The sequence below is a fragment of the Acidovorax sp. Q11 genome (assembly GCF_054950075.1).
Genome location: NZ_JBUDZG010000023.1, coordinates 1 through 55,191, shown reverse-complemented (window position 1 = coordinate 55,191; position 55,191 = coordinate 1). Strand labels below are relative to the sequence as shown.

The following is a 55,191-nucleotide window of genomic DNA, read 5'->3' as shown; positions in this document are numbered from 1 at the left end:
CGGCATCGGTCTCGCGCGAGCCCAGCGTGGCGCTGCCGGTGTCTACCGTGAAGGCGATCTTGCTGGTCGCCAGCTTGGCCGGGTCGAACGCCACCTGGGCGCTGAACTTCTTGAAATGGCCGTCCAGCGGCACACCCATCTGGCGCGCCGTGAACTGCACCTCGCTCTGGGCGGGCACCAATTGCTGCTGGGCCAGGGCGGCATGGGCGCTGGCCACCAGGGCGGCGCCGAGCACGATGCGGGACAGGGGAGAGGACAGATTCATGCAGAAACTCCGTTCAAAACACAGCAAAGAGAAGGCGTGGCCCGGCCGAGGTGGGGCGTCTACCAGGGCCGCATGCGCGCAAGCAGGCCGTCGCGATCGATGAGGTGGTGCTTGAGCGCCGCGGCCACATGCAGCACCACCAGGCCCGCCATGGCAAAGGCGGTGATCTGGTGCCAGGGCTTGATGGCCTCGGCCAGCTCCTTGCTCACGGGCACGAAGTCGGGCAGTTGCCACAGGCCCAGGAACACGATGGGGAACCCGGCCGCCGAGCTGTAGGCCCAGCCGATCAGGGGCACGGCAAAAAACAGGGTGTACAGCAGCCCATGGGTGCCGTGGTGGGCCAGCTTTTGCCAGCCGGGCATGGCGTCTGCCATGGTCGGGGGCAGCGCGGGTGGGCGGTGTGTGGCGCGCCACAGCAGGCGCAGTGCCGACAGCACGAGGATGGTGACCCCCGCCCACTTGTGCCAGTTGTAGAGCTTGAGCCGCTGCGGCGAGAAGGGCAGGCCCGTCATGTAGATGCCTACGCCAAACAGGCCGATCAGTGCAAAGCCCAGCACCCAGTGCAGCAGCATCGCAGTACGTGTGTAGCGGCGTGGGGCGGTGGCCGTGGAGGTGGCAGAAGTGGTCATCAAAAGCGTGGGCTGTGAAGGGCGGGGGCCTGGTTGCTGGCAGCCCCGGGGCATGCGGGCGTGTTGGCGCAAGAGCCTGTTCAAAGTCTTTTTGGAGTCGCACAAGTGCCTTGCCGGGATGGGATGCTAGGCGCGGCGCTTGTTGATAGCTCGGCGATCAACAAGCGCCGCAACGCCGCAGACCGCCCGGCAAGGCACTTGCCCGAAGGGTTGGAGTGAAATCGGGCGATTGGACGCCCCGGCTGCCTGCATGGGCACAAGCCCATGCGGCGCACCCGAGGCATCCACTCATCCCGATTGCACTCCAATGCGATCTCCAAAAAGACTTTAAACAGGCTCTAACGGCAGTGTAGGAAGCGCCTGCCGGGTTCGGCTTCAGGCAGATTGACGCTTCATTTCAAAAAAACTGAATTGAGGAGCCCTTGGCAATCAAAGTTCCCCAATGCTTTGCGCTTTTTTTGCATGTGCATCGGTCGGTCGGGGCGACACCAGGCGTGCCGAAGCCGACCCCATGCGGCGGGGCGTCAAGCCTTGGGGCTACGGCTGGTGGGATGCGGAGGCGGTGCCGGTGGCGTGCCACCGGGCCTCCACCATGGGGCGGTGGGTGATCGGCAGGCGATGCATCGGCTTGGCGGCTATGGCTGAGCCGCTGAGGCTCAGCGGTTCAGCGCGGCCTGCTTCCAGGCGCTGGCGGCAGCGCTGTCGTCGCCGCGCTGCTCGGCCAGTTCGGCCAGGCGGCGCCAGGCACTGGTGCGCAGCTGGGGGTCGGCCAGCTGCTGCGCTGCCTGGGTCAGCAGCTGCTGGGCCTTGCCCCACAGCTGGCGCTTGAGGCAGGCCATGCCCGCCAGGTACTGCAGGCGGGCATCGCGCGGGTTGCCCTGGTAGGCCGATTCGATGCGGGCCAGCCAGGGGGCATCGAGCTCGTCCAGCCCGGCTTCGAGTGCACGCACCAGCTTCAGCGCGTGGTGGTCGGCCAGGGCATCGGGCAGGTCCACCATGCGCTCCCACACCGGTAGCAGCCAGGCGCGCACCTGGGTGGCTTCGCCGCCCAGAGATGCCAGGCGCTGCGCGGCGTGGATGGCCAGCTCGGGCATGTTGCGCTCGGCCGTTTCCAGCGACTGCCAGATCTGCTGCAGCTGGGCCGTGTCGTGGGCGCTGTTGATGAGCTCTGTGGCCAGGCCGCGCACGATGCTTTGCGCTGCGGCGGGCGAGAAGGCGCGGTGTTTGCCCAGCAGGCGGGCGGTGTCCAGCGCCTCCTGGGTCTGCCTGTCCAGGCGGGTGGCCTTGAGCTTGATGCGCAGGGCCAGCGTGCGCCGTGCGGCGCCCTGGGGCAGGGCGGCGAGGCGGTCGAGGGCCGCGCTGGCATCGCGGTCGTCCAGCGACCAGCGGGCGGCGCGCATCTGGGCGCCTTCGTGCATTTCCTGCTCGTTCACCGTGCCGCGCATCGGGGCTTCCTGCAGCGCGTCCTGCAGGTGGCTTTCGCGGGTGGCGCGGTCTTGCAGTGCGTGCGATGCCTCGGCTGCAATCATGTGGGCCAGGGCGCGCAGCTGTTTGCCGTGGGGCACGGCTTCGCCGCTGGCCTCCAGGGCGTGTTCCTGCGACAGCGCCGCCACGGCGGCCTTGCGCGAGCGGATGAAGCGGCCACCCAGCATGTGGGTCAGGGCATCCAGCAAGGCTGCGTGCATGGCGCGCTCCTTTTGCTGCACGCGCCAGCGGCGGGCCTGGTGGGGCAATTCGAGCAGCGCAGCCAGTGCGCGCAGGGCTGCATAGAGGGTGACAAAACCGCCCACCAGCAGCAGCAACACTATGTTGAGCGACAGGTCGATGCGATACGGCGGCCAGTAGAGCGTGATGGTGCCCTGGTTGTTGCCCGCAAACAAAGCCGTGGCCACGGCCACGCCAAACAACGCCAGGAGCCAGAGTGCAGCGCGCATGCGTACAGCCCTTTAGCGGCCTGCGGCGGCCGTGGCCAGCGCAGACAGGGTTTCGTCCAGGCGGGGCTGCTCGGCCGCCTTCAGGCTGGCCTGGGCCGTTTGCAGCGTGCTGGCCGCAATCTGGGTGCGACGTGCGGCCGGGTCAAAGTATTTGTTGAGCGCGACCGTGGCGGCGCCCAGGTCGGCGCGGGCCGAGTCGAACTGGCGTGCCAGCACAGCCAGGCGCGCGTTGAGCAGCTTGAGCTTGAGGTTCTCGCGCAGGAAAAAGGTTTGCTCGGGCGCCAGCAGGATGGCCTCGGGCTGGTCGATCCGGCTCACGCGCACCAGGCCCCGGGCCTCGTCGCGCACCACCTCCCAGCTGCGCTGCAGGGCCGCCTGCCACCAGGCCAGGCCATCGGTGGGGGCGGGGGCGCTGCCAGGGGTGGCGGGGCCGGTGGACAGGCGCTTGGTAGACGCGGCCTGGGCCACGGCGTTGAGCACGGGCAGCTCGTCCACCTGGCGCACCAGGTCGTCCAGGCGGCCCAGCAGGCCGGCGGTGTCGGTCACGGTGGCACGGGTCAGGCGGTCCAGGTCACGGCCAATGGCGCGCTGCACGGGCGCCAGGCGGGGCTGGGCGGCGCGTTCGATGCGCTGGTTGGCACTTTTGAGCGCTGCCACCAGGGGCTCCAGGCTGCCGGTGAGCTGGGCCTGTTGCTGGGCCAGGCGGATGGCGGATTCGATGTCCACCACCAGGTTTTCGTCGCGCGAGCGCGACAGGCTTTGCATCAATTCTTCGAGCTGGCTGCGCTGCAGCGCCACTTCGCTCACACGGGCTTCGGCCACCGACAGGCGGGCGGCTGTCTCGCGCACCAGTTCTTCGGCCTGGCGGGCCATGGTGCGGGCCTCGATGGCCTGCGCGCCCGAGTCGGCGGACTGCCGGGCGAGCTGCTCCTGGATGGCGCTCAGTTTTTGCCACAGCATGCCGCTGCTGACCAGCGCGGCAGCGGCCACGGCGCCCAGCAGCAGGGTGACGGCGCCACCCCGGCCCGGTGTGGGGGCCACGGCGGCAGGAGCCACAGGTGCAGGGCCTGCTGCAGGTGCGCCCACGGGTGCGGCCACAGGGGCGGCGGTGGGGGCTGGAGGCAGGTCGTTGGGCGGCGCAGAACTCATGCGGCCGATTCTATCGAGGCCACCACGTCTTCCAGCGCCGGACGGCATTCCCCCACGGTGCCAAAGCCCGCTGCGCGCGCTGCTTCGGCAATGCGCGGGTGGGTGGCCAGCGCACGCGCTGCGCCCCAGTGCTGGCCGGGCAGCGCCTCTGACAGGTGGGCCACGGCTTCAGAGCTGCTCAGCAGCCAGACCGATCCGTCCTGCGTCGCCTGTTGCGCCAGCGCCACCTCGGTGGGGGCCAGCTGGGGGGCGCCGCGTTGGTACGCCACCACAAAGTCCACCAGGCCGCCTGCTGCCTCGATCTGGCGGGCCAGCCAGTCGCGGCCACTGCCTTGGGCGGTGTCGTGCACGCCACCCGAGCGCCCGCGCACGATGAGCACCCGGTCGCCAGGCCGGATTTGCCCGGCCACCTGCTGCCACAGGGCCTCCGAATCGAACTGCGGGGCGTCGGGCGCCGGGCCGTCGATGTGGCCTGGTGGCACCCCGGCCTGCTCCAGCGCACGCGCCGTGCCGGGGCCGGGTGCCCATGCTCTCATTTTTATAGCTATAAGAGCATGACTGTCGCGCGGAGAAGCCGTTTTTTGTTCAAAAAAATGGACCACCGCATTGCCACTGACAAACATCAGGGCCCGGTACTGCGCCAGCCGGGCGTGGGCTTGGGCCAGCGCCTGCTGTGCTGCCGCGTCGGTGCACGGCCCGATGTCAATCAGCGGCAAGGCCACGGCATGAATGCCGCGTGCCGCCAGCAGCCCGACCCAGTGTGCAGCCTCGCGGGCGGGCCGCGTGACGATCACCCGGGGCATGGCTGGGCCGATCAATTCAGGGGTTCGGCACCCCGCGCGCCACCGGCACGCAGGCGCTGTGCAATCGCGTCGCCCAGCGCTTCGGCCTGCGCCAGCGTGGTGACGGGGGCGTTGGCCGCTGCGCGCACCAGAGGGGCTTGCGCATCCACATCGCCCCAGGCGGCGTCGAGCTGCAGCACGCCACCCGTGAATGTGCCGTGCGCGGCCAGCGGCATGGAGCAGCTGCCGCCCATGGCGCGGCTCACGGCGCGTTCGGCGGCCACGGTGAGCCAGGTGGGCTGGTGGGCCAGCGGCGCCAGCGCGGCGATCAGGTCTTGCCGGTCGCTGCGCACTTCAATGCCCAGGGCGCCCTGGCCTGCGGCAGGCAGCATGGCGGTGGGCGCGAAGGTGGCGCGGATGCGCGATTCCAGCCCCAGGCGCTTCAGGCCCGCCGCCGCCAGCACGATGGCGTCGTACTGGCCTTCGTCCAGTTTGCGCAGGCGGGTGTCGAGGTTGCCGCGCAGCGGCTCGATCTTCAGGTCGGGCCGCAGGGCCTGCAGCAGCACCTGGCGGCGCAGGCTCGAAGTGCCGACCACCGCGCCCTGGGGCAGGGCATCGATGTTGGGGTAGTTGGGCGAGACAAACGCATCGCGCGGGTCTTCGCGTTCCATCACGCAGGCCAGCGCAAAACCCTCGGGCAGCTCCATGGGCACGTCCTTGAGCGAGTGCACGGCAATGTGCGCGCGGCCTTCTTCCAGCGCCACTTCCAGCTCTTTCACAAACAGGCCCTTGCCGCCCACCTTGCTGAGCGAGCGGTCCAGGATCTGGTCGCCCTTGGTGGTCATGCCCAGCAGCTCCACCTGGTGGCCCTGTGCACGCAAAAGGGCCTGCACATGCTCGGCCTGCCAAAGTGCCAAGCGGCTCTCTCGGGTGGCGATCACGATGGAAAGAGGGGCGTTCTGGAGGCTCAAGTTCGTAACCTGTTTGTAATCTTTCAGGGGCGGGCGATGCTAGCATGCGCCCGCACTGGGGCTGGTGCACCCCGGGTGAGACGGGGGCAGGCGGCTCCCGGCCACCACCCACCTCCGGAGACTCACGCACCATGAAACGATCCGACAAGGACCAGCCCCTGATTGACGACATCCGCCTGCTCGGGCGCATTCTGGGCGACGTGATCCGAGAACAGGAGGGCGTGGCCGCGTATGAGCTGGTGGAGCAGGTGCGCAAGCTCTCCGTCGCCTTCCGCCGCGATGCGGACCAGGAAGCCGACCGCGCGCTCAAGAAGCTGCTCAAGTCCCTGTCGGGCGACCAGACGGTGAGCGTGATCCGCGCCTTCACCTATTTCAGCCACCTGGCCAACCTGGCCGAAGACCGCCACCACATCCGCCGCCGCGCCGTGCACGAGCGCGCAGGTGACACGCAGGAGGGCAGCATCGAGGTTGCCCTCTCGCGCCTGCGCTGGGCGGGCATCGCACCGAAGACGATTTCGCAAACCCTGGCGGGCAGTTACGTGGCGCCGGTGCTGACCGCCCACCCCACCGAGGTCCAACGCAAGAGCATCCTGGACGCCGAGCGCGACATCGCCCAGCTGCTGGCCACACGCGACGACATCCAGGTGCGCGCCCAGCTCTACAACAGCGCCAAAGACGCGCTCACCCCGCGCGAACTGGCTGCCAACGAAGCCCTGCTGCGCGCCCGCGTGGCCCAGCTGTGGCAAACGCGCCTGCTGCGCTACAGCAAGCTCACCGTGGCCGACGAGATCGAGAACGCGCTGTCGTATTACGAAGCCACCTTCCTGCGCGAGATCCCCAAGATCTACGCCGACCTGGAAAGCGAACTGGGCCAGTACCCCGTGCACAGCTTCTTGCGCATGGGCCAGTGGATTGGCGGCGACCGCGATGGCAACCCCAATGTGACCGCGCAGACCTTGCGCTACGCCCTGGGCCGCCAGGCCGAGGTGGCCCTGCGCCACTATCTGACCGAGGTGCACTACCTGGGCGGCGAGCTGTCACTGTCCGCCCGCCTGGTGCAGGTGTCGGCCGAGATGGAGGCCCTGGCCCAGCGCTCGCCCGACACCAACGAACACCGCGTGGACGAGCCCTACCGCCGCGCACTCACGGGCATCTATGCGCGTCTGGCCGCATCGCTGAAAGACCTGACCGGCGGCGAGGCCGCGCGCCATGCGGTGGCGCCACAAAACGCCTACGCCAGCGCCGAAGAATTCCTGGCCGACCTGCGGGTGATCGAGGCATCGCTGCAGTCGCACCATGGCCAGGCCCTGGCGGCAGAGCGTCTGCACCCGCTGATCCGCGCCGTGCAGGTGTTCGGCTTCCACCTGGCCACGGTGGACCTCCGCCAAAGCTCCGACAAGCACGAAGAAGTGGTGGCCGAGCTGCTGGCCAAGGCGCGCATCGAGCCCAACTACGCGGGCCTGCAGGAAGCCGCAAAGCGCGCGCTGCTGATCAAGCTGCTGAATGACGCGCGCCCGCTGCGTGTGGTGGGTGCTGAATATTCGGCCCACGCCCAGGGCGAGCTGGCCATCTTCGAGACCGCCCGCGTGATGCGCGAGCGCTTCGGCCACGAGGCCATCCGCCACTACATCATCAGCCACACCGAAACGGTGAGCGATTTGCTTGAAGTGCTGCTGCTGCAAAAAGAAGTGGGCCTGATGAACGGCACGCTGGATGCCGAGTCGAAGAACCACCTCATCGTGGTGCCCCTGTTCGAGACCATCGAAGACCTGCGCAACGCCGCGCCCATCATGCGCGAGTTCTACAGCCTGCCCGGCGTGGCAGCCTTGGTGCAACGCAGCGGCGGCGAGCAGGACATCATGCTCGGCTACAGCGACAGCAACAAGGATGGCGGCATCTTCACCAGCAACTGGGAGCTGTACCGCGCTGAGATTGCCCTCGTCGAACTTTTCGACGAACTCGCCACCAGCCACGGCATCCAGCTGCGCATGTTCCACGGCCGGGGCGGCACCGTGGGCCGTGGCGGTGGCCCGAGCTATCAGGCCATCCTGGCTCAGCCCCCGGGCACTGTGCGTGGGCAGATCCGCCTGACGGAGCAGGGCGAGGTCATTGCCTCCAAATACGCCAACCCAGAGATCGGCCGGCGTAACCTCGAAACCCTGGTGGCCGCCACGCTGGAGGCCACGCTGCTGCAGCCCACCAAGCCCGCCACCAAGGCCTTTCTGGATGCTGCTGCGCAGCTTTCGCTGGCCAGCATGGGCAGCTACCGCGCGCTGGTGTACGAGACGCCCGGCTTCACCGAGTATTTTTTCAACTCCACGCCCATCCGCGAGATCGCCGAGCTGAACATCGGCTCGCGCCCCGCATCGCGCAAGGCCAGCCAGAAGATCGAAGACCTGCGCGCCATCCCCTGGGGCTTCAGCTGGGGCCAGTGCCGCCTCACGCTGCCCGGCTGGTTCGGCTTTGGCTCGGCGGTGGAAGCCTTCATCAATACCGAAGGCAAGGACCCCAAGGCCCAACTGGCCCTGCTGCAGAAGATGTACCGCCAGTGGCCCTTCTTCCGCACCTTGCTGTCCAACATGGACATGGTGCTGGCCAAGAGCGACCTGGCCCTGGCCTCGCGCTACAGCGAGCTGGTGACCGACGCGCGTCTGCGCAAGAAGGTGTTCACCAGCATTGAGGCCGAATGGCACCGCACGGCCGACGCGCTCACCCGCATCACGGGCGACAAGCAGCGCTTGACGCACAACACGGCGCTGGCGCGTTCCATCAAACACCGCTTTCCGTACATCGACCCGCTGCATCACTTGCAGGTGGAGCTGGTGCGCCGCTGGCGCGCAGGGCAGGGCGACGAGCGGGTGCAGACGGGTATCCACATCTCCATCAACGGGATTGCTGCCGGGCTGCGCAACACGGGCTGATCCCCCGCGTTTTTTTACCCGTTTTGCCACCGGCGCCAGCGCGCGCTAGGATGGCCGCCAGGGCGCTTCAGCGCCCGTGGCAGCGGCTTGGCAGCAGGCACCGGCCACAGGCATGGGGTAGCCACTGTGGTGGCACGGCCCTGTGGTGCGTTGTCATGGTGGTGGCCCGCCAACGGGCCGGGAGGCATGGCTTTGGGCATGGATCTGGCGGCCTGGAGGGTGTTGCTGTCGCACCGGCTGGAAGCCGTGGCGCGCGCCGATTCGATGCGGGCCATCCGCGAGGCGTTGCTGTGGGTGTTGCCCTGCCTCATGGTGTCGGCCGTGTTTCTCGTGCTGTCGGTGCTGGCCCGGGTGCTGGGGCTACCGCCTGCGGTGGGTGACATGCTGGCGGGGCTGCATGGCGAGATCAGCCGCATCCTGCCGCTGCTGATTGCTGCTTCGATTGGCTACATGCTGGCCATTCGCCACCAGTTGCCACGGCTGCCTGTGGCTTTTCTGTGTTTTGTGTATGTGGCGCTGGCGTCGTACCAGCTCAGCGGGCAGCCGCGTGCTGCCGCCACGCTGGTGCTTTTCATCGCGATTGCGTCGCCGCTCATCAATGTGCCGCTGATGGCCCGGCTGATGCGGGTGCGCTGGCTGCAGGTGTCACGGGGGGCGCTTGTCAGCGACAACGTCGAAGACGCGGTGAACATGGTGGTGCCCGGCATCGTCACGGCCGCGCTGCTGGCGGCGGTGCTGGCGCTGTTGCAGCAATGGTCGGGCCTGGCGCACTGGAGCCTGCCCATGGACATGGTCGATCCCGACCATTCTTACTTCAACGCCATCGTGCTCACCGGCATGAACTCGCTGCTGTGGTTCTTTGGCATCCACGGCTACCACGCGCTCCAGCCCCTGTTCCAGGTGCTGGAGCAGGCCGTGGGCTGGAACGCCATCGAGCTGCTGACCGACCAGGTACCCCAGCATCCGCTGAACGCGGGGCTGCTGGGGGCGTTTGCCTTCATCGGGGGCGCGGGCGGCACCTTGTCGCTGGTGGTGGCTGTGCTGTGGCATGCGCGCAGCCCCGGCCTGCGCCTGCTGGCGGTGGCCAGCCTGCCCATGGCCTTGCTGAATGTGAACGAGCTGCTGTTGTTCGGCATCCCGTTGATCCTGAATCCGCGCCTGCTCATTCCTTTCATCCTCGTGCCTGCTGTCAACGCCTGCCTGGCGCTGGCGGCCGTGCAGGCGGGCTGGGTGCCCATGGCCACAGTGCCTATGCCCCTCAATGCCCCGGTGGTGTTCAATGCCTATGTCAGCACCCAGGGGGCCTGGCCCGCTGTGGCCTTGCAGCTGGCCCTGGTGCTGCTCGGGGCCTGCATCTATGCACCGGCTGTGCGTGCGCTGGAGCGCCACAACGCCACCACCGTGCACCTGCCCGGGCTGGACACGACCTTCACGCGGCTGCAGGAGGAGGGGAGCCTCTATGCCCACGACCCCATCGTGGTGGCGCAGCAGGGCCAGGCCCGCAGGGAAGACCTGGTGGCCCGGGTGCGCCGCATGGGGGACTATGAGTTCTTCCTGGAATACCAGCCCCAGGTGTCGCCGCACACGGGCCTGTGTGTGGGGTGCGAGGCGCTGCTGCGCGCCCGCGACTCGCAGGGGCGGATCCAGTCGCCGGGGTCGTTCCTGGCCTGGTTGTCCGAGGCGGGGCTGATGAAGGAGGTGGACCTGTGGGTGGCGGCTGCGGCACTGCGGCAGTACCGGCGCTGGCGCAATGCGGGGTTTGAGCTGCCGGTTTCCATCAACGTCACGGGGCCCACCCTCATGTCGCCTGCCCATTGCCAACGCCTGGTGGCCTTGATCGCGCCTGCAGCGGGGTGCATCAGCATCGAGATCACGGAAGACGCCCTGGCGGCCGATGTGGCGCAGATGCGCGACGCCATCGCCCGGGTGCATGCCGTGGGCGCCAAGGTGTCCATCGACGACTTTGGCACCGGGTACTCGTCACTGAGTTATCTGCACGCCTTTGCGGTGGACACCATCAAGATCGACCGCAGTTTTGTGGTGACCAGCACGGCCCCGCAGGGTGCCCGCGTGCTGGAGGGCCTGCTGCATTTTTGCCAGAGCCTGGGGCTGGGCATCGTGGTAGAGGGCGTGGAGACCGATGAACAGCTGCAGGTGTTGCCCACCTCCATCGATCTGCGCGTGCAGGGCTGGTACTACAGCCGCGCCCTGGCGGCGGACGACCTGCCCGCGTTTGTGCAGCAATGCGCATGGGGGGCTGGAAGCAAGGTGGTGCCCCTCGCGCCTACTGCCCCAGCAGTTCGCCCACTGGTTTGAGGTCTTCCACGCGGTCGCACACTGCTTTCACGGCCATCATGACCGGGATGCCCAGCAGCAGCCCCCACAGGCCCCAGAGCCAGCCCCAGGCCAGCACGCTCACGAACACGGCTACCGGGCTCATGCTGCTGGCGCGGCTGGTGAGCCAGGGGGTGAGCAGGTTGCCGACGATGGTGTGGATCACCAGCGATGCACCACCAACGGCCAGGGCCATATCGAGCGTGCCGAACTGCAGGAAAGCCACCAGCGCCGATGCCCCTGTGACCAGGGCCGAACCGATGTAGGGCGCGAGGTTGAGCACCCCGGCCGCCACGCCCCACACCGCTGCGTTTTGCAGGCCCAATGCCCAGTACGCCAGGCCGGTGGCTACGCCCACCAGCACACTGGTGAACACCTGCAGCAGCAGATAGTGCTGAATCTGGCGCGTGATGTCATCGAGGACATGCGTGGTGACCTTGCGCCGCTCCAGGCTGGTGCCCGCGATGCGCAGCAGCTTGTCGCGCAGCAGGTTGCCCGAGGCCAGGGCGAAGAAGGTCAGGAAAACCACCACCATGAGCTGCCCCAGGGCCGACATCAGCCCCACGGTGCCACTCCAGAGGTAGTCGCGGATGTTGAAGGGCTGGCGCTCGACAATCACCCGCTGCACACCCCGGCGCGGCGCTGTCGTGGCGCTGCTTTCGTTGGCCGCCTGTTCAAGCTGCGTGGCGGCCTTTTGCATGGTGTCCAGCGGGCTGCTGCCACCCGCACGGGCCTTGAGGTTGTCGCGCACCTTCTTCGCGGCCACGGGCAACGAGTCCACCAGCTGCGCCGCACCGTCGCTGAGCGACCAGGTGGCACTGGCCAGCCCCGAGACCATGGCAATCAGCAGCGCGCCCGCCCCCAGCCAGCGCGGGATGTGCCATCGGCACAAGATGTCCACTGCTGGCCGCAACGCGGTGGTGAGCAGCAGGCTGAGCATGATCGGGATGAACACCGCACTGGCCCAGTGCAGCAGCGCCACCGTTGCAAACAGCGCCAGCAGGGCGAGCGACAGGTTGCGCACATCCACGGGCATGTGGAGGGTCAGGGGCGCTGAGGGTGGCGGCTCCAGTGTGGGGGCCGCCGCCGATGTGGCCGCTGCAAGCAAGGTCTCCGGCCCCGGGTCGGGCGCGGTGCCGGTTGTGGGAGGGGGCGACCCCGCGTCTGCAATGGGAATCGGGGTGTCCGGCGGTGGCGTGGGGGTGATGGGGGCGGTCGTCATGGCCCCATCGTAAACAGGCTGCTCAGCGCTGTGCTGCTCCAGCGGCCATCAGCCAGAGTCAGCACAGGGGCAGGGTGCGTTGCTTGTTCAATGCGTCCACGGTACCCAGCATCTGCTGCCAATAGGTGGGCAGTGCGGACCAGGGCGCCCCAATCGCCAGGTTGGTTGCATAGACCACGCCCGTATTCATGCGGGGCCGATTGGCATTTTTGACGACTGTCTGCATGTCTGTGCAGGTGCTGGCCGTGTGCACCAGCATGGCCTGTGCGCTGTTGTCCTTGGCATAGACCCAAGTGTTGCCTGGCTGGGGGTCGATGTTCGCGTAGGCTGCTGCGTTGCCTGCATAGGTCACCAGCGTGTCGGCGACGCCTGCATAGGCCGCGACCGGGTAGGTGCCGGGGTTGCCGATCACGATGGGGGCGGCGGGCGGCGTTGCGCCGGCGGTCAGGCCCGTGGTCAGCCCCTTCACATGGGTGTAGACCTCCTGGAAATGCGCCACGCGGGAGCTGTCGGTGGCCATGCCATCCAGGAAAAAGCCGTCGAACAGTCCGGGGTAAAGCCGAATGTAATTGGTGATGGTGGCCTTGATGTCGGCCACCGACAGCGCTCCGCTGCTGGTCGAGGTGGTAGCGACATAGCCAATCACGCGGTTGCTGGTGCCCGAGACGGCCTGGAAGGCCTTGATGGCCTTGGTGAGGTCAGTGTCTTCCTTGGTGTCTGCCGTCAGGACGCCGCTGCTGGGGTTGGCGATGGCGGTGATCTTCACGTCCGGATAGCTGGTCGCGCCGCTGGTGAGGGTGACCCAGGGCGAGGTGGTGCCGGTGGCGCTGAAGTAGGCGGGCACCAGCACTTGCAATGGCTTGTGTGCGGGGCGCACATAGTAGGTGAGGCTGTCCGTGGCCGTGTTGGTGCTGCTGGTGGTAGTGGCGGCAACCTGGAAAGTGGCCGTGGGGGGCAGGCTGCTCACCGTCAGCGTGGAGTTGGCAACTCCGCTCACCGTGGTCGGCGCCACGGGGGCCAGAGCGGCTGCGCTGGCGGGGTTCACGGAGAACGTTGCGACGGTGCCGTTGGGGGCCTGGCTGCCATTGACAAGCACATTGACCGACAGGGATTCCGACACATTGGGTTGGAGCACGTTGCTGGTCGGCTGCGTAAAGCTCACGCTGACGGGGGCCGTCGGTACGGGAGCCGGTGCGGGTGCCGGAGTGGGCGAAGGGGCCGGTGTACTGGTTTTGTCTGCTGCTCCTCCGCAGCCCGCCAGAGCAGCGGTCAAGGCCAGCAGGGATGCGAGGCGGTTTGTCGTGTTCATGGTGTGCATGGTATTCAGGAGGTTCGTTGTGTAGAGCTATTGTGAACGCAGGCCGTGGTGCTTCCAAGCGCTGAAAGCGGGGCTTTGGACGGGAAAAACCGCGTTGTTGCGCCGATCGCGGCAGACCTGCGCCGCTAACATGCCCCCATGACATCCCCCTACCTCCGCATTCCCAGCCTTGCGGCCGTGCTGGCTGCGGTACTGCTGTCAGGCTGTGGCACCCTGGATGTGCCGCGCGCCGACAACTACCCCGCCACCGGCCAGAAGAAGGCGCGCGCCGTGCATCACTGGGATGTGTTGGCCGGTGATGTGGCAGCGCGCGTAGCTGACAAGATTGCCTCGTGGCCACAGGGCGAGTACCCCATCCACGTCACAGTGGCTGACAACTCCAGCTTCAACCTGGGTTTCCTCAAACTCTTGAAGGTGCATCTGCTGAACCGGGGGGTGGCGGTTTCGACCGTGCCAACAGCGGTACAGCTGGAGGTGCAGACGCAGCTGGTGCAGCATGAGTCTGCGGTTCCTCGCAGCCTGCCTGTTCCTATCGGCGGGACCCTTTTGGGCACGGGTGTTGGTGTGTGGCGCGACTGGAAGGTGCATTACGCAGACCGCACGCTGCTGCCTGGTGTAGCCACCGCATTGGGTGTTGGGGCTGGTGTCGCCCTGGACATGGCGCAGTTGTACACACAGGGTGCTGCTGCGGGTGGCCCCACACGCTCAGAAGTGCTCATCACCACCACGCTCAAAAGCCAGGACCGCTACCTCGCGGGGTCGGCTGACATGTATTACATCGAACAAGCCGATGCGGCGCTCTACCTGCCCGAGCTACCGCCCGTGGCTCCCGTTCCGACACCGGTCAAGACCTGGCGGGTGGTGGCACCATGAAGACGCTGCATCTTTCGGCGCGCAGAGCCCTGTGCTGCTCGGCGGCGGTCCTGGCGGTTCTTGGTCTTCAGGGCTGCGCAAGCAACCCGGTCAGCACCTACTACTACGGTGACCGCACTGGCGGGGGCGCTCGTACCGATCTGATTGAGGTCAATGAGCGGGCTACCGATGCGCTGCTGTTGCATGCGGTTCTGGATGCCAATCAGCCGGTGCTGGTGGCGACCCTGGTCAATGTTGACCGGTTGAATGAATCCTCGCGTCTCGGACGTATCTTCTCGGAACAGATAGCGGGCCGCATGGTGCAACGGGGTTTGCGCGTGACGGAAGTGAAGTTGCGCGAGAGCCTGGTTTTGCACCGCGACCAAGGGGAGCTGTTGCTGTCCCGCGAAGCACGCGAGGTGAGCCAGGCGCAGAACGCGCAGGCTGTGGTGGTGGGGACCTACGCGATGTCTGCGTCAGTGCTTTACCTCAGCCTCAAGCTGGTGAATCCGGTGGGCAACCAGGTGGTTGCGGCCCACAGCTACGCGGTGCCAATAGACGAGAACGTGCGCACGCTATTGACCGGGCGCTGAGCGGATTGCTGGTGCTCAAAAGCAGCAGCGGAAGTGAAAACCAGCCCGCAAGGGGCTGGTAGGGTGGGGCTGAGGATTTGGCCTGCATCCATGGCCTTGAACTCCAGATGGTTCGGGCTCAATGCAACATCAACGCACCCGCCGTCTTGCTCTTGCCCGCGCGCGCTGGGGGGTTGCACAGGCCGCAGGTGAAGTGGCGGTTCTCGTACAGCTCGGTCACAAACTGGCCGCTGCACTGTGCGCACTTGGTACGGGTCAGCATGCCTGCGTCCACAAACTTCACCAGGCGCCAGGCGCGGGTGAAGGACAGCAGAGGCTCGATCTCGGCGGTGGTGACCTGTTCGTTGTAGAGGCGGTAGGCCTTGGTCAGCAACTCCACCGAATCCAGGTCCACACCCTTGGACAGGTATTCGTAGATGTTCAGGAACAGCGAGCTGTGGATGTTCTCCTGCCAGGTCAGGAACCAGTCGGTCGAGAACGGCAACTGCCCTTTCGATGGCGACTTGCCCGCGATCTCCTTGTAGAGCCGGATCAGGCGCTCATACGACAGCGTGGTTTCCGATTCGAGCACCTGCATGCGGGCGCCCATCTGGATCAGCATGGCGGCGCGTTCGATCTGCTTGGATTCGTTCAAAACGCTCTTGACTGGGGCTTTGGCGGGGGTGGACATGGCGGGCTTTCAGGCTGGGTGAAGGTTCGGGTTCAGAGCACTTCCGACACGCGGCTGGCCATCAAAATGTTGGCGTGCAGTGTGTTGGTGGCTTCGTTGCCCACCTTCTTGGCCGAGTGGTTGGTCAGCAAGCTCCACACCAGGTTGTCGTCCACGCGGAAGCTGCACAGCAGCGTGTTGCGGGAGGCCAGCTTCATCACTTGCGCGGCAGACAGCGAGGCGAGAATATCGGCAGACTCTTCGTTCATGCCCAAGCGGAACACGGCTTCTGCCTTGTCCTGGCGAATCAGGGTCTGGGCCAGCATCAGGTAGGTGAGGTTGGCTTCGCGGATTTCGGCGAGGAGTTGTTCGTTGGTCATGGCGGCTTCCTTTGTTCCAGTTCCCGGACCCTGCGTTGCCTGCTGGTTGCAGGCTTTGCGTGATCCGATGAAATGGATTGTGAAACCGCCCCAATCAGAAATTAAGTCGGGGTTTGGCTGTGCCGCGTGTCTGGTTTTGCGGTGGCTTGTGTAGGAGTTTGCCTTACACGCCAATCAGGTGCCGACTGTCTTTTCAAGGGGGTGCACTTGCTGCACTGGCTGGCGCAGGCCCATGCGTTCTGCTCATGGTTTTGATAGCACCCGCAAACCCCTCTTTTTTGCGCTTTTGCAACCCTTGGCGCCTGATAACCGCTGACGCGAGCGCTGCTTAGCCTTTTTCGACGGGGCGCGAAGGGTCAGAACACCACTCACTCCAGCTGCCGGCAAACAGTGCCGTGGGGCCCAGGCCCGCGACTTCCATGGCCAGCAGATTGGGCACAGCGCTCACGCCGCTGCCGCACTGGTGCACCACGGTGGCGGGGTTGCGGCCCGCCAGCAGGGCGTCGAACTCAGCGCGCAGCACGGCAGCAGGCTTGAACCGGCCGTCGGCGCCGATGTTCTCGGCAAAGGGACGGTTGAGTGCGCCCGGAATATGGCCTGCCACGGGGTCCAGCGGCTCGACTTCGCCCCGGTAGCGGGCACCAGCGCGGGCATCGATCACGGTCTGGCCGGGCTGCTGCAGGTGTGCAAGCACGTCGCTGGCCGTGGCCAGTCGGCGCAGGGGCTCAGCCAGTTGAAAGTGGGACTGGAAGTGCGAGGGCTCCTCGCCGCCTTTGACCGCGCCGCCAGCGGCTTGCCAGGCCTGCAGTCCGCCATCGAGCACGGCCACGGCATCGTGGCCCGCCCACTTGAGCATCCACCACAGGCGCCCGCAATAGTTGGCACCCTGGCGGTCGTACACCACGGCCTGCATGTGGTTGGCAAAGCCCACGCTGGACAGCCACATTGCAAAACGTTCGCGGCTGGGCAGCGGGTGGCGACCACCGGATGCGGGTTTGTCGGCCTCTTGCGCGGTGACCGTGCCGCCCGCACCCGGCACGCCATGCTTGGCGCTCAGGTGGTTATTGAGATCCGCGTACACCGCGCCGGGGATGTGTGCCTCGCCATACTGTTGGGCGCCGGCCGAGGCCTGCATCAGGTCAAAGCTGCAGTCAAACACCATCAGCGGCGCGCCGCCGTCGATCTGGGCCTGCAGTTCGGTGGCAGAGATGAGGGTCGTGTAGGTCATGGTGTGTGCCGGTGCGAAGGGAAGACGGGCTCCATTGTGTCCAACTGCTTACAGCCTCGTGCAGCCACGTTGTATCAATGTTCTTCTGCGGGGGCTCCTGGCGCCGCGCGGGCCCGCAGGATGGTGGCCACAATGCCGCTGCCCACGATGAGGGCCATGCCGATCCAGCCGATGGGGGGAATCTTGTCGCCAAACAGCAGCACGCTGTAGAGGCCTGCAAACACGATGCCCGAATACTGCAGATTGGCCACCACCAGCGTGCCGCGCTGGGTCTTGGCGCTGGCATAGGCCTTGGTCATGCACAGCTGGCCACCGGCGGCCAGAACCCCGATGGGCAGAAGCCACAACGCCTGCCAGCCCGGCCAGGGCGAGGTGCCCGTGAACAGCAGGGCAGCACCGCCCGCTACCGCCGAGCCCACCGCAAAATAGAACACGGTACGCGATTCGGGTTCGCCCAGGCGCGACAGCGCCACCACCTGCATATAGGCAAACGCGGCCGTCAGGCCGGACATCAGCCCGATCAGGCCGGCAAAGGCCTGGTTCTGATCGAGGCTGGGGCGCAGCATCAGCACCACGCCAATAAAACCGACCAGTACCGTCAGTACAAGCGGGCCCTGCAGGGCTGGGCGGGGCGTGGCTGGCGAGGGGCGCCAGGCGAGCAGCGTGCCGCCAATCAGGAAGGCCGCGATCCACACGCTGCTCATGTAGTTGAGCGTCATGGCCGTGGCCAGGGGCAGGTGGGCAATGGCAAAGAACCAGGCCCCGAGCGAGGTCACGCCCACCAGGCTGCGCCAGGCGTGCATGCCGGGGTACTGCGTGGCCAGCGTCACCTTTTGTGAGCGCGCGAGCAGCCAAAGGATGGCCATGCCGATGAGGCCCCGGTAGCACACCAGCTCGGCCGAGTTGAAGAAGTCCGATGCGATCTTGACGCACACGCCCATGCTGGCAAACAGGAACGCGGCCAACACCATCCAGAGGGCTTGCATCGGGTTGTGATCTCTTGAGGGGCACCGAGGGGTGCAGAAATGAAAATAGCTGAAAGCGCTTATTTTTTAAGCACTGTCAGCTATTGTAATGAGAGCAGACCACTGCGGGCCTGCAGATTGGCGGGGATTTGCCGCTGTATTCAGCGCTTTGGGGTGTTGGCGCCCAGCGAGTCGCCGTCCATGGCTTCGCGGTACCACTCATGGAAGTGCTGCATGCCGTCTTCCATGGGGCTCTGATACGGGCCAACCTCGTTGTCGCCACGGGCCAGCAGCGCCTTGCGCCCGGCGTCCATGCGTTCGCCGATCTCGTCGTCCTCGATGCAGGTCTCCATGTAAGCAGCCTTCTGTGCCTCGACGAACTCGCGCTCAAAGGCAGCGATCTCTTCGGGGTAGTAGAACTCCACCATGTTCAGCGTCTTGGTGGGGCTGATGGGGTGCAGTGTGGAGACGGTGAGCACATGCGGATACCACTCCACCATGATGTGCGGGTACAGCGTGAGCCAGATTGCGCCGTGCTGCGGCGGTTTGCCGCCCCGGTAGTCCAGCAGCGCCTTGTGCCAGCGTTCGTACACCGGGCTACCGGCCTTGCCCAGGCGGTTGGCCACGCCCACGGTCTGCACCGAGTAGTTCTTGCCGAATTCCCAGCGCAGGTCGTCGCAGGTCACGAAGCTGCCCAGGCCGGGGTGGAAGGGGCCGACGTGGTAGTCCTCCAGGTAGACCTCGATGAAGGTCTTCCAGTTGTAGTTGCACTCGTGCAGCTCCACGTGGTCGAGCACGTAGCCGTCAAAGTCCAGGTCGGCGCGCGGGCCCATTTGGGCCAGGTCGGCGGCCACGTCGTAGCCGTTGTCTTCAAAAATGAGGCCGTTCCACTCGCGCAGTTTGTAGTTGTTCAGGTCGAGGCAGGGGTCGTGCGCAAAATGGGGCGCGCCCAGCAATTCGCCCTTCGGGCTGTAGGTCCAGCGGTGCAAGGGGCACACGATGTTGCCACCCGCGTGGCCCTTGCCCTGGCCCGCAAGCGAGCCCTTGCCCTTGAGCATGACGGCCTGGCGATGGCGGCAGACGTTGGAGACAAGCTCGATGCCGCCCTGGGCGTTGCGCACCAGCGCGCGGCCCTCGCCCTCCTGGGGCAGGGCGTAGTAGTCGCCGGGATTCGGCACGCTCAACTGGTGCCCCACATAGCGGGGCCCGCGCTGGAAGATGGTGTCCAGCTCGCGCTGGAACAGCGCATCGTCAAAGTAGCTTGAAACTGGTAGTTGGCTTGCGGCCTGCTGCAGTTGAAGACTTAAATCAGACATGGGTGACCTGACCTAAAGACTCCCCACAGGGAAGTGCGGGAGGTGCGCCAAGGCGCATCCAGAAAAAAGAAACCGGCTAGGGTGAGTAGCCGGCTCGACGGGAATGGGATTATAGGCGGTGGGGTTATTCCCGCATCCCCCCTACGTGTATTGAAATCCTTGTTCTAGACGCAGGTCAAACAGGCGCTGGCTGGGGCTGTGCCTTTTGCGGTTGCCGGGCGGGTTCTGGGGCGCCGCATCCATTCGGCGGGCTTCGGTCTCTGCGCCGTGGTGGTGCGCCTAAAATGGCCGGTTTTCTCACCTGCGCTCTGCCGCTTTGCCCATGCCCAAGGCTCCTGCCACCCCTGCGCCACCCGCCGAACCCGCCAGCTACGAAGCGGCGCTGGAAGAGCTGGAGCAGCTTGTGGCCCGCATCGAGTCGGGCCAGTTGCCGCTGGACCAGATGCTGGCGGGCTACCAGCGTGGCGCGGCGCTGCTGGCGTTTTGCCGCCAGCGGCTGGAAGCGGTGCAGGATCAGATCAAGGTGCTGGACGGTGGCCAGCTCCAACCATGGACCCAGGAATGAGTGCAGTGCCCGCGCCTTCAGCCGCAGCGATGAGTCAGCTTTCCCCGTTTGAGGTGGCCCCCTGGAGCCACAACCACTTGGCCCGCGTGGAGCAGGCCCTGTCGGGGTGGGTGGGCCACGGCGCCCCTGCCGGGCTGGGCGATGCTATGCGCTATGCCGTGCTCGATGGCGGCAAGCGCCTGCGGCCGCTGCTGGTGCTGGCTGCGTACGAGGCGGTGTGCAGCGGCACCCCCGCTGCGGAGGTGTCGGGCGAAGCGGCCCTGCGCGCTGCGTGTGCGGTGGAACTGATCCATGCCTATTCCCTCGTGCACGACGACATGCCCTGCATGGACAACGACGTGCTGCGCCGGGGCAAGCCCACGGTGCATGTGCAGTTTGGCGAAGCCCAGGCCCTGCTGGCGGGTGATGCGCTCCAGGCCTTTGCGTTTGAGCTGCTCACCCCCGACGACAACGCACTGCCTGCCGCCATGCAGGCCACGTTGTGCCGCCTGCTGGCGCGCGCTGCGGGCTCGGCCGGCATGGCCGGTGGCCAGGCGATCGACCTGGCCAGCGTGGGCGTGGCGCTGACCGAAGACCAGCTGCGCCAGATGCACCGGCTCAAGACCGGTGCGCTGCTGCAGGGCAGTGTTCTCATGGGCGCCGTGTGTGGTCATGCGGCACCGGCGGCCTACCAGGCGCTGTCGGATTACGGCGCGGTCATGGGCCTGGCGTTTCAGGTGGTAGATGACATCCTGGATGTGGTGGCTGATTCGGCCACGCTGGGCAAGACGGCGGGCAAGGATGCCGCCGCTGACAAGCCCACCTATGTCTCCCTTCTGGGGCTGGAGCGTGCCCAGGCCCATGCCCAGGAGCTGCTGCAGGACGCACATGCCGCCCTGGCGCGCAGTGGCTTGCCGGACACCCGGGCCCTGGCTGCGCTGGCCGACATGGTGGTGCGCCGCTCTTACTAGAATTTGAACAAAATTGGCCTCTACCGCCTGTCCATCATGCGTTAGTAGCTATTAAAAGAATAGTAAATGTCCACGACCTCATTCCCCCTGCTGCAGACCATCAACGACCCGGCAGACCTGCGCCAGCTGGCGCGCGCCGATCTCAAGGCGCTGGCTGCCGAGTTGCGCGAGTTTGTGGTGCACAGCGTCTCCCAGACCGGCGGGCACCTCAGCTCCAACCTGGGCACGGTGGAGCTGACCGTGGCCCTGCACCATGTCTTCAACACCCCCGAAGACCGTCTGGTGTGGGATGTGGGCCATCAGACCTATCCGCACAAGATCCTGACCGGCCGCCGCGAGCGCATGCACACGCTGCGCCAGCTGGGCGGCATCTCGGGCTTTCCGCAGCGCGCCGAAAGCATCTACGACACTTTTGGCACGGCGCATTCCAGCACCAGCATCTCGGCCGCGCTGGGCATGGCCCTGGCTGCCAAACGCAAGGGCGAAAACCGCCATGCAGTGGCCATCATCGGCGACGGCGCGATGACGGCCGGCATGGCCTTCGAGGCGCTGAACAACGCGGGCGTGGCCGACTGCAATCTGCTGGTAGTGCTCAACGACAACGACATGTCGATCAGCCCACCCGTGGGCGCGCTCAACCGCTACCTGGCCCAGCTCATGAGCGGCCAGTTCTACGCAGCCGCCAAGAACGTGGGCAAGACCGTGCTCAAGCCCGTGCCGCCTCTGCTGGAGCTGGCCAAGCGCTTCGAGCAGCAGGCCAAGGGCATGGTCGTGCCTGCCACCCTGTTCGAGAAGTTCGGCTTCAACTACATCGGCCCCATCGACGGGCACGACCTGGATTCGCTGATCCCCACGCTCGAGAACATCAAGAGCCTCAAGGGCCCGCAGTTCCTGCACGTGGTCACCAAGAAGGGCCAGGGCTACAAGCTGGCCGAGGCCGACCCCATCGCTTACCACGGCCCTGGCAAGTTCGACCCCAGCGTGGGCCTGACCAAGCCCGCCACGCCGCCCAAGCAGACCTTCACCCAGGTGTTTGGCCAGTGGCTGTGCGACATGGCCGCGCAGGACATGCGCCTGGTAGGCATCACGCCTGCCATGCGCGAGGGTTCGGGCATGGTCGAGTTTGAAAAGCGCTTTCCTGACCGTTATTACGACGTGGGCATTGCCGAGCAGCACGCCGTGACCTTTGCTGCTGGCATGGCCTGTGAGGGTGTCAAACCCGTGGTGGCGATCTATTCCACCTTCCTGCAGCGCGGCTACGACCAGCTGATCCACGACGTGGCGCTGCAGAACCTGCCCGTGGTGTTTGCGCTGGACCGCGCAGGCCTGGTGGGTGCCGACGGTGCGACGCATGCCGGGGCGTATGACATCCCGTTTGTGCGCTGCATCCCCAACATGGGCATGGCGTGCCCGGCCGACGAGCGCGAATGCCGCCAGCTGTTGTCTACTGCGTATGAGCAGAACCACCCCGTGGCCGTGCGTTACCCGCGCGGCAGCGGTGCGGGTGTGGCGCCCCTGGCCGGGCTGGATGCCCTGCCGTATGGCAAGGGCGAGATCCGCCGCGAGCGCCAGGGCACCGATGCCAAGGCGCAGCGCATCGCCATCCTATCGTTTGGCACCCTGCTATACCCCGCGCTGGAGGCGGCCGAGTCGCTCGATGCCACCGTGATCAATATGCGCTGGGCCAAGCCCATCGACGAAGCCCTGCTGCGCGATGTGGCCGAGCGCCACGATGTGCTGGTCACGCTGGAAGAAGGCGCGGTCCAGGGCGGCGCGGGCAGTGCCGTCACCGAGGCCCTCAACGCCATGGGCATCGTGCGCCCCGTGCTGCAACTGGGCCTGCCCGATGCCTTCATCGAACACGGCGACCCGGCCAAGCTGCTGTCGCTACAAGGGCTGGATGCGGCGGGGATACGCAAAGCCATCGAGCTTCGGTTTTCGCGCTAGACAGCTTGCTTTTCGGTTGTCGTCCAGGCGGTTCACGCGGCCCGTGTTTCCAGCTCTTCCTCGCCACTGATCCCTGGTGATGGCGGGGCGTAGCTGGGTGTGCTGCGGTGATCTGGCTCCTTGCGAGACCGGGAAAACCAAGAGGGCCTGATGTCCCCCGTACTCCTACAATCGTGACAAAAGGCAATAGGCCAAGGCCTGCGCTGGGCGTCGCGAAGGTGTTCTGCTCCATTGCCTGTCACAAACTTATGGAGACAAGTGCTATGGAACGCCGTTCCCTCATCAAACATGCAGGCATCGCCGGGGTGTTGGCCACCGGAGTGGCGCCTGCCGTGTTTGCGCAAGCATCCATACGATGGCGCTTGGCATCCAGTTTCCCCAAGTCGCTGGACACCATTTATGGTGGCGCCGAGGTGTTTGCGAGGGCCGTCAAAACGATGACGAACGGTCGTTTCGATATTTCGGTACACGCAGGCGGCGAATTGATGCCGGCGTTCGGTGTCGTGGATGCGGTGCAGGGCGGGTCCGTGGAAATGGCGCACACCGTTCCGTATTACTTCTATGGCAAGAGCCCCGCTTTTGCATTGGGCTCTGCCATTCCCTTCGGCTTCAACTCCCGCCAGATGAGTGCCTGGATGCAGCATGGCAACGGGCGCAAACTCATGAATGAGTTTTACGGAGGCTTCAACATGGTGAGTTTTGCCGGCGGAAACACCGGCACTCAGATGGGGGGGTGGTACCTGCGTGAGATCAAGAGCCCGAGTGACTTCAAGGGCATGAAGATGCGGCTGGGAGGGGGGTTGGTCGGAGAGGTGATGGCCAAGCTGGGAGCCATTCCCCAGAGCATTCCTGGGGGCGAAATCTACCAGGCGCTGCAGAAGGGCACCATCGATGCTGCGGAATGGGTGGGGCCCTACGATGATCAGAAGCTGGGCTTTCATAAAGTGGCGCCTTACTACTACTACCCAGGCTGGTGGGAGGGCGGGCCCGAGGTGGACTTCTTCATCAACCGCAAGGCGTTTGATGGTCTTTCTACGGACTACAAACTCATCGTGGAGGCCGCCGCAGCCTTGGCGCATTCGGACATGCTCGCCAAGTACGACGCACTGAATCCGACGGCCCTCAAGCAACTGGTCGCCGCCAAGACCAAGGTGCTGCCGTTTTCGCAGGCCGTCATGGACGCGTCATTCAAGGCCTCAATGGATGTCTTTGCAGAGAACGACGCCAAATCTCCCGAGTGGAAAAAGATCTACGGGGACATGCGCAATTTTCAGCGTGACCAGATTCTCTGGTTTCGATTTGCTGAAGCACGCTACGACACCTTTATGTCTGCTCAGAAGATCTGAGTTTGATGCGGGGGGCTGCGGGCTGGCGCAATTGCTTGCAGAAGCCTGAACGCTTGGGCGCCTCGGTGATTTTCACGGGAAAACCCGCAAATCCGGCGGGGGGCATCTTCCTACAATCGTTTGCGGTAAAGAGGTCCTTGGGCATCGGGTATTAGCCCTGCGCGCCAAGTTGTGCAATAGAGTTTTCGGAGATAACCACATGGATCGTCGTTCAATCATCAAGCATGCCGGCATTGCTGGCGTGCTGGCTGCGGGTGTTGCTCCTGCCGTTCACGCACAGGCTGCTGTGCGCTGGCGCCTTGCGTCGAGTTTTCCCAAGCCACTCGACACCATTTATGGTGGCGCTGAAGTGTTTGCCAATGCGGTGAAGGCCATGTCGGGCGGCAAGTTCGAAATCTCCGTCCACGCTGGCGGTGAGCTGATGCCAGCCATGGGCGTGGCCGACGGCGTGCAGCAAGGTTCTGTGGAAATGTGCCACACCGTGCCGTACTACTTCTACGGCAAGAACCCCGCTTTTGCGCTGGGCTCGGCGATTCCGTTCGGCATGAACTCGCGCCAGATGAACGCCTGGATGATGCACGGCAACGGCCGCAAGCTGATGGATGAGTTCTATGCCGGCTACGGCATGCTGAGCTTCGCTGGCGGCAACACCGGCACGCAGATGGGCGGCTGGTACCGCAAGGAAATCAAGTCGGTTGCCGACCTCAAGGGCCTGAAAATGCGCCTGGGCGGCGGCCTGGTCGGTGAAGTGATGACCAAGCTGGGCGTGGTTCCGCAAAGCCTGCCTGGCGGCGAAATCTACCAGGCGCTGGAAAAGGGCACCATCGACGCTGCCGAGTGGGTGGGTCCGTACGACGACCAGAAGCTGGGCTTCAACAAGGTCGCCCCGCACTACTACTACCCCGGCTGGTGGGAAGGCGGCCCTGAGGTGGACTTCTTCGTCAACCAGAAGGCCTTCGATGCCCTGTCGGCCGAGAACAAGGCGATCATCCAGGCCGCTTCGTCGCACGCCGCCGTGGACATGCTGGCCAAGTACGACGCCCGCAACCCCGTGGCCCTCAAGCAACTGATCGGTGCCAAGATCAAGCTGCTGCCTTTCACCAAGGACGTGCTGGACGCCTCTTTCAAGGCCTCGCAAGAGGTGTATGCGGCGAACGACGCCAAGAGCCCAGAGTGGAAGAAAATCTACGCCGACTTCCGTGCGTTCCAGCGCGATCAGGTGGCATGGTTCCGTGTGGCTGAAGGCCGGTTCGATAGCTACATGCAGACCCTCAAGCTCTGATCTGACATCAGACCGTTTGGAAAAAGCAAAAAACCGCGCTTCGGCGCGGTTTTTTTATGGCCCAAAGGGTTTGTTGAGGTGGAGCCCGGCCTGCGGGCTGGGGATGAATGCATAGATGATGCACAAAGCAACTGGCGCGGAATGGTTGCGCGGTGCGGCAGCTCCATGTGGCTTGTGTTTTACGCAGATCCTGAGCCCTGAGCCCTGAGCCCTGAGCCCTGAGCCCTGAGCCCTGAGCCCTGAGCTTCCACTGATTTCTGGGTGACGACAGCGAAAAAAAACCGCGCCAGGGCGCGGTCTTGGCCTGCAAGGGCTGCAGGTGTGGGAGGAGATCCTCCGGTCAGAACTGTCGAAAGGCCTTGAGTTCGGCGCCGATGCGCTCGAACTCGGCGATGAGTTCGGGTGTGGCGCCGTAGAACACGGTGAACTTGCCTGTCAGCGTGCGTACATACAGGCGCGGGGCGATGAGCCAGCTCAGGCCTGGAACGCGGATCACACGCACATAGGCCAGATCATCAAAGGCCATGGCCTTGTCCCACACCCAACGTTGGTGCAGGCCGCTCGCGTGGATGCGGGTGCGGCTGACCATGATGCTCCACCAAGTCCAGGCCATGAGCGCCAGGCCGGCGATGAACCAGCCCGTGCCGTTGCTCACGCCGCTACCGAGCGCGCCACGTGACCACAGCTGCGCAAACCAGAGGGTGGAGCCCCCCACGATCACCGTGGCAAAGATCCGGAAGGTGGTGGAGAACGCCGCGCCCGCCACTTCGCCACCTGTGGGGGCGAAGCGGAAGGGCTCCATCATGGGTTGGGGTGTGAAGTTCAACATGCAGATCGATCGTGCCGCAGTGCGCCGGTCACTTGGCGGGTTCGGCCGGTGCAGCGGGCTCCGCCGGAGGCGTTGCCGTATCGCCGAAGGGGTTCTCCCCAGCGCCCGATGTTGATTCTTCGGTGCGCATGTCGTCCACGGGCACTTCGATCTGGACCTTGTCGGTATCAATGATTTCCTGCTTGGGCAGGAACATGGTCACTGTCTGGGGCACGAAAATCACGATGGCGACCAGCAGGATCTGCATCACCACCCAGGGGATCGCCCCCATGTAGATGTCGCTGGACAGCACCGGCTTGGGAATCCGCCCTTCCTTGAAAAGTGTGTTGGCAATGCCGCGCAGATAGAACAGCGCGAAGCCGAAGGGCGGGTGCATGAAGCTGGTCTGCATGTTCACGCACAGCAGAACGCCGAACCAGATCAGGTCGATGCCGAGCTTGTCGGCAACGGGGCCCAGCATGGGCAGGATGATGAAGGCGATCTCGAAGAAATCGAGGAAGAACGCCAGGAAGAAGATGAAGATGTTCACAGCGATCAGGAAGCCGATCTGGCCGCCTGGCAGGCCTGCGAGCATGTGCTCGACCCACTTTGCGCCGTCCACGCCCTGGAACACCATCGAGAACACGCGCGCACCAATCAGGATGAACACCACCATGGCCGTCAGGCGCATCGTGCCCTGCATCGCTTCCCACATCAGCGACCAGTTCAGGCGCTTGTGGATGGCGGCCAGGATCATGGCGCCCACCACGCCCATCGCACCCGCTTCCGTTGGCGTGGCAATGGCGGTGTCGATGCCGGGCAGGCCACCCATGGAGCCCAGCACAGCAAAGATCAGCAGGGCCGAGGGGATGATGCCGCGCAGGCACTTGAGCCACAGCTTGGCGCCCGACATGGTGCGCGCTTCCTTGGGGATGCCGGGCACGTAGTGGGGCTTGAACACGCCGAGCATGAAGGTATAGCCCGCGAAGATCAGCACCTGTAGGATGGAGGGACCCCAGGCGCCGCGGTACATGTCGCCCACCGAGCGGCCGAGCTGGTCGGCCATCACGATCAGCACCAGCGAGGGCGGCACCAGCTGCGTGATGGTGCCCGAGGCGGCCAGCACGCCGGTGGCGTAGCGCATGTTGTAGCCGTAGCGGATCATCACGGGCAGCGAGATCAGCGCCATGGCGATCACCTGGCCCGCCACGGTGCCGGTGATGGCGCCGAGGATGAAGCCCACGATGATCACCGAGTAGCCCAGGCCGCCGCGCACGGTGCCAAACAGCTGGCCCATGGAGTCCAGCATGTCTTCAGCCAGGCCGCACTTCTCAAGGATGGCGCCCATGAAGGTGAAGAAAGGGATGGCCAGCAGCAACTCGTTGGAGAGGATGCCGAAGATGTTGATGGGCAGGTTGGCCATGAAGACGGCGGGGAACCAGCCCATCTCGATGGCAAAGAAGCCTGATACGAGCCCCAATGCTGCCAGTGAGAAGGCGACGGGGAAGCCGATCAGCATCACCACCACCAAGCCCGCGAACATGATCGGGGCAAAGTTTTCCATTTGCATTTTTTTTCCTGGTTTATCCGGAATGGAGATAGCGGTGCGACGCTTTGCAGCTCAGTGGCACCGCAGGTTCTTAGTTCGGCCTGGGGCCGGGCTACTGAACCGGCTTCTCGTAGTGGGTGTTCATCTGATAGATGCCACGCAGATAGGCCACGCGCTTGACGATTTCAGCGAGGCCTTGCAGGAACATGAGGACGAAGCCAACGGGCATCAGCAGGATGGCGGGCCAGCGGATGAGGCCACCGGCGTTCCCGGACATCTCTCCGGAGACGAAGGCGCGCATGAACAGCGGCCAGCTGAAGTAGGCAATCAGCGCCATGGCGGGCAGCAGGAAGACCACCAAGCCTGCGATGTCTACATAGACCTGCTTGTTACCGCGCAGTTTTCCGTACACGATGTCAACACGCACGTGCTCGTTGAGCATCAGCACAAAAGGGGCGCCCAGCATGACCGTGGCGGCGAACAGGTACCACTGGATCTCAAGCCAGGCGTTGGAGCTGAGGTCCAGCCCGTAGCGGATGAACGCATTGCCTGCGGATATGAGGGCTGCCGCCAGGACGGTCCAGGTCGCAACTTTGCTGAGCCTGCTGGAAATCCAGTCCATGCCCAGAGCCAATTTGAGTAGTGTTGACACGTGGTGTCTCCTCGAGTTTAAAAACGGATACGCGGGCGCAGTGCGCTGCTGGGCCCGAGGGTGTCTGAAAGTAACGCGGATACTACCCCTTCAGCGCTGAAGAAAGCCTGACGCGGAACCATGGGGTTTTCCTCAGGGGACGGTGGGTCCGTGCCAATTCAGCCGGGCACCCATGGTTCTGTTGCCCGGTGCCCGGTTGGAGGCGAAAGCCTGCGCGGTACTGCAGGCCGCCGGGCTGGAGCTGCCCGGGCGGGTCCCTCTCCCCACCCCTGTCGGGGGGCGCCTGGCTTGCTAAGCCCTTTTGGAGGGAGACCGCTTGGCCCGGGCGAACTGCCACCAGGGCAGCACCGTGCTCATGGCCAGCACCTCGCCGCAGCGCAGGGGGCTGTAGCCGGGCAGGGTGGCCATGTGCGCCAGCCATTCGGGGGTTTGCAGCAGGGTGCGCAGGGCCAGCGTGGCGGGTTGGTCCAGGCTGGCTTTCAGGCAGGCCAGGTGGTAGCGCTCGTGCACCAGCGGTACAAAATCCAGCCCGCGTGCGCGCGCGGCCAGCTCGATGCCCATGCCCACATCGGCGGCCCCTGCGGCCACGGCCTGGGCAATGGCGGTGTGGGATGGCTCGTTGAGCGCATAGCCGACGATGCCCTGCGGGTCCAGCCCCGCCTGGGCCAGCAGGTCGTCCAGCAGCACCCGCGTGCCCGTGCCCAGCGGCCGGTTCAAGAAGCGTGCGCCGGTGCGGGCCACGTCCTGCAGGCTGCGCAGCGCCAGCGGGTTGCCCGGCGCGACGATGAGGCCCTGCGTGCGCTGGGCAAAGCCGATGATCTTGTGCAGGCCCGGCTGCAGCAGGGGCTGATAGGTCTGGGCGGTGAGCGAGTCGGCCCCGGCCTTGTCTACTGTGTGGAAGCCCGCCAGCGTGCAGCGCCCCTCGTTCAGCGCGCGGATCGCGTCCACGCTGCCGGTGAAGCGGATATCGAGGTGCAGTGCGCCCGCATCGGCCTGCGCGGCATGCGTGCGCAGTGCCACCAGGGCGTCGTCGTGGCTGGCGTACAGGGTGAGCACATGGGCGTTGGGGTCGAAGGCCACGGCAAACGCGCGTTCCAGGTCGGCGTGCAGCGCCGCAATCTGCGGTGCCAGCCGCGCCTGGGCCTGGCGCTCGGCCCACAGCAGCTTGGCGCCAAATTCGCTGAGCTGCGCCGACTGGCCCTTGCCCCAGATGATCAGCTCGCCGCCCAGCTGGTCCTCCCAGCGCTTGAGCGCGCCCCAGACATGGCGGTATGAGAGGTCCAGCGCACGTGCGGCACCCGAGATGGAGCCATGTTCTGCCACGGCCTGCAGCAGCTCGGGCAGCGGGTTGCGGATGAGGGCGTTGCCTACATCCTTGCTGAGTGTGTAGTGAAGTTGGACCCTATGCACGGACGTTCATATCGCTGGATATTGGATGGGTGCCTACGATAGCCGAACCCATGTCTACTCTCACCGAAAGCGCGGTCACAGCGCTGCAACTCACCCTCTCTTCCGACCCCGTCCTCTGGACCATCGTGGGCCGTTCCCTGTCTGTCAGCGCCACAGCCTGCCTGATTGCCTGCGGCGTCGGTCTGGTGCTGGGCGCCTGGCTGGGCGTGGCCCGCTTCACGGGGCGCGGGGCGGCGCTGGCGGTGCTCAACACCCTGCTGGCTGTGCCCTCGGTGGTGGTGGGGCTGGTGGTGTACCTGGTGCTCTCGCGCAGCGGGCCGCTGGGGTCGCTGGGCTGGCTCTTCAGCTTCAAGGCCATGGTGCTGGCGCAGGCCATCCTGGTGCTGCCCGTGGTCACGGCGCTCACGCGCCAGGTGGTGGAAGACGCCGAGCGCGCGCATGGCGAGCAGCTGCGGTCCATGGGTGCGGGCCCGCTGCTGCGCGCGCTGCTGCTGGCCTGGGACGAGCGCTATGCCTTGCTCACGGTGCTGTTGGCGTCGTTTGGCCGCGCCATTTCTGAAGTGGGCGCGGTGATGATCGTGGGCGGCAACATCGACGGCTTCACGCGCGTGATGACCACGGCCATTGCGCTGGAGACCAGCAAGGGCGACCTGCCCCTGGCGCTGGCGCTGGGCATCATCCTGCTGGTTGTGGTGCTGGCGCTCAATGTGCTGATTGCGCTGCTGCGCCGCTGGCGCGAGCGGGTGGATGGCTCGGCGTCCGGCACATCGGTGGGGGTGGCGGCATGAGCGGCCTGCCAGACACCCCCTGGGCCGACCTGCGCCAGGTGACGGTGCGCTATGGCCGCGTGCCCGCGCTGGAGCAGGTGACGCTGCGCATCACCCCGGGCGAGCGCGTGGCGCTGGTGGGCGCCAACGGCAGCGGCAAAAGCACCTTGCTGCGCGTGCTCAATGGCCTGGCGGGCACGCAGGCCGGGGGCCTGCTCTGCGATGCCACGCTGCGCCAGGCCATGCTGTTCCAGCGCCCGCACATGCTGCGCACCAGCGCACAGAACAACGTGGCGCTGGGCCTGTGGCTGCGCGGCACGCGCTGGCGCGATGCACGGCTGCAGGCGCTGACGGCGCTGCAGCGCGTGGGGCTGCAGGACATCGCCGCGCAGAACGCCCGCACGCTGTCGGGCGGCCAGCAGCAGCGGGTGGCGCTGGCCCGCGCCTGGGCGCTGCGGCCGGATGTGCTGTTGCTCGACGAACCCACCGCCAGCCTCGACCCGCACGCCAAGCGCGAGGTCGAAGCCCTGATGGCCGACTTTGCTGCCAGCCACGGCGCGGCGGGCCCGGCCCACCCGGTGACCATGGTGTTCAGCAGCCACAACCTGGGCCAGGTCAAGCGCCTGGCCAGCCGCGTGATCTACCTGGAGCATGGCCGCCTGGTGGCCGACCTGCCGGTGCACGACTTTTTTAACGGCCCCTTGCCGGAGGCTGCCCGTTTGTTTGTCAAAGGAGAACTGGGATGATGGTGATGACGAAAAATATCAAGCTTTTTAAGCCTCTTGCGCGCGTCCAGTATGCGCTGATAGCTACTGTTTTTGTAGCGTCTGGCGCAGCATCCGCCCAGAACATCACCATGGCGTCCACCACCTCCACCGAGCAGTCGGGCCTGTTTGGCCACCTGATGCCCGAGTTCAAGAAGGCCAGCGGCCTGGACGTGAAGGTGGTGGCCCTGGGCACCGGCCAGGCCCTCGACATGGCGCGCCGGGGTGATGCCGACGTGCTGTTCGTGCACGACCAGGTGGCCGAAGAGAAGTTTGTGGCCGACGGCTGGGGCGTGAAGCGCTACCCCGTCATGTACAACGACTTCATCCTGATCGGCCCCAAGGACGACCCGGTGGGCACCAAGGGCAAGGACATCGTGGCCGCGCTGCAGAAGCTGGCCACGGCCAACGGCAACTTTGTCTCGCGCGGCGACAAGAGCGGCACGCACGCGGCCGAGCTGCGCTACTGGAAGCTCGCGGGCGCCGACGCCGCCAAGGGCAGCGGCTACAAGGAATGCGGCTGCGGCATGGGCCCGGCGCTCAACATCGCCGCATCGAGCGGCGCCTATGTGCTGGCCGACCGGGGCACCTGGCTCAACTTCAAGAACCGCGCCGACCTGGCCGTGCTGGTCGAAGGCGACACCAAGCTCTTCAACCAGTACGGCGTGATGGTGGTCAACCCCGCCAAGCACCCGCACGTGAAGGTGCTGGACGCGCAGAAGTTTGTGGACTGGGTGGTGTCGCCCGCCGGCCAGCAGGCCATCGCGGGCTACAAGATCGGGGGGGAGCAGCTGTTCTTCCCCAACGCGAGCAAGTAAATCCCCCTGAGTCGCTTCGCGCCATCCCCCAAAGGGGGACGCCACAGGTGGCCCGGCGGAGCCGGTTCCACGGTGGCACTGGCTTGCGCCGCGCCAGTTTCCAGGCGACGGGGACTGTGCTGGCTATCACGTTAGCAAGGTAGGTCGGGTTTGCCCGAAGGGGCGTAACCCGACAGCTGCATGTTCAGTCGTCATCCCGGTGGTGGCTGCTGCGCCAGATGGCCCGCACCAGCCACAGCCCACACACCACGGCACCAAAGAAGCCCAGAAAGCCAAACGCGGGCAACCCGAACAGCGTGGGCCCGCCCTTCACGGTCATCACGATGGACGAGCCGATGATCAGCGATGCAATCACCAGCGCCATCGCCAGCCGGTTGGCCGAGCGGTCGATCTGGTCACCCACGCGCTTGAGGTGGGCCAGCTCAATGCCCACCTGCAGGTGCCCGCGCCGTGCGTTGCGCAGCAGCCGCCCTATGTCGTCCGGCAGTTGCTCGACGGTGGACAGGGCGCGCCGCAGCGCGGTCCAGGTGCGCCCGGCCAGCGCCTCGGGGCGGTAGCGGTGGCGCACCACCTGCTGGAGCACCGGCAGGGTTTCGGTGGCCATGTGAAAGCCCGGGTCCAGGTTGCGGCCCATGCCTTCGAGCGAGATGAAGGCCTTGATCAGCAGCGCAAGGTCGGGCGGCAGGCCCAGGCGGTGTTCGCGCAGGATGGCGCTCACATCGGCCAGCATCTGGCCCAGGCTCAGCTGCGCCAGCGGCACGCCGTGGTACTGGTCCACAAAAGCCTCGACCTCGGTTTCGAGCTGGCCCAGGTTCAGGCCCGGTGCGTCGCCCGTCCAGTCCAGCAGTACATCGGCTACCACCTGGGCTTGGTGCTCCACCAGGCCCAGCAGCAGCTGCAGCAACTCGTCGCGCCGGCGTTGTGACAGCCGCCCCACCATGCCGAAGTCGATGAAGGCAATGCGGTTGCCCGGCAGGTAGAACACGTTGCCCGGGTGTGGGTCGGCGTGGAACAGGCCGTCTTCCACCATCATCTTGATCACCGCCTGCGCGCCCCGCTGCGCCAGCACCCGGCGGTCAAAACCCGTCTCGGGCGTGAGTGTGGCCAGCGCGCTGCCGGGTGTGCCGTCGACGAAATCCTGCACGTTGATGCGTTCGTGCGTGTAGGCCCAGTGCACGCGCGGGATCACGATGTGGGGCAAGGCGGCCATGTTGGTGGCAATGCGTTCGGCCTGGCGGCATTCGCCCGCCAGGTCCAGCTCGCGGCGCAGGGAGCGCGCGAATTCGCGTACCAGTTGCTGGGGGTGGTAGGGCTTGAGCGAGGGCAGTTCTGCCTCGGCCAGCGCGGCCAGGCGCTGCAGCAGGCGCAGGTCGGCGTGGATGGTGTCGGCAATGCCGGGGCGGCGGATCTTGACCACCACTCCGGTGCCACCATGCAGGCGAGCACGGTGCACCTGGGCGATGGAGGCAGCGGCCAGCGGGGTGGTGTCGAACCACGCAAACACCTCTTCGGGTTCGGCACCCAGGTCCTCGCGCAACTGAGGGCGCAGGGCGTCCAGCGGCACGGCGGGCACCTGGCTGTGGAGCTTTTCGAACTCGGCAATCCACTCGGGGCCGAACAGGTCGGCCCGGCCTGCAAGGATCTGCCCAAACTTCACAAATGCCGGGCCCAGTTCTTCGAGCGCCAGCCGCACCTGCACGGGTGGTTCCACGCGGGCCAGGTCGGCGGCATGCGTCCAGTTCAGCGCCTGGCCTGCGCGCTCCAGCCGGTCGGCCAGGCCCAGGCGGCGCACGGTGTCGCCAAAGCCGTGGCGCACCATCACCCCCAGGATTTCCTTCAGGCGCCCCAGGTCGCGGGCGGTGTCCAGCGTCTCGATGAGCATGGGGCAATGATAGTTCTCAGAACCCCAATCCGGGCTTGTTCACCATCAGATAGAACACCACGGCCATGGCCACGAAGGCCGGGTAGCCCAGCGCCTCCCACCAGCGCGCATAGCGCCAGTACAGCGGGGGCAGCGCGCCACCGCCCCGTGCGGCCTGTGCCGCCATGTCGCGCATGCGCAGCTGCAGCCAGACCACGGGCAGCCAGCAGGCTCCGGCCACCAGGTACAGCGCGATGGATACGGCCAGCCAAGGCGTGCTCCAGGGCAGTCCCGCCATCGCCGCCAGGGCCAGCCCTGTGGCAGGCTGGATCAACACGGTGGGCGTGGTGAACCACCAGTCAGCCCGCACCACCAGGCGCGTTACCACGGCCTGCGCCTGCACATTGCCGCTGCGGTTGGTGAAGAACATGTAGAACGCCGAGCCCAGCCCGGTGCCCACCAGCAGCACGCTGGAGACGATGTGCAGCCACTTGAGGGTGAGGTACAGGCTCATGGGGACTTCGCGCGTTCGTCTTGCAGCAGCACCAGCAGGATGGCGGCAATGGGCAGGTTCTTGGTCAGCGGGCCCAGCGGGTGCAACCACCAGGATGGGTCGATGGCGCTGGCCAGCAGGGTCATGATCCCCATCAGCACCAGGGCTGCGAGGTAGGCGGCCCGGCCGGGCCTCCAGGCCATCCAGACGCCCAGGGCCGCATCGGCGGCGGCACCGGCGAGGATGAGGAAGGGGGCCAGCCCTGCGATGCTGCTCCACGCAGGGGGCAGGCTGACCAGCAGTGCGCGGCTTTGTCCGTTCAGCTCCACCACGCTCACTAGGGCCGTGGCCAGCCATACGAAGACGAGGCTCCAGCGCAGCAACGCATGGGCGGCGGGGGTCATGCCTCCTCCACGATGTCCGTCACCATGCCCCATTTCGCAAACTCGGGCGCAAAGGCTGCCAGCGGCAGCAGGCCGGTGCTGGTATGGGCGCCTGTGGGAAGGGCCTGCCCGGCGGCCAGTTGCCGGGCCAGCAGGATGGTGGCCATGCAGGGGATCTCGGGGCCGTGGTCGTTGTCGGCCGCAATGTGCCACGCGCGTCGGCGCGGTTGGCCCTGGGCGTCGGCACCTGCCACCCGCACCACCATGCCGCCCAGCGGGGTGCCCAGGGCGTCGAGCACGCCGCCGCTGCGGTGCAGCAGCCCCGCCAGCTTTTCGGGGTGGGGCAGCAGCCCCCAGTGGCGGAGGGCGGCCAGGGTGGCAAAGCTGCGCTGCGCGATGCCCACTTCCAGCGCGGCGCGGAACAGGACACGGTCGCGCACCCGGTAGTGGGCCGGAAAAATCTCCAGGTCCGGGATGTCGCACACCGCCCCCAGGCGTGGCCGCAGGCGGTGGAACTGCACCGGCGTGGGCGCGGCCCAGCCACGCCGGGCTTGCCAGCGGCCACCCTCCCACACGGGGATCGGAAGCCCGCAATAGCTCAGCACGGCGGCCAGCGTGGCCTCACCGCGTGGCGCGCGCTGTGCGGGGGCGATGCAGATGTCGATGCTGTCGATGTGCTGCCATCCTGCGCACAGGTGGTCGATGACGGCCGACGACAGCGCGGGCACGGTGCTGGCCCCGGTGACTGCGGTGCGCCCGGCCGCCGCAAAGGGGGCCTGCAGGGCCGCAGGAAAGTCGCACACAAACCGGCGCCCGTCGGCCAGGTCGATGTAGTGTGCGCCGGCCTCGGCTGCAGCCTGGGCCACGCCATAGGCCTGGGCCTGGAAGGGGCCTGCGGTGTGGATCACCAGGCCCACGTCCAGCGCACGCAGCCGGTTGGCCAGGCCGGGCGCTTGATGGTCCAGCGCGGTGCCTTGCGCGCCGTGGCCCAGGGTGTGCGCCAGGGCCTGGGCGCGTGTGGCATCGCGGCCTGCCACCAGCAGTTCGATGCCGTGGTGGGTGGCTGGGTCGCCCGCCAGCGCGCGGCAGATGCGTGCGCCAAAGTTGCCATAGCCGCCCAGGACCAGGGTTTTGAGGGCTGCCATGGTTCAGAACCTGCGCGGCTGGGTGCGCAAGCACTCACGGCGTCGCGCGTGCGCGCCGGTCGTTGATCGATTACCTTGTTTTTTCCACACCATGACCACCCCGTCCTCCCCTTTTGTGCTTTGTGTCTGCGGGCCATCATACGGTCGGTGCGGCCTGCTCTCGGGCAGGGTCAGTTCACGATGGCAACGCCCTTGACCTGGGCAAACACCGCCCGGCCTGGTGCCAGCGCCAGCGCCTGGGCCGACCGCTGGGTGACCCGCGCCAGCAGCCGCGTGGCCCCGGCATCCAGCGCCACCATGCACTGGCCTGGGCTGTCTTCGGCCAAGGCCACCACGGTGGCGGGCAGGATGTTGAGGATGCTGCTGTCGTTGGGCGCGGCCAGGGCCAGGCTCACGTCGCGCGCCTGCACCCGTAGGCGCAGTGCCTCGCCCGGCGCACGCGCCGCCGGGCTGACCAGCAGCAACTGCCCGCCGCTGAACCCCACGGTGGTGATGTGGTCGCGCGCATCGTGCTGTTGCACCGTGCCTTCGATCACCGTGGCGGCTGCATCGCCATGGGCCAGGGGCAGGTCCAGGCGGGTGATCAACTCGCCCGTGGGGCCCTGTGCCAGCACGCGGCCTTCGCGCATCAGCACCATGTGGCCTGCGAGCCGCGCCACTTCGTCGATGGCGTGGCTCACGTATAGCACGGGGATGTCGAGCGCGCGGTGCAGCTTTTCCAGATAGGGCAGGACCTCGGCCTTGCGCTGCGCGTCCAGCGCGGCCAGGGGCTCGTCCATGAGCAGTAGGCGCGGGCTGGTGGCCAGCGCGCGCGCAATGGCCACACGCTGGCGCTCACCGCCCGACAGGGCCTGGGGCTTGCGCTCCATCAGCTGGCCAATGCCCAGCAGTTCCACGGCCTGCTCCAGCGCCACCTGGCGCCGCGCGGGCGGCGTGCGCTGCAGGCCATAAGTGATATTGCCGTGCACGTTCAGGTGGTCGAACAGGCTGGGTTCCTGGAACACATAGCCCAGGGCGCGCTCGTGGGTGGCGCGCCAAAGGTGGGCGGCATCGTCCTGCCAGACCTCGCCATTCACCACCACGCGACCGGGCCGGGCGCGGACCAGGCCCGGGTTCGGACGATTGCGGGTCAAGCCCGCAATGCCACGCAGGCAGGTGGTCTTGCCGCAGCCCGAGGGGCCGAACAGCGCCGTCACGCCACGTCCGGGCAGGTGCAGATCGGCATCCAGCGTGAAGCCTGGGCGTACCAGGTGCAAACGGGCCTCGATGGAGTGCAGGGGGGGCGCGTTTTCCATCACTGCCTCATGACACCATGGACGCGCGGCGCCGCGTGAGGTTCAGGCCCAGCAGCACCACAAAAGAGAACACCACCATGCCCCCGGCCAGCCAGTGCGCCTGGGCGTATTCCAGCGCTTCCACATGGTCGTAAATCTGCACCGACACCACACGCGTCACGCCAGGGATGTTGCCGCCCAGCATGAGCACCACGCCAAACTCGCCCACGGTGTGCGCAAAGCTCAGGATGGCTGCGGTGATGAAGCCCGGGCGGGCCAGCGGCAGCGCCACGGTAAAAAACCGGTCGATGGGCCCCGCACCCAGTGTGGCAGCCGCCTCCAGCGGGCGTGTGCCGATGCTTTCAAACGCGTGCTGCAGCGGTTGCACCGCGAACGGCAGCGAGTAGATGAGCGAGCCCACCACCAGCCCCCAGAAGGTGAAAGGCAGCGTACCCAGGCCCAGGCTTTGTGTGAGTTGCCCGATGGGGCCATGGGGCCCCAGGGTGATCAGCAGATAGAAACCGATCACCGTGGGCGGCAACACCAGGGGCAGCGCCACCACGGCCGACACCGGCCCGCGCCAGCGCGACGGCGTGTGCGCCAGCCACCAGGCCAGCGGCGTGCACAACACCAGCAGCAGCACCATGGTGGTGCCCGCCAGCCGCAGCGTGAGGCCGATGGCTGCCAGGTCAGCGCTGGAGAAGGGCATGGCAGGGTATGGAAGAGAAAGTGGGCCGAAGGGGGTCAGAAACTATAGCCGTGCGACCGGATGATGGCCTTCGCCTTGTCGCCCTTGAGGTACTGCATCAGCGCAGTGGCCGCCGCATTGCCCCTGCCCGACTCCAGCAGCGCGGCGTCCTGCCGAATAGGCTCGTGCAGGTCGGCAGGCACCTGCCACGCCGAGCCGCTCGTGATCTTGCCGTCGGCCATCACCTGCGACAGGGCCACAAAGCCCAGTTGCGCGTTGCCGGTGGCCACAAACTGGTGGGTCTGGGCAATGTTCTCGCCCTGCACAAAGCGCGGCTGCAGCCGCGTGGTCACCCCCAGCTTGTCCATGGTTTGCATGGCGGCCAGGCCGTAGGGGGCCAGCTTGGGGTTGGCAATGGCCAGGTGCTTGAAGTCGCCGGTCTTGAGCACGGCGCCCTGGGTGTCCACGTAGCCAGGCTGGGCGCTCCACAGCACCAGCGTGCCGATGGCATAGGTGAAGCGCGCGCTGGCCACGGCCTTGCCTTCCTTCTCCAGCCGGGCGGGGGTGGTGTCGTCGGCCGACAGCAGGATCTGGAACGGTGCGCCGTTGGCGATCTGCGCATAGAACTTGCCCGTGGCCCCAAACGACAGCTCGGCTTTGTGGCCCGTGTCTGCCTCGAAGTCCGAGGCGATCTTCTGCATGGGGGCTGTGAAGTTGGCGGCTACGGCGACGGAGACGGTGCCAGCCTGCGCCACCTGTATGGAGGCTAGGGCGAGACCGATCCAACCGAAGAGGGGGCCGAGTGCGTGAATGGCTTGGCGGGTCATGGCATTGGCTGCGAGAATTCGCTATTCATGTTTTGAATAGCGAGTATAGACAGCTCTCAAATGGCGTTGAAGCCAAACGCCTTTTTGATGCCTTCTAAGCTATCTGGTCTTGGTCTCCTGCGGGCGGTGTGGTGAGCCGGGCCACGGCCCGGCGGGCCAGCGGGGCGGCCAGCATCACGGCCGGGAACGCCAACAGCCACGCGGTCAGCCAGGCGCTCATCCACGGGCCCACAAAGCCCTGGTGCGGCGGGAGGCTGCGGTAGGTGGCGATGCCCGACACCAGCAGCGACATGGTGCCCGACAGGATCAGGCTGAACAGCAAAGGGGCATAGCGGGCGGGGATCATGCGGTGGCCTCCTCGTGGGGCTGGGGCGCCGCAACGGTACCCAGGCGCTGCAGGGTCTGCGCAAAATGCCGGCCAAACATCCGGGCCGTTTTCACGTCGCCCGGGGCAAAGGCATCGGCGGGGGACCCGTGGCCTGCCTGCGCCATCAGGCCCGACCAGGAGCCCAGCCGGTTGGCGGCCTCGTCATATGGCACGCCCGCATGCTGCTCGGGCAGGATGGGGTTGCCCACCCACACCATGCCGTGCTGCATGGCAAACACAAACATCGACAGCAGTGTGGACTGCTTGTCGCCCGCAGGCAGCGACGGCACGGTGAAGCCTGCTGCGAGCCGGTTCTTGAGCTGCTGCGTCTTCCACAGACGGCCGGTGGCGTCCATGAAGGTCTTGAACGGGCCGGAGACCCCGCCCAGGTAGGTGGGCGAGCCGAGGATGACGCCGTCGTAGCGCAGCACGGCGTCGGGGGTGTAGGCCAGGTCTTCGGCCCGGATCAGCTCGGCGTGGATGCCGGGCAGCCCTTGGGCGCCTTGGCAGACCTGCTGCGCGATGTGGGCGGTGTGGCCGTGGGCGCTGTGATAAATGATGGCGATGTGTTGCATGGTGTGGTTTCCGTTGGGGTGATTTCTGGGGAAAGGCGTGGGAGAGGTCATCGTGAAATCAGTGCGATGGCCAGCGCGGACAGGTACAGGCCGAAGCCAAAAACGGTGTGGTTGGCCAGGCTGCGCAGGCAGTTCTTGAGCGGCGTGGGCGTGCGTGATGCGGCAAAGCCCGCGCCCATGGCCGGTTGCATCACCAGCAGCGGCGCGGCCACGGTGCCAACGCCCAGGGCCAGCGAGGGCAGCAGGGTGGGGCTGCGCACCCAGCCCGCGCCCTGGATGGCCACCAGCACCGTGGCAAAGCCCACGCCCACGGCGTAGTGCGTGAGCCAGCCCCAGGCTTGTTCACCCCGGATGGGGGTGGCTTTGGCGATGGCCGCGTGGGAGAACTGGCCGCGCAACAGGTGGCCCACCCAGCGGCCGATGAGCGCGAAGTTGAGCGTGGGCACGCCCAGGCGCTGGAGCAGCACCAGCCAGGTATCCATGACGGCGGTGGCGCCCACGCCGATCAGCAAGGCGAGGGGGAGGTCTTGCCATTGAAAAGCCATAAAAAACTCCTTGGACGGTGGACGTGAAAACGGGTTGAATTCACGGTTAAATGGACTGTAGAAGTTCAAGTCAACTTGAAGTCAAGGGCTTGTTGGAGGTTTTTTATGGACATTGCAGAAGTTGCCAAACGCTCGGGCCTGCGGGCATCGACGCTGCGCTACTACGAAGAAAAAGGGCTGGTGCGCTCGGTGGGCCAGCCCGGTGAGCGGCGCCGGTTTGCGCCCGGCGTGCTGGACCAGCTGGCGCTGATTGCGCTGGGGCAGTCGGCGGGGTTCTCGCTGGACGAGATCCGCTCCATGTTCCTGCCCGGTGGCGAGCCCAGCATCGACCGGCAGCTGCTCTCGGCCAAGGCCGACGAGCTGGACGCCATGGTCAAGCGCCTCAAGGCCATGAGCAATGGCCTGCGCCACGCAGCGGCCTGCCCGGCCGAAAGCCATGCGCAATGCCCGTCCTTCCAGCGGCTGCTGAAGGCGGCGGCGGATGGCGCGCTGGCGCGTCAGCACAAGTTGGCGAAGCCGGTCAAGGGGCTGCGCCGCAAGGCGGCCTGAAGGCCCTGCGCCAAGACCCCGCTGAGGCATCATCCGGCCATGCCTGTTTCTCTCTCCCTCACCGACGCGCTGGGCCATGCGCTGACCGACAAACGCATCGACACCCTGCGCCAGATTGGCGCCTGTGGCTCCATCTCGCAGGCTGCCCGCGCCGTGGGCGTGAGCTACAAGGCCGCGTGGCAGGCGGTGGACACACTCACCAACCTGGCAGGCACTCCGCTGGTGGCCCGTGCCGTGGGCGGGGCGGGGGGCGGTGGCGCGCAGCTGACCGAGGCAGGCCACCAACTGCTGGCTGCCGCCGATGCGATGGCGCAGGCGCGCGGCGCCGTGCTGGCGCGCTGGCAGGCCACGCCGCACGCGGGCCCGGCGCTGGCGCGGCTGGCGGTGCGCACCAGCATGCGCAACCAGCTGCCCTGCGTGGTGGACCGGCTCGCAGTGCAGGGGCAGATCGTGTGTGTGCACCTGCGGCTGGAGGGGGATGGTGCCGTGGGCGACGTGGCAGGTGCAGGGGCGCTGGCCGCCCGCATCACCCGCGAGAGCGCCGAGCTGCTAGGCCTGCAGCCGGGGCTGGCCGTGCTGGCGCTGTGCAAGGCCACGGCGGTGCGGGTGGAGCGCGGCGGGCGCGCGGCACCTGCCCCCGCCGCTGCGGCGCCCGCAGGCACCCTGCGGTTGCCCGGCCGGGCCACCCGCGTGGTGCGGGGTGAGTCGGGCGACGAGGTGTCGGCCGAGCTGGCGGCAGGCCTGCACATGGTGGGTTTTGCCGCGCCCCACAGCGGGCTGCGCGCGGGCAGTGCCGTGGTGCTGGTGGTGGAGGAAAACGCCGTGGTGCTGGCGCTGGCAGAGCTCTGAGCGGCGTTGTTTTGCGGGATGATAGTGCTATATATTTAATAGCTTAAAAGGCAATATGGTCGCGCGCAGAGGCCTTTTTTTATCAAAAATTTGACTCTGATGGACAGCGTGCGGGCAAGGTGGGCTGGCGCGGCGCCGTTCACGGCCCCTTGGGCGTGCCCAGCTTGCGGTACACCGTGGCGCGGCTGATGCCCAGTGCGCGGGCCGCCTCGGCCACGTTGCCCCGGGCGTCCAGCACGGCCTGGCGGATCAGGGCGGTCTCCGCCTCGCGCAGCGGCGCGGCCACTGGCGGGGCGGCGGAAACCAGGGGCGCGGCTCCGGTGGGGCTGAAGGGGCTGACGGGGCTGGGGGCGCTGCTGCGGTGGGTGTGCGCGGGCCACTGGGCCAGGGCCTGCAGGCGCAGGCCCGACCACAGGGGCAGGTCCAGCGGCTGCGCGGGGGCGCGCCGGGCCGCGTCGAACAGCATGGTCCAGGGCATGGCCAGCAGGTCGCTGCAGTGGGTGGTTGCACCGGGCGCGCGCAAGGGCTGGGGCACCAGCTGGCGGGCCATGCTGTTGGCGCCCACCACACAGCCATCGGCGTCGAGTGCGAGCAGGCCGTCGCCTTCGCCGCCCAGCGTGCAGCCGGGCCAGTTCAGGCGCAGCAGCAGCGCATGGGGGCGTTGCAGCAGCAGGGCGTCTTCCATGGCGCGGGCCGAGCGCGCCACCAGGTGGCGCAGCTCGGGCCGCTCGGGCACGTCGATGCCGGTCAAATCCAGCATGCCCACGCAGCGGCCCTGGGGGTCGAACAGCGGTGCGCCCGCGCAGCTGTAGCTGCCGTTGTCATCCAGAAAATGCTCGCCCCGGTGCAGCCACACGGGCTGCAGTTCGGCCAGCGCTGCGCCGATCGCCGTGGTGCCCACGGCGGCTTCCGAGAGGTCGATGCCCACGCGGCCGATGCTGCTGGCGCGCGGGTCGCAGGGGTCGCAATGGCCCTGTACATCGACCACGGTGCCCCGGGCGTCCGTCAGGATGGCGAAGTAGCGCATGCCCGCAATGGCGCGCGTGAGCTGCTCCAGCACGGGGCGCGCTGCGCGCAGCAGGGCCTGGTTCTGCTCCAGGCTGTGGCGCAGCGCCGGGGCGCTGACGGCCTCGAACACCACACGCTGCGTGGGGTCCATGCCTTGGGCCAGGCAGCGCTGCCACGACCGTGCAATCCAGGGCTCCACCTCCGCGCGCAGGGGCGCTGCGCCATCCGCCAGCAAGGTCTGGCGGGCCTGCGCAATCAGCGCGTGGCGGTGGGCAGGGGAGGTGGGGGCGGAGGACAGCATGGTGAACCGAATCCTTGAGCTGCGCATGATGCGCCGGTGTGCGCTGCAACATGTTTCATTTTGAGAATATCCGGCGAGGGGCCCCCTCAATCTAGGGTTGTCCCTAGGGATGGGTGGTGGGGGGCGGCAGAAGATGCGCGAGGTCAGTCCAGCCACAACCTATCCAGGAGACAGCCAGATGCAAGTCCAGTTCACGGTCAACGGGCGCGCTGCCAGTGTTGACGTCCCCCCCAACACCCTGCTTGTCCATGCGCTGCGAGAGCACCTGGCGCTCACTGGCACCCATGTGGGCTGCGACACCAGCCAGTGCGGCGCCTGCACCGTGCACGTCAACGGGCGCGCCGTCAAATCCTGCGCCATGCTGGCCGTGCAGGCCCAGGGGGCCGAGGTGACCACCATCGAAGGCATGGCCGCCGCCGACGGCACCATGCACCCCATGCAGGCCGCGTTCAAGGAATGCCACGGCCTGCAGTGCGGCTTCTGCACGCCCGGCATGGTGATGAGTGCGGTGGACCTGTGCAAGAACCACCCCGGCGCGAGCGAAGGCGAGATCCGCGAGCTGCTCGAAGGCAACATCTGCCGCTGCACCGGCTACCAGAACATCGTGCGCGCGGTGCAGGTCGGCCAAAAGGCCATGGCTTCCGCTTAAACACAAAGGAGAAGAACCATGGGTGCATCCGACTTTTCCAAGCTGCCGCACATCGGAGAATCGCTCAAGCGCAAGGAGGACTACCGCTTCCTCACCGGCGCGGGCCAGTACACCGATGACGTGGTGCTGGCCGCGCAAAGCCATGCGGTGTTCGTGCGTTCGCCGCACGCGCATGCCGCCATCAACAGCATCAACACCAGCGCTGCCAAGGCCGCGCCCGGTGTGCTGGGTGTGTTTGTGGGCGCCGACGTAGCGGCCGACAACATCAACGGCTTGCCCTGTGGCTGGCTCATCACCAGCACCAATGGCGAGCCCATGAAGGAGCCGCCGCACCCCATCCTGGCGCAGGGCAAGGTGCGCTACGTGGGTGACCATGTGGCCATGGTCGTGGCCCAGACGCTGCAGCAGGCACGCGACGCGGCCGAGCTGGTGGAGGTGGACTACGACGTGTTGCCCGCCGTGGTCAATGTGGCCGATGCCGCTGCGGGCGCGGTGGCGGGGGCGGCGCTGCACGACATCGCTCCTGACAACCACTGCTTCAAATGGGCCATTGGCGACAAGGGCGCGGTGGATGCCGCGTTTGCGGGCGCCGCCCATGTCACCCAGCTGGACCTGATCAACAACCGGCTCATCCCCAACGCGATGGAGCCGCGCGCCGCCATCGGCAGCTACAGCCGTGCCAATGACGAGTACACGCTGTACGTGAGCAACCAGAACCCGCACGTCGAGCGCCTGCTCATGACGGCCTTTGTGATGGGCCTGCCCGAGCACAAGGTGCGCGTGATTGCGCCGGATGTAGGCGGTGGCTTCGGCTCCAAGATCTACCTGTATGCCGAGGACGTGTGCCTGACCTGGGCCGCCAAGAAGCTCAACCGCAACATCAAGTGGGTGGCCGACCGCAGCGAGTCCTTCCTGTCGGACGCGCATGGCCGCGACCACATCAGCCATGCCGAAATGGCCCTGGACAAGGACGGCAAGTTTTTGGCCATGCGTGTGCACACGCACGCCAACCTGGGCGCCTACCTGAGCACTTTTGCCAGCGCTGTGCCCACCATCCTGTATGCCACGCTGCTGGCGGGGCAGTACACCACGCCGCAGGTCTATGTGGAGGTGGATTCGTGGTTCACCAACACCGCGCCGGTGGATGCCTACCGGGGCGCGGGCCGGCCCGAGGCCACCTACCTGCTGGAGCGTCTGGTCACCCGCTGCGCGTGGGAGCTGGGCCTGGGCCAGGACGAGATCCGCAAGCGCAACTTCATCACCAGCTTTCCGTACCAGACGCCGGTGGCGCTGCAGTACGACATTGGCGACTACCACGCGTGCATGATGCAGGCGCAGCAGCTGGCCGACGTGGCCGGGTTTGCGGCGCGCAAGGCGGCCAGCGAGGCCAAGGGCTTCAAGCGCGGCCTGGGCTATTCGTCGTACATCGAGGCCTGCGGCATTGCGCCGTCCAACATCGCAGGCGCTCTGGGTGCGCGTGCCGGGCTGTTTGAATGCGGCGAGGTGCGCGTGCACCCCACGGGCAGCGTGACGGTGTTCACCGGCTCGCACAGCCACGGCCAGGGGCACGAAACCACGTTTGCGCAGGTGGTGGCGGCGCGCCTGGGCATCCCGGTGGAGAACGTGGACATCGTGCACGGCGACACGGGCCGGGTGCCGTTCGGCATGGGCACCTACGGCTCGCGCTCCATCAGCGTGGGCGGGGCGGCCATCATGAAGGCGCTGGACAAGATCGAGGCCAAGGCCAAGAAGATCGCGGCGCACTTGATGGAGGCCAGTGACGCCGACATCGACTTCAGCGGCGGCGAGTTCACCGTGCGCGGCACGGACAAGAAGATCCCGTTCGGCCAGGTGGCGCTCACGGCCTATGTACCGCACAACTACCCGCTGGACAAACTGGAGCCGGGCCTGAACGAAACCGCGTTCTATGACCCGACCAACTTCACCTTCCCTGCAGGCACCTACATCTGCGAAGTGGAAATCGACCCCGCAACCGGCAGCACACGCGTGGACAAGTTCACGGCCGTGGACGATTTCGGCACCATCATCAACCCCATGATCGTGGAAGGCCAGGTGCATGGCGGCCTGGTGCAGGGCATTGGCCAGGCGCTGCTGGAGAACTGCGTGTACGACCGCGAGACGGGCCAGCTGCTCACCGGCAGCTTCATGGACTACGCCATGCCGCGCGCGGATGACTTCCCCGAGTTCAAGCTGGGCCATGTATGCACGCCATGCACGCACAACCCGCTCGGCACCAAGGGCTGCGGCGAGGCCGGGGCCATCGGCTCGCCCCCGGCCGTCATCAACGCGGTGCTCGACGCCCTGCGCCCGCTGGGCGTGAAGGACTTCGACATGCCCGCATCGCCGCACCGCGTGTGGGAAGCCATCCAGTCGGCCAAGGCATAAGGAGATTCGACCATGTACGCATTTACCTTTGACGCGCCTACCTCCGTCGCCGCAGCTGCGCAACACATCGCCCAGGGCGGCAAGCTGCTGGCGGGCGGGCAAAGCCTGCTGCCGTCCATGCGCCTGCGCCTGGCCAACCCCGAGAAGATCGTGGACCTGAATGGCGTGGCCGAACTCGCGGGCATCCGACGCGACGGCAATGCCCTCGTCATCGGCGCCATGACACGCCACATGGACGTCGCGAACAGCGCGGACGTGAAGGCCGCCATTCCCGCGCTGGCCGACTTGGCCGCCCACATCGGCGACCGCCAGGTGCGCGCACGCGGCACGCTGGGCGGCTCGGTGGCCAACAACGACCCGGCGGCCTGCTACCCCAGTGCGGTGCTCGGGCTGGGCGCCACGGTCATCACCAACCAGCGCGAGATCAAGGCCGACGACTTCTTTGTGGGCATGTACACCACGGCGCTGGAGGAGGGCGAGATCATCACTGCTGTCCGCTTCCCCATCCCGAAGCGCGCGGCCTACATGAAGTTCAAGCAGCCCGCGTCGCGCTTCTCGCTGGTGGGGGTGTTTGTGGCGCAGACAGACAGCGGCGTGCGCGTGGCCATCACCGGCGCCGCGACCAGCGTGTTCCGCCACGCGGGGCTGGAGGCAGCGCTGAGCCAGAGCTTCACGCCAGCATCGGCTGCGGGGGTGAAGATCGACGCCAGCGAGCTGAACAGCGACATCCATGCGAGTGCTGCCTACCGCGCGAACCTGATCAGCGTGCAGACGCAGCGGGCGGTGCAGAAGATGCTGGGTTGAGCGGGGCGCGCCGCACCGCAGGCCGGGTGAGCCCGCCAGGGCGTCACCCGACCTGCGGCCTGCGGCGCGGGTCGTGCCAACCGCGCGTACAGCACCTGCCAGAGCCCGGGCACCGCACCGAGAAGATAAATTTGTAGCCAAATTGGCCTCCTGCGCGCGTCCATCAAGTGCAGGTTGCTATCAAAAGAGTAGCAATGAGTTTGCCAACCACCGTTGATGCCCTGGTGCAAGCCCTGCAAAGCGTGGGCTACTTTGCCGACCGGCGCCTGGCCACGGCGGTGTTCCTGGCGCTCAATCTTCAGCGCCCGCTGCTGCTGGAGGGCGAGCCCGGCGTGGGCAAGACCGCGCTGGCCAAAGCCCTCTCGGAAGTGCTTGCACGCAGCCTGATCCGCCTGCAGTGTTATGACGGCCTGGAGCAGCGCGAGGCACTGTACGAGTGGAACTACGCCGCCCAATTGCTGCACATGCGTGCCGCCGAAGGCAAAGGCAGTGCCGACATGGCGCAGGTGGAGCGCGAGGTCTACCAGGATCGCTACCTCATCCGCCGCCCCTTGCTGCAGGCGCTGCAGGCACCTGCGCCGGGTGCGGTGCTGCTCATCGACGAGGTGGATCGTGCCGACGAGCCCTTCGAGGCCTTTTTGCTCGAATACCTGGGTGAGTACCAGGTCAGCATCCCCGAGATCGGCACGGTGCGCGCCACGGCAACGCCGGTCACCATCCTCACCAGCAACCGCACGCGCGACTTGCACGACGCCGTCAAGCGCCGCTGTCTGTACCACTGGCTGGACTACCCCGAGCGCGAGCGCGAGCTGGCCATCGTGCGCGCCCAGGTGCCGGGCGCCAGCGCGGTGCTGGCCCAGCAGGTGGCCGAGTTTGTGGGCCGCCTGCGCAGCCAGCCGTTTGCCAATGCCTTTCAACGCGCGCCGGGCATTGCGGAGAGCGTGGAATGGGCCAAGGCCCTGGTCGCGCTCGACACCATCGTGGTGGACCCGGAGGTGGTGTCCGACACGGCGGGCATCTTGTTCAAGCAGCGCGAGGATGTGGCGGCGCTCACACGCGACATGGCGGTGCAGCTGCTGCAGCCCGCCGACACTGATGCATGAAGGCGCAGCCGTGGCAGAGGGCATGACGATCTCCCAGCTCGGCGATGCCCGCACGGGCAAGCTCGCCGACAACCTGAGCGGCTTTGGCCGCACCTTGCGCCGCGCCGGTGTGCGCGTGGACGCCGCCCGCATGGCGTTGGCCCAGCAGGCCGTGATGCTGGTGGGCTTGCAGCGCGAGGACTTTTGCGCCGCGCTGGAGGCTGTGCTGGTCAGCCGCGAGCAAGACCGCATGGTGTTCCGCGAGCTGTTCGACGCGTACTTCCGCAACCCCAACGTGGCCCAGAAGCTGCTGGCGCAGATGCTGCCCAGCGCCGAATCGAAGGCCGAGCCCGCCAAACGCCGCCCGCGGGTGAGCGAGGCGCTGGCCCCGGTGCGTGCCGCGCGCAACGCGCCGCCGCCGCGCGAAGAGGACAAGGTGGACTTCGATGCCGCCATGACGGCGAGTGACCTGCAGCGCCTGCGGCAGGCCGACTTCAACCAGCTCTCCGCCAGCGAATACCTGCTGGTGGAGCGCCTGGCACGCGAGGTGCCGTTGCCTCTGCCGCACTACGCGGCCCGCCGCACGCGCCCTGGCGCGCGGGGCAACCGCCCGCACTGGCCGGGCACCATGCACCTGGCCGCACGCAGCGGTGGCGAAGTGCTGCGCGTGCCGTTGCTGCAGCGGCGCCAGCAACCCTTGCCGCTGTTGGTGCTGGTGGATGTGTCGGGCTCCATGGAACGCTATGCGCGCCTGCTGCTGGCCTTTTTGCACGCCGCCACCGCGCCGCGCCACACGGGCGTTGCCGTTCGCCGCGATGTGTTTGCGTTTGGCACCGGGCTCACCGATCTCACGCCCGCCTTCCGCCTGGCCGACACCGACGCCATGCTGCAGGCGGCCACGCATGCCATCACCGACTTTGCAGGGGGCACGCGCATGGGCGACAGCCTGGCCCAGTTGCGCCTGCACCATGCCCGGCGCCTGGTAGGGCGGCGCACGCTGGTGCTGTTGATCAGCGATGGGCTCGACACCGGCGCCGCTGAGGTGCTGGAGCAAGAGTTGGCCTGGCTGCGCCGCCACTGCGGCCGCCTGCTGTGGCTCAACCCTTTGCTGCGCTTTGACGGCTATGCGCCCATAGCACGGGGAGCGGCGGCCTTGCACCGCCAAGCCCATGGCATGGTGGCCGTGCACAACCTCAGTCGCCTGCAGGACCTTGCCGCGAGCCTGGCCAGCGTGCTGCGGCAATGACAGATTTCGACAAGAGCCGAAACACAAAACCAGGACAAGGAACCCACCATGGAAATGCAAGCCAGCCGCACCCTTGCCGTGAGCCAGCAGCAGGCCTGGGAAGCGCTCAACGACCCCGAGGTCCTCAAGCTGTGCATCCCCGGTTGCGACAAGGTCGAGGCCACGGGCGACAACCAGTATGCCGTGGCCATGGCCCTCAAGATCGGGCCCGTGTCGGCCAAGTTCGCGGGCAAGATCACGCTGTTGGACATCGTGCCGCCCGAGAGCTACAACATCGCCTTTGATGGCTCGGGCGGCGTGGCGGGCTTCGGCAAGGGCAATGCCCAGGTCAAGCTGGTGCCCTTGGCTGTGGATGGAGTGGGGCAGGCCAGCTGCGAGCTGCACTACACGGTGCACGCCACCGTGGGCGGCAAGATCGCCCAGCTGGGCCAGCGGCTGATCGATGGCGCGGCCAAGACCATGGCGGAGGACTTCTTCAAGCGTTTCGACAACGAGATGCAGCGCCGCTTTCCGCGCGCCGAGGTGCCGCAGGCCGGTGCGTCGGATGCCGTGCAGGCCGAGGCCATCACCCCACCGGGTGGGGGAGGCGGAGCCCTCCAGGGCGGGGGTATCCCTGCATGGGCGTGGGGTGTTGGCGCAGGGGCTCTGGTGTTGCTGGCTTGGTGGTTCAATCGCGGCTGAGTGATCCGGGTACCCAGAGGAAGCGAGTCATGGAAAATTTGGACGTTGTGGTGTTACGTACCCTGCAGGGCTGGCGGGCGGCAGGGCGCCGCGCGCTGCTGGCCACGGTGGTGCGCACCTGGGGCTCGTCGCCCCGGCCGGTGGGTTCCATCATGGCGCTGTGTGAGGATGGCGCGGTGGTGGGATCGGTATCGGGCGGGTGTATCGAGGACGACCTGATCGACCGCCACACCCGTGCCTATGCGCAGGCCGCTGCGGCAACGAACGACGGTGCCCACAGCATCCCCAGCGGGCCACCATCGTTTGTCAAATACGGCATCAGCGCCGACGAAGCCCACCGCTTTGGCCTGCCCTGCGGCGGCACGCTGGAGCTGCTGCTTGAATACGACCCCGACCCGGCCTTGCTGGCCGAGTTGATCGCCCAGCTGGCCGCCGGGCGCCTCATGCAGCGCACGGTGCGCCTGGCCGATGGCGCCGTGACGCTGGCGCCCACCCAGGCGCCCGAGGACCTGGCGGTGGATGCGGTGCAGCTCACCAATACCTTCGGGCCCGAGTACCGCATGCTGCTCATCGGTGCCGGGCAGCTCACCGAGTACCTGGCCACCATGGCCTTGTTCAACGGCTTTGCCGTGACGGTGTGCGACCCGCGCGAGGAATACCGGGGCAGCTGGAGCGTGGCGGGCGCTACCGTGGTGAGCGACATGCCCGACGACGTGGTACTGGCCTTCAAGCCCGACCGCCGCAGTTGCGTGGTGGCGCTCACGCACGACCCGAAGCTCGACGACCTGGCGCTGCTGGAGGCGCTGAACACCGAGGCGTTTTACGTGGGCGGCATTGGCTCGCGCCGCAACAACGAGGCTCGCCGTGCGCGCATGATCGAGCACTTTGATCAGACTGAGGCCAGCCTGGCGCGCCTGCGCGGCCCAATTGGCATCTACATTGGCAGCAAGACACCGCCCGAGATCGCGGTGAGTGTGATGGCCGAGATACTGGCCGTGAAGAACGGCGTGACCCTGCCGCGCGACATGGAGGTGGCCCAGGCCAAGAACGAGCGCGAACTGGCGCACAACGACCCGGGTGCACGGGTGTGTGGCGTGGGCTGAAGCCGTCCGTCGGTGCGGGTCAGTCAGGCCTTGCAGGGAATGTCCTGCAGCACCACGCGATTGCGGCCGGCCTTTTTGGCCTCGTACAGCGCCTTGTCTGCGGTTTCGATCATGTGCTGCGGCGTCATGGCTTCGCCCTGGTGGATGGCGGCGATGCCGGCGCTGATGCTCACATGCGGGCCAGTGGAGCACTCGCTGTGCGGGATGGACAGCCGTGCCACCGCGCCTTGTGTGGCCGTGGCGATGTGCAGCGCACCGTGGCTGTCCGTCTCTGGCAGCACCAGCGCAAATTCCTCACCGCCGTAGCGGGCCACCAGGTCTGACGGACGTTTGCCGCTGGCCCGCAGTACCTTGGCGATGGTCTGCAGGCACTCGTCGCCCAGCTGGTGCCCATAGGTGTCGTTGTAGGCCTTGAAATGGTCCACGTCCATCAGCACCAGTGCCAGCGGGCGGTGGTGCCGCGTGGCCAGGGCCAGTTGCTCTGCCAGGTGCAGGTCGAAGGCGCGGCGATTGGCCAGCTCGGTCAGGCCGTCCTGCATCGAAAGGCGCCACAGGGTGGCGTTGGCCGCTTCCAGCGCCGCAGTCACCTGCCGCAACTGCGCCTGGTGCCGGGCGCTTTCGCTGAGCAGCACGATGAGCAAAAAGCCCGCCGCCAGCAGGCCGTAGATGCGCCCCATGTACCAGCCCAGGTCGTAGCGCCCTGTGTTGAGCAAGGCGGCCATGGCAATGTCCAGCAGCCAGACGCACATCACCACCTGCAGCCAGACATCGAGCAGCGCATGGGGCTTGCGGCGCCACAGCAGCACCAGGGCGGCCAGGCTGAGCAGCCAGATACCGGCCAGCACCAGCTTGCCCGTGGCCGTGGTGCGGTTGCCATCCAGAAACACCGGCAGATGCGCGTGCCCGGCGGTGGCGAATCCGGTCCACAGGGCCACCACCACCATCACCACGCCCACCGTGGCCACGATGCCCCGGTGGGCGCGGCCGTGCTCCACCCATTGCGGGCCGCGTGGCTTCTTGTGCTTGATCAGGGCGTAGGCCATCACGGCCAGCGGAAAGCCCGCGTGCCACAGCATGTAGAGCGCGGAAGAGGTTTGCGGCCCCGAGCCCAGCAACCCCGTGGGCGCGAACAGGCCCGGAAAAATCAGCGCATAGGCCGCAGTGGCCGTGGCGGTGAACAGGTAGGCGCCCCCCAACACCAGCAGCCCCACGGCGCCCAGTGCGCGGTACTGCCCGAACAGCAGCACGGCCGTGATCAGGTCGAAGATCACCAGGGCGGTGACGTAGATGGGGATGAAGGCCGGGAAAGGGACCAGTGCCACGGTGGCATAGGGCACGGCCAGCATGAACAGCACCACCGACACCAGGATGGTGGCCCCGGCGGCAAAACGTTCCCGGTGCCCTGCCGGTTCATTGGCAAGGTGGGCCTGGGCCGGCCGCTGGATCGGGTTGCTGGGCATGGTGCATCCCCCCAAGGATTGGGATGGATGCGAAATTTTATGCTTTTGTTACGTAAACATCTATTTGCTTACATATCTTCCAAGCCCGTCGCCCATCACCCTGCGAGGGGGGCCAGATCGTCAAAAGGCCTTCAGGCGCCCATCACCACCGGCCCGCCCTTGGCAATGCCGCGCTGGTACGCCGGGCGGGCTTCCATGCGCTGCCTGTAGGCCCGTAGGTGCGGGCTGCCACTGGCGTCATTGGCGCGGGACAGCAGGGCCTCTACCGCAAAACTCATCTGGAAGTCGGCCATGGTGAGTTGTTCACCCGCAAACCAGCGGTGGGTGGCCAGGTGCGCTTCGATGAAAGCCAGCGCGCTGTCCACGTTGGGGTCGATGAGCTTCTTCTGCACCGTGCCACACAGCTGGCGCGCAATGGGCTTCACGAAGAAGGGCATGGGCTGGGTGGGGATGGTCATGAACACCAGCTTCATCACCAGCCAGTTCATGAGCGAGCCTTCGGCGTAGTGCATCCAGAAGCGGCACTGGCGGTGCTCGGGCGTGCGCTGCGCGGGCTGCAGGTGCGCCAGGTCGCCGCCCGCACGGGCGCTGTAGGTTTCCACCAGGTACTCGATGATCGCGCCGGATTCGGCAATCACTTCGTCACCGTCAGTGATCACGGGCGATTTGCCGAGAGGGTGAATTTTCTTGAGTTCAGGCGGCGCCAGCTTGGTGGCCTTGTCGCGCTGGTAGATCTTCAGTTCGTAGGGCACCCCCAGTTCTTCCAGGAGCCAGAGAATGCGCTGCGAGCGCGAGGTTTCGAGGTGATGGACGGTGATCATGGGGAGATTCTGGGCAGGTTTTAGCGCTGGGTCATGAACGCGCGCAGCTTGTTCCAGTGGTCCAGGCATTGGCTGGCGGCGAGCTGCGCGGCGGCGTTCTCTAACTGGCGCGCCCGCACGCTTTGCGTGGGGTGCCCCAGTGTCAGCAGCACGGTGGCCAGGCTGTGTGCCAGGCGGCGCAGGGCGGGCCAGTCTTGCGCGGCGCAGGCGGCGTCGCCCTGCTGCACATTGGAAGGGAACTGCTGCAGGCAACTTGCGCGGTAGGCCTTGAACAGGAATTCGTCGCCCGCAAAGTGGGTTGCAATGGCCTCGGTTTCGGCCGGGGTTGCGGCAGGGAGTGTCTGAGCGGCAGGTGTCGGCGCCAAGGAAGGCGTCGCATCGGTTGTTGCGGCCACGTGCAAGGCCAGGGCGTCGCGCACACAGTTTTCCAGTTCCATCACCGAGGCGGGTTTGGACAGCATGCGCCACACTTTCATGGCGCTCAGCTGGTCGCGCACGGCAGGGGTCAACCCGGCACTGAAGACGGCCACAGGGATCGGGTGGCCCGGGCCTGGCTCGTGCAGCAGCCGCTGCACCAGGTCGATGCCGGACTCGCCGGGCAGCATGAGGTCCGTGATGATGAGCCGTGTGTGGCCGGCCTGCAGCGCCTGCACGGCGTCGCCCACATTGGTGCAGGTGACCAACTCGATGGGCAGCTCTTCCAGCGCCAGCTCCACGAAGCGTGCGATGGAGACGTCGTCTTCGACCAGCAGGACCCGGGGCAAATTCATGACGGCACCTGGCCCGGTGGCAGACAGGCCGCGAGGGCTGCAGGCAACTCAGCCACCAGCCGGGGTTTGTGGATGACCTTCACACCCTGCAGGGCAAAGGCATAGGGCTCGCGTTGCGACTCGTCCAGTGACGTTACAACGATAAGGTGGCTGTGCGCAAACTGCGGGTGCGAGCGCAGGGTGGTGATGAGGGTGGCGCCGTCGATACCGGGCAGCAGGATGTCAACGATCAGTACGTCGGGCTGGATCTGGCCATACAGGGCCAGCCCCGTGATCCCGTCGTTGGCCACTTGCAGCGCCGCCCCTTGAAAGTGCTGCTTCACGATCAGCCCCACCAGGTTCTGGAAATGGACCGAGTCTTCAATCAGCAAGATCTGCGGTGTATGTACCGATGCCGGTGCGACAGCCTGGGCACGCGACGCCGGGGAGCGGGTGGCGGGAGGCGAAGGAGGCGCAGGCGAGGACGGGGCGCTGCCAGCGCCCGCAAGGCCATGTGCTCTGGCCCAACGGTCTACTGAGGTTCGTGAGATTCGCCGGTGCCCGCCGGGGGTCTTCCAGGCCTCCAGCTCGTTGCGGTCCACCATCAGCTGGACTGAGCGCACGGCCATGCCAAGGATCTTGGCCACTTCGAGGGTGGTGTAGTGGTCCGGTGCCTGGCGCTCAGGTGAGAATTTGTCAGATTGCATATATCGCGCATTTTGGACGAGTTTTACATGGCTCAGTCCTTAAATTTGATAAAAATGATTTATATGATTCAATCGATCGCAAAAAAACCACCTGAATTCGTGGTTTTCTGCTCCTAATTGATTCATGTGTTGGCGCCGATTGAATCTTGACAGTGTGTGCCGATCCAACTTTGATAGGGGGCGTGTAGCCAGCGTTGGTTAGGCTGGCTGTGGATAACTATAGCCTCCTACTGGGCTTGCACCTCCAGGCTG

The 55,191-nt window shown here is 66.5% G+C and carries 53 protein-coding genes (1 of these 53 only partly in view); 21 read left to right on the top strand and 32 right to left on the bottom strand.

Going from position 1 to position 55,191, the window contains the following annotated elements:
• The 6 genes from ACYZGB_RS16960 to hemC all read right to left on the bottom strand — a co-directional run.
• A protein-coding gene (locus tag ACYZGB_RS16960; protein ID WP_462389965.1) for a YceI family protein crosses the window boundary here: on the bottom strand, positions 1–265 show its 5' portion. Its footprint begins 311 nt before the window's first position; the window shows 265 of its 576 coding nt (coding positions 1–265); the start codon lies at positions 263–265; its stop codon lies beyond the left edge, outside the window.
• 59 nt (positions 266–324) lie between these two features.
• Entirely contained in the window at positions 325–894 is a 570-nt protein-coding gene (locus ACYZGB_RS16955) for a cytochrome b (protein ID WP_462389964.1), read from the bottom strand.
• 656 nt (positions 895–1,550) lie between these two features.
• Positions 1,551–2,828: a heme biosynthesis HemY N-terminal domain-containing protein gene (locus tag ACYZGB_RS16950; protein ID WP_462389963.1), complete on the bottom strand. Its 1,278-nt coding sequence runs from the start codon at positions 2,826–2,828 to the stop codon at positions 1,551–1,553.
• A gap of 12 nt (positions 2,829–2,840) precedes the next feature.
• On the bottom strand, positions 2,841–3,977 hold the full coding sequence (locus tag ACYZGB_RS16945) for a uroporphyrinogen-III C-methyltransferase (RefSeq protein WP_462389961.1): 1,137 nt from the start codon (positions 3,975–3,977) through the stop codon (positions 2,841–2,843).
• Positions 3,974–4,780 carry a uroporphyrinogen-III synthase gene (locus ACYZGB_RS16940; RefSeq protein ID WP_462389959.1) on the bottom strand — a complete coding sequence of 269 codons (807 nt, stop codon included), beginning with the start codon at positions 4,778–4,780 and terminating at the stop codon, positions 3,974–3,976. The genes ACYZGB_RS16945 and ACYZGB_RS16940 overlap by 4 nt, the downstream gene beginning before the upstream one ends.
• Before the next feature lie 11 nt (positions 4,781–4,791).
• Entirely contained in the window at positions 4,792–5,730 is a 939-nt protein-coding gene (gene hemC / locus ACYZGB_RS16935) for a hydroxymethylbilane synthase (RefSeq protein WP_462389958.1), read from the bottom strand.
• 131 nt (positions 5,731–5,861) lie between these two features.
• Between hemC and ppc the strand changes: the two genes are divergently transcribed.
• Both ppc and ACYZGB_RS16925 read left to right on the top strand, forming a co-directional pair.
• Positions 5,862–8,651 carry a phosphoenolpyruvate carboxylase gene (gene ppc, locus ACYZGB_RS16930; protein WP_462389957.1) on the top strand — a complete coding sequence of 930 codons (2,790 nt, stop codon included), beginning with the start codon at positions 5,862–5,864 and terminating at the stop codon, positions 8,649–8,651.
• Between the two features lie 186 nt (positions 8,652–8,837).
• Complete coding sequence (locus tag ACYZGB_RS16925; RefSeq protein WP_462389955.1) at positions 8,838–10,967, top strand: EAL domain-containing protein; 2,130 nt, start codon at positions 8,838–8,840, stop codon at positions 10,965–10,967.
• Here ACYZGB_RS16925 and ACYZGB_RS16920 read toward each other — a convergent pair.
• A complete protein-coding gene (locus tag ACYZGB_RS16920) occupies positions 10,936–12,207 on the bottom strand; it encodes an AI-2E family transporter (protein WP_462389953.1) in 1,272 nt (423 codons plus the stop codon). The two genes, ACYZGB_RS16925 and ACYZGB_RS16920, sit on opposite strands and share 32 nt — an antisense overlap.
• A gap of 58 nt (positions 12,208–12,265) precedes the next feature.
• A complete protein-coding gene (locus ACYZGB_RS16915) occupies positions 12,266–13,516 on the bottom strand; it encodes a spherulation-specific family 4 protein (RefSeq protein WP_462389951.1) in 1,251 nt (416 codons plus the stop codon).
• A 147-nt stretch (positions 13,517–13,663) separates the two neighbouring features.
• Between ACYZGB_RS16915 and ACYZGB_RS16910 the strand changes: the two genes are divergently transcribed.
• Both ACYZGB_RS16910 and ACYZGB_RS16905 read left to right on the top strand, forming a co-directional pair.
• Complete coding sequence (locus ACYZGB_RS16910) at positions 13,664–14,398, top strand: hypothetical protein (RefSeq protein ID WP_462389950.1); 735 nt, start codon at positions 13,664–13,666, stop codon at positions 14,396–14,398.
• Positions 14,395–14,970 carry a FlgO family outer membrane protein gene (locus tag ACYZGB_RS16905; RefSeq protein ID WP_462389948.1) on the top strand — a complete coding sequence of 192 codons (576 nt, stop codon included), beginning with the start codon at positions 14,395–14,397 and terminating at the stop codon, positions 14,968–14,970. Before ACYZGB_RS16910 ends, ACYZGB_RS16905 begins: the two co-directional genes overlap by 4 nt.
• Before the next feature lie 118 nt (positions 14,971–15,088).
• Here ACYZGB_RS16905 and flhC read toward each other — a convergent pair whose 3' ends face one another.
• From flhC to ACYZGB_RS16880, 5 genes are all read right to left on the bottom strand, one after another.
• Positions 15,089–15,640 (bottom strand): flagellar transcriptional regulator FlhC, encoded by a 552-nt coding sequence (flhC, locus tag ACYZGB_RS16900; protein WP_462389947.1) that lies wholly within the window; start codon positions 15,638–15,640, stop codon positions 15,089–15,091.
• A 32-nt stretch (positions 15,641–15,672) separates the two neighbouring features.
• Entirely contained in the window at positions 15,673–15,999 is a 327-nt protein-coding gene (flhD, locus tag ACYZGB_RS16895; RefSeq protein ID WP_008902803.1) for a flagellar transcriptional regulator FlhD, read from the bottom strand.
• Positions 16,000–16,327: 328 nt separating this feature from the next.
• Positions 16,328–17,227 carry a sulfurtransferase gene (locus ACYZGB_RS16890; RefSeq protein ID WP_462389945.1) on the bottom strand — a complete coding sequence of 300 codons (900 nt, stop codon included), beginning with the start codon at positions 17,225–17,227 and terminating at the stop codon, positions 16,328–16,330.
• Positions 17,228–17,301: 74 nt separating this feature from the next.
• Positions 17,302–18,213: a DMT family transporter gene (locus ACYZGB_RS16885; protein WP_462389943.1), complete on the bottom strand. Its 912-nt coding sequence runs from the start codon at positions 18,211–18,213 to the stop codon at positions 17,302–17,304.
• Between the two features lie 140 nt (positions 18,214–18,353).
• Positions 18,354–19,508, bottom strand: coding sequence for an aromatic ring-hydroxylating oxygenase subunit alpha (locus ACYZGB_RS16880; RefSeq protein WP_462389941.1), 1,155 nt, complete (start codon positions 19,506–19,508; stop codon positions 18,354–18,356).
• 322 nt (positions 19,509–19,830) lie between these two features.
• Between ACYZGB_RS16880 and ACYZGB_RS16875 the strand changes: the two genes are divergently transcribed.
• From ACYZGB_RS16875 to ACYZGB_RS16855, 5 genes are all read left to right on the top strand, one after another.
• Positions 19,831–20,073, top strand: coding sequence for an exodeoxyribonuclease VII small subunit (locus ACYZGB_RS16875; RefSeq protein WP_462389939.1), 243 nt, complete (start codon positions 19,831–19,833; stop codon positions 20,071–20,073).
• Positions 20,070–21,023 (top strand): polyprenyl synthetase family protein, encoded by a 954-nt coding sequence (locus ACYZGB_RS16870; RefSeq protein ID WP_462389937.1) that lies wholly within the window; start codon positions 20,070–20,072, stop codon positions 21,021–21,023. Before ACYZGB_RS16875 ends, ACYZGB_RS16870 begins: the two co-directional genes overlap by 4 nt.
• Positions 21,024–21,089: 66 nt before the next feature.
• On the top strand, positions 21,090–22,970 hold the full coding sequence (gene dxs, locus ACYZGB_RS16865) for a 1-deoxy-D-xylulose-5-phosphate synthase (protein WP_462389935.1): 1,881 nt from the start codon (positions 21,090–21,092) through the stop codon (positions 22,968–22,970).
• A 263-nt stretch (positions 22,971–23,233) separates the two neighbouring features.
• Entirely contained in the window at positions 23,234–24,316 is a 1,083-nt protein-coding gene (locus ACYZGB_RS16860) for a TRAP transporter substrate-binding protein (RefSeq protein ID WP_462389933.1), read from the top strand.
• A gap of 199 nt (positions 24,317–24,515) precedes the next feature.
• Positions 24,516–25,598, top strand: a complete 1,083-nt coding sequence (locus tag ACYZGB_RS16855; protein ID WP_462389931.1) for a TRAP transporter substrate-binding protein — start codon at positions 24,516–24,518, stop codon at positions 25,596–25,598.
• 340 nt (positions 25,599–25,938) lie between these two features.
• Here the strand turns inward: ACYZGB_RS16855 and ACYZGB_RS16850 are convergent, their stop codons facing one another.
• From ACYZGB_RS16850 to ACYZGB_RS16835, 4 genes are all read right to left on the bottom strand, one after another.
• A complete protein-coding gene (locus ACYZGB_RS16850; protein WP_462389929.1) occupies positions 25,939–26,403 on the bottom strand; it encodes a hypothetical protein in 465 nt (154 codons plus the stop codon).
• A gap of 52 nt (positions 26,404–26,455) precedes the next feature.
• Positions 26,456–27,976 (bottom strand): TRAP transporter large permease, encoded by a 1,521-nt coding sequence (locus ACYZGB_RS16845; protein WP_462389928.1) that lies wholly within the window; start codon positions 27,974–27,976, stop codon positions 26,456–26,458.
• Between the two features lie 91 nt (positions 27,977–28,067).
• On the bottom strand, positions 28,068–28,607 hold the full coding sequence (locus ACYZGB_RS16840) for a TRAP transporter small permease subunit (RefSeq protein WP_462389927.1): 540 nt from the start codon (positions 28,605–28,607) through the stop codon (positions 28,068–28,070).
• Positions 28,608–28,898: 291 nt separating this feature from the next.
• Positions 28,899–30,017: a substrate-binding domain-containing protein gene (locus ACYZGB_RS16835; RefSeq protein ID WP_462389925.1), complete on the bottom strand. Its 1,119-nt coding sequence runs from the start codon at positions 30,015–30,017 to the stop codon at positions 28,899–28,901.
• 50 nt (positions 30,018–30,067) lie between these two features.
• Between ACYZGB_RS16835 and ACYZGB_RS16830 the strand changes: the two genes are divergently transcribed.
• Genes ACYZGB_RS16830 through ACYZGB_RS16820 form a run of 3 tightly spaced genes read left to right on the top strand, consistent with a single transcriptional unit; the run spans position 30,068 to position 32,366 of the window.
• A complete protein-coding gene (locus ACYZGB_RS16830; protein WP_462389923.1) occupies positions 30,068–30,805 on the top strand; it encodes an ABC transporter permease in 738 nt (245 codons plus the stop codon).
• Positions 30,802–31,530, top strand: coding sequence for an ABC transporter ATP-binding protein (locus ACYZGB_RS16825; protein WP_462389921.1), 729 nt, complete (start codon positions 30,802–30,804; stop codon positions 31,528–31,530). The genes ACYZGB_RS16830 and ACYZGB_RS16825 overlap by 4 nt, the downstream gene beginning before the upstream one ends.
• Positions 31,527–32,366 carry an ABC transporter substrate-binding protein gene (locus tag ACYZGB_RS16820; protein WP_462389920.1) on the top strand — a complete coding sequence of 280 codons (840 nt, stop codon included), beginning with the start codon at positions 31,527–31,529 and terminating at the stop codon, positions 32,364–32,366. The genes ACYZGB_RS16825 and ACYZGB_RS16820 overlap by 4 nt, the downstream gene beginning before the upstream one ends.
• Before the next feature lie 184 nt (positions 32,367–32,550).
• On the opposite strand, the gene ACYZGB_RS16815 is transcribed toward ACYZGB_RS16820, so the two are convergent.
• The 10 genes from ACYZGB_RS16815 to ACYZGB_RS16770 form a co-directional block, all read right to left on the bottom strand.
• Positions 32,551–34,248, bottom strand: coding sequence for an ABC1 kinase family protein (locus tag ACYZGB_RS16815; RefSeq protein ID WP_462389918.1), 1,698 nt, complete (start codon positions 34,246–34,248; stop codon positions 32,551–32,553).
• 16 nt (positions 34,249–34,264) lie between these two features.
• Positions 34,265–34,741, bottom strand: a complete 477-nt coding sequence (locus ACYZGB_RS16810) for a DUF2269 family protein (protein WP_462389916.1) — start codon at positions 34,739–34,741, stop codon at positions 34,265–34,267.
• A complete protein-coding gene (locus tag ACYZGB_RS16805; RefSeq protein ID WP_462389914.1) occupies positions 34,738–35,124 on the bottom strand; it encodes a DoxX-like family protein in 387 nt (128 codons plus the stop codon). Before ACYZGB_RS16805 ends, ACYZGB_RS16810 begins: the two co-directional genes overlap by 4 nt.
• Positions 35,121–36,248: a saccharopine dehydrogenase NADP-binding domain-containing protein gene (locus ACYZGB_RS16800; protein ID WP_462389912.1), complete on the bottom strand. Its 1,128-nt coding sequence runs from the start codon at positions 36,246–36,248 to the stop codon at positions 35,121–35,123. Before ACYZGB_RS16800 ends, ACYZGB_RS16805 begins: the two co-directional genes overlap by 4 nt.
• A gap of 170 nt (positions 36,249–36,418) precedes the next feature.
• Positions 36,419–37,543: a molybdenum ABC transporter ATP-binding protein gene (gene modC, locus ACYZGB_RS16795; RefSeq protein WP_462389911.1), complete on the bottom strand. Its 1,125-nt coding sequence runs from the start codon at positions 37,541–37,543 to the stop codon at positions 36,419–36,421.
• Between the two features lie 7 nt (positions 37,544–37,550).
• Entirely contained in the window at positions 37,551–38,231 is a 681-nt protein-coding gene (gene modB, locus ACYZGB_RS16790) for a molybdate ABC transporter permease subunit (RefSeq protein WP_462389910.1), read from the bottom strand.
• Positions 38,232–38,266: 35 nt separating this feature from the next.
• On the bottom strand, positions 38,267–39,037 hold the full coding sequence (gene modA / locus ACYZGB_RS16785) for a molybdate ABC transporter substrate-binding protein (RefSeq protein WP_462389909.1): 771 nt from the start codon (positions 39,035–39,037) through the stop codon (positions 38,267–38,269).
• Between the two features lie 94 nt (positions 39,038–39,131).
• The gene (locus ACYZGB_RS16780; protein WP_462389908.1) at positions 39,132–39,383 is read right to left on the bottom strand and encodes a DUF2798 domain-containing protein; all 252 of its coding nucleotides are present in this window, start codon (positions 39,381–39,383) and stop codon (positions 39,132–39,134) included.
• Positions 39,380–39,979 carry a flavodoxin family protein gene (locus tag ACYZGB_RS16775; RefSeq protein WP_462389907.1) on the bottom strand — a complete coding sequence of 200 codons (600 nt, stop codon included), beginning with the start codon at positions 39,977–39,979 and terminating at the stop codon, positions 39,380–39,382. The genes ACYZGB_RS16780 and ACYZGB_RS16775 overlap by 4 nt, the downstream gene beginning before the upstream one ends.
• A 47-nt stretch (positions 39,980–40,026) precedes the next feature.
• Positions 40,027–40,524: a DUF2938 domain-containing protein gene (locus ACYZGB_RS16770; RefSeq protein ID WP_462389906.1), complete on the bottom strand. Its 498-nt coding sequence runs from the start codon at positions 40,522–40,524 to the stop codon at positions 40,027–40,029.
• Between the two features lie 105 nt (positions 40,525–40,629).
• Between ACYZGB_RS16770 and ACYZGB_RS16765 the strand changes: the two genes are divergently transcribed.
• Together ACYZGB_RS16765 and ACYZGB_RS16760 are read left to right on the top strand one after the other, a co-directional pair.
• On the top strand, positions 40,630–41,073 hold the full coding sequence (locus tag ACYZGB_RS16765) for a helix-turn-helix domain-containing protein (RefSeq protein WP_462389904.1): 444 nt from the start codon (positions 40,630–40,632) through the stop codon (positions 41,071–41,073).
• A 39-nt stretch (positions 41,074–41,112) separates the two neighbouring features.
• Positions 41,113–41,922, top strand: coding sequence for a TOBE domain-containing protein (locus tag ACYZGB_RS16760; protein WP_462389902.1), 810 nt, complete (start codon positions 41,113–41,115; stop codon positions 41,920–41,922).
• Positions 41,923–42,061: 139 nt separating this feature from the next.
• On the opposite strand, the gene ACYZGB_RS16755 is transcribed toward ACYZGB_RS16760, so the two are convergent.
• Positions 42,062–43,231, bottom strand: coding sequence for a sigma-54-dependent Fis family transcriptional regulator (locus tag ACYZGB_RS16755; protein WP_462389900.1), 1,170 nt, complete (start codon positions 43,229–43,231; stop codon positions 42,062–42,064).
• Between the two features lie 178 nt (positions 43,232–43,409).
• On the opposite strand from ACYZGB_RS16755, the gene ACYZGB_RS16750 reads away from it, so the two are divergent.
• The 7 genes from ACYZGB_RS16750 (at position 43,410) to ACYZGB_RS16720 (ending at position 51,202) form a co-directional block, all read left to right on the top strand.
• The gene (locus ACYZGB_RS16750) at positions 43,410–43,880 is read left to right on the top strand and encodes a (2Fe-2S)-binding protein (protein WP_124515463.1); all 471 of its coding nucleotides are present in this window, start codon (positions 43,410–43,412) and stop codon (positions 43,878–43,880) included.
• A gap of 18 nt (positions 43,881–43,898) precedes the next feature.
• Complete coding sequence (locus tag ACYZGB_RS16745; RefSeq protein WP_462389898.1) at positions 43,899–46,286, top strand: xanthine dehydrogenase family protein molybdopterin-binding subunit; 2,388 nt, start codon at positions 43,899–43,901, stop codon at positions 46,284–46,286.
• A 12-nt stretch (positions 46,287–46,298) separates the two neighbouring features.
• Positions 46,299–47,090 (top strand): FAD binding domain-containing protein, encoded by a 792-nt coding sequence (locus tag ACYZGB_RS16740; protein ID WP_462389896.1) that lies wholly within the window; start codon positions 46,299–46,301, stop codon positions 47,088–47,090.
• 194 nt (positions 47,091–47,284) lie between these two features.
• Entirely contained in the window at positions 47,285–48,193 is a 909-nt protein-coding gene (locus ACYZGB_RS16735; protein WP_462389894.1) for an AAA family ATPase, read from the top strand.
• Positions 48,194–48,215: 22 nt separating this feature from the next.
• Complete coding sequence (locus tag ACYZGB_RS16730) at positions 48,216–49,418, top strand: vWA domain-containing protein (protein WP_462389893.1); 1,203 nt, start codon at positions 48,216–48,218, stop codon at positions 49,416–49,418.
• 48 nt (positions 49,419–49,466) lie between these two features.
• Positions 49,467–50,099 carry a CoxG family protein gene (locus ACYZGB_RS16725; protein ID WP_462389892.1) on the top strand — a complete coding sequence of 211 codons (633 nt, stop codon included), beginning with the start codon at positions 49,467–49,469 and terminating at the stop codon, positions 50,097–50,099.
• Between the two features lie 29 nt (positions 50,100–50,128).
• Positions 50,129–51,202 carry an XdhC family protein gene (locus ACYZGB_RS16720; protein ID WP_462389890.1) on the top strand — a complete coding sequence of 358 codons (1,074 nt, stop codon included), beginning with the start codon at positions 50,129–50,131 and terminating at the stop codon, positions 51,200–51,202.
• Between the two features lie 23 nt (positions 51,203–51,225).
• Here ACYZGB_RS16720 and ACYZGB_RS16715 read toward each other — a convergent pair whose 3' ends face one another.
• The 4 genes from ACYZGB_RS16715 to ACYZGB_RS16700 all read right to left on the bottom strand — a co-directional run bounded on the left by ACYZGB_RS16715 (position 51,226) and on the right by ACYZGB_RS16700 (position 54,939).
• A complete protein-coding gene (locus ACYZGB_RS16715) occupies positions 51,226–52,662 on the bottom strand; it encodes a GGDEF domain-containing protein (protein ID WP_462389888.1) in 1,437 nt (478 codons plus the stop codon).
• A 131-nt stretch (positions 52,663–52,793) separates the two neighbouring features.
• On the bottom strand, positions 52,794–53,483 hold the full coding sequence (locus ACYZGB_RS16710; RefSeq protein WP_462389886.1) for a glutathione S-transferase family protein: 690 nt from the start codon (positions 53,481–53,483) through the stop codon (positions 52,794–52,796).
• A gap of 20 nt (positions 53,484–53,503) precedes the next feature.
• On the bottom strand, positions 53,504–54,253 hold the full coding sequence (locus tag ACYZGB_RS16705) for a response regulator (protein ID WP_462389884.1): 750 nt from the start codon (positions 54,251–54,253) through the stop codon (positions 53,504–53,506).
• Positions 54,250–54,939 (bottom strand): response regulator, encoded by a 690-nt coding sequence (locus ACYZGB_RS16700; RefSeq protein ID WP_462389883.1) that lies wholly within the window; start codon positions 54,937–54,939, stop codon positions 54,250–54,252. The genes ACYZGB_RS16705 and ACYZGB_RS16700 overlap by 4 nt, the downstream gene beginning before the upstream one ends.
• Positions 54,940–55,191 lie beyond the last annotated feature (252 nt).

Bases quoted from the DNA above. Each gene is read 5' to 3' on its own strand.
- ACYZGB_RS16955 (WP_462389964.1), bottom strand. From the start codon at position 894: ATGACCACTTCTGCCACCTCCACGGCCACCGCCCCACGCCGCTACACA.
- ACYZGB_RS16950 (WP_462389963.1), bottom strand. From the start codon at position 2,828: ATGCGCGCTGCACTCTGGCTCCTGGCGTTGTTTGGCGTGGCCGTGGCC.
- ACYZGB_RS16945 (WP_462389961.1), bottom strand. From the start codon at position 3,977: ATGAGTTCTGCGCCGCCCAACGACCTGCCTCCAGCCCCCACCGCCGCC.
- ACYZGB_RS16940 (WP_462389959.1), bottom strand. From the start codon at position 4,780: ATGCCCCGGGTGATCGTCACGCGGCCCGCCCGCGAGGCTGCACACTGG.
- ppc (WP_462389957.1), top strand. From the start codon at position 5,862: ATGAAACGATCCGACAAGGACCAGCCCCTGATTGACGACATCCGCCTG.
- ACYZGB_RS16925 (WP_462389955.1), top strand. From the start codon at position 8,838: ATGGCTTTGGGCATGGATCTGGCGGCCTGGAGGGTGTTGCTGTCGCAC.
- ACYZGB_RS16920 (WP_462389953.1), bottom strand. From the start codon at position 12,207: ATGACGACCGCCCCCATCACCCCCACGCCACCGCCGGACACCCCGATT.
- ACYZGB_RS16915 (WP_462389951.1), bottom strand. From the start codon at position 13,516: ATGAACACGACAAACCGCCTCGCATCCCTGCTGGCCTTGACCGCTGCT.
- ACYZGB_RS16910 (WP_462389950.1), top strand. From the start codon at position 13,664: ATGACATCCCCCTACCTCCGCATTCCCAGCCTTGCGGCCGTGCTGGCT.
- ACYZGB_RS16905 (WP_462389948.1), top strand. From the start codon at position 14,395: ATGAAGACGCTGCATCTTTCGGCGCGCAGAGCCCTGTGCTGCTCGGCG.
- flhC (WP_462389947.1), bottom strand. From the start codon at position 15,640: ATGTCCACCCCCGCCAAAGCCCCAGTCAAGAGCGTTTTGAACGAATCC.
- flhD (WP_008902803.1), bottom strand. From the start codon at position 15,999: ATGACCAACGAACAACTCCTCGCCGAAATCCGCGAAGCCAACCTCACC.
- ACYZGB_RS16890 (WP_462389945.1), bottom strand. From the start codon at position 17,227: ATGACCTACACGACCCTCATCTCTGCCACCGAACTGCAGGCCCAGATC.
- ACYZGB_RS16885 (WP_462389943.1), bottom strand. From the start codon at position 18,213: ATGCAAGCCCTCTGGATGGTGTTGGCCGCGTTCCTGTTTGCCAGCATG.
- ACYZGB_RS16880 (WP_462389941.1), bottom strand. From the start codon at position 19,508: ATGTCTGATTTAAGTCTTCAACTGCAGCAGGCCGCAAGCCAACTACCA.
- ACYZGB_RS16875 (WP_462389939.1), top strand. From the start codon at position 19,831: ATGCCCAAGGCTCCTGCCACCCCTGCGCCACCCGCCGAACCCGCCAGC.
- ACYZGB_RS16870 (WP_462389937.1), top strand. From the start codon at position 20,070: ATGAGTGCAGTGCCCGCGCCTTCAGCCGCAGCGATGAGTCAGCTTTCC.
- dxs (WP_462389935.1), top strand. From the start codon at position 21,090: ATGTCCACGACCTCATTCCCCCTGCTGCAGACCATCAACGACCCGGCA.
- ACYZGB_RS16860 (WP_462389933.1), top strand. From the start codon at position 23,234: ATGGAACGCCGTTCCCTCATCAAACATGCAGGCATCGCCGGGGTGTTG.
- ACYZGB_RS16855 (WP_462389931.1), top strand. From the start codon at position 24,516: ATGGATCGTCGTTCAATCATCAAGCATGCCGGCATTGCTGGCGTGCTG.
- ACYZGB_RS16850 (WP_462389929.1), bottom strand. From the start codon at position 26,403: ATGATGGAGCCCTTCCGCTTCGCCCCCACAGGTGGCGAAGTGGCGGGC.
- ACYZGB_RS16845 (WP_462389928.1), bottom strand. From the start codon at position 27,976: ATGCAAATGGAAAACTTTGCCCCGATCATGTTCGCGGGCTTGGTGGTG.
- ACYZGB_RS16830 (WP_462389923.1), top strand. From the start codon at position 30,068: ATGTCTACTCTCACCGAAAGCGCGGTCACAGCGCTGCAACTCACCCTC.
- ACYZGB_RS16825 (WP_462389921.1), top strand. From the start codon at position 30,802: ATGAGCGGCCTGCCAGACACCCCCTGGGCCGACCTGCGCCAGGTGACG.
- ACYZGB_RS16820 (WP_462389920.1), top strand. From the start codon at position 31,527: ATGATGGTGATGACGAAAAATATCAAGCTTTTTAAGCCTCTTGCGCGC.
- ACYZGB_RS16815 (WP_462389918.1), bottom strand. From the start codon at position 34,248: ATGCTCATCGAGACGCTGGACACCGCCCGCGACCTGGGGCGCCTGAAG.
- ACYZGB_RS16810 (WP_462389916.1), bottom strand. From the start codon at position 34,741: ATGAGCCTGTACCTCACCCTCAAGTGGCTGCACATCGTCTCCAGCGTG.
- ACYZGB_RS16805 (WP_462389914.1), bottom strand. From the start codon at position 35,124: ATGACCCCCGCCGCCCATGCGTTGCTGCGCTGGAGCCTCGTCTTCGTA.
- ACYZGB_RS16800 (WP_462389912.1), bottom strand. From the start codon at position 36,248: ATGGCAGCCCTCAAAACCCTGGTCCTGGGCGGCTATGGCAACTTTGGC.
- modC (WP_462389911.1), bottom strand. From the start codon at position 37,543: ATGGAAAACGCGCCCCCCCTGCACTCCATCGAGGCCCGTTTGCACCTG.
- modB (WP_462389910.1), bottom strand. From the start codon at position 38,231: ATGCCCTTCTCCAGCGCTGACCTGGCAGCCATCGGCCTCACGCTGCGG.
- modA (WP_462389909.1), bottom strand. From the start codon at position 39,037: ATGACCCGCCAAGCCATTCACGCACTCGGCCCCCTCTTCGGTTGGATC.
- ACYZGB_RS16780 (WP_462389908.1), bottom strand. From the start codon at position 39,383: ATGATCCCCGCCCGCTATGCCCCTTTGCTGTTCAGCCTGATCCTGTCG.
- ACYZGB_RS16775 (WP_462389907.1), bottom strand. From the start codon at position 39,979: ATGCAACACATCGCCATCATTTATCACAGCGCCCACGGCCACACCGCC.
- ACYZGB_RS16770 (WP_462389906.1), bottom strand. From the start codon at position 40,524: ATGGCTTTTCAATGGCAAGACCTCCCCCTCGCCTTGCTGATCGGCGTG.
- ACYZGB_RS16765 (WP_462389904.1), top strand. From the start codon at position 40,630: ATGGACATTGCAGAAGTTGCCAAACGCTCGGGCCTGCGGGCATCGACG.
- ACYZGB_RS16760 (WP_462389902.1), top strand. From the start codon at position 41,113: ATGCCTGTTTCTCTCTCCCTCACCGACGCGCTGGGCCATGCGCTGACC.
- ACYZGB_RS16755 (WP_462389900.1), bottom strand. From the start codon at position 43,231: ATGCTGTCCTCCGCCCCCACCTCCCCTGCCCACCGCCACGCGCTGATT.
- ACYZGB_RS16750 (WP_124515463.1), top strand. From the start codon at position 43,410: ATGCAAGTCCAGTTCACGGTCAACGGGCGCGCTGCCAGTGTTGACGTC.
- ACYZGB_RS16745 (WP_462389898.1), top strand. From the start codon at position 43,899: ATGGGTGCATCCGACTTTTCCAAGCTGCCGCACATCGGAGAATCGCTC.
- ACYZGB_RS16740 (WP_462389896.1), top strand. From the start codon at position 46,299: ATGTACGCATTTACCTTTGACGCGCCTACCTCCGTCGCCGCAGCTGCG.
- ACYZGB_RS16735 (WP_462389894.1), top strand. From the start codon at position 47,285: ATGAGTTTGCCAACCACCGTTGATGCCCTGGTGCAAGCCCTGCAAAGC.
- ACYZGB_RS16730 (WP_462389893.1), top strand. From the start codon at position 48,216: ATGACGATCTCCCAGCTCGGCGATGCCCGCACGGGCAAGCTCGCCGAC.
- ACYZGB_RS16725 (WP_462389892.1), top strand. From the start codon at position 49,467: ATGGAAATGCAAGCCAGCCGCACCCTTGCCGTGAGCCAGCAGCAGGCC.
- ACYZGB_RS16720 (WP_462389890.1), top strand. From the start codon at position 50,129: ATGGAAAATTTGGACGTTGTGGTGTTACGTACCCTGCAGGGCTGGCGG.
- ACYZGB_RS16715 (WP_462389888.1), bottom strand. From the start codon at position 52,662: ATGCCCAGCAACCCGATCCAGCGGCCGGCCCAGGCCCACCTTGCCAAT.
- ACYZGB_RS16710 (WP_462389886.1), bottom strand. From the start codon at position 53,483: ATGATCACCGTCCATCACCTCGAAACCTCGCGCTCGCAGCGCATTCTC.
- ACYZGB_RS16705 (WP_462389884.1), bottom strand. From the start codon at position 54,253: ATGAATTTGCCCCGGGTCCTGCTGGTCGAAGACGACGTCTCCATCGCA.
- ACYZGB_RS16700 (WP_462389883.1), bottom strand. From the start codon at position 54,939: ATGCAATCTGACAAATTCTCACCTGAGCGCCAGGCACCGGACCACTAC.